45 protein-coding genes (1 of these 45 only partly in view) are annotated in these 57671 nt (G+C 54.6%); 28 read left to right on the forward strand and 17 right to left on the reverse strand.

Going from position 1 to position 57671, the window contains the following annotated elements; translation table 11 throughout:
* On the reverse strand, window positions 1-1059 hold the 5' portion of the coding sequence (locus AAH446_RS02335) for an AbrB family transcriptional regulator (protein ID WP_342905119.1). It extends 21 nt beyond the left edge of the window; only the first 1059 of its 1080 coding nucleotides appear in the window; it begins with the start codon at window positions 1057-1059; its stop codon lies beyond the left edge, outside the window.
* A gap of 633 nt (window positions 1060-1692) precedes the next feature.
* On the opposite strand from AAH446_RS02335, the gene AAH446_RS02340 reads away from it, so the two are divergent.
* Both AAH446_RS02340 and tus read left to right on the forward strand, forming a co-directional pair.
* Window positions 1693-2094, forward strand: coding sequence for an H-NS family histone-like protein (locus AAH446_RS02340; protein ID WP_342905120.1), 402 nt, complete (start codon window positions 1693-1695; stop codon window positions 2092-2094).
* Between the two features lie 150 nt (window positions 2095-2244).
* The gene (gene tus / locus AAH446_RS02345) at window positions 2245-3174 is read left to right on the forward strand and encodes a DNA replication terminus site-binding protein (protein WP_342905121.1); all 930 of its coding nucleotides are present in this window, start codon (window positions 2245-2247) and stop codon (window positions 3172-3174) included.
* A 66-nt stretch (window positions 3175-3240) separates the two neighbouring features.
* Here tus and fumC read toward each other — a convergent pair whose 3' ends face one another.
* The gene (gene fumC / locus AAH446_RS02350; RefSeq protein ID WP_342905122.1) at window positions 3241-4638 is read right to left on the reverse strand and encodes a class II fumarate hydratase; all 1398 of its coding nucleotides are present in this window, start codon (window positions 4636-4638) and stop codon (window positions 3241-3243) included.
* A 196-nt stretch (window positions 4639-4834) separates the two neighbouring features.
* On the opposite strand from fumC, the gene manA reads away from it, so the two are divergent.
* Together manA and AAH446_RS02360 are read left to right on the forward strand one after the other, a co-directional pair.
* On the forward strand, window positions 4835-6019 hold the full coding sequence (manA, locus tag AAH446_RS02355; RefSeq protein ID WP_342905123.1) for a mannose-6-phosphate isomerase: 1185 nt from the start codon (window positions 4835-4837) through the stop codon (window positions 6017-6019).
* A gap of 134 nt (window positions 6020-6153) precedes the next feature.
* A complete protein-coding gene (locus tag AAH446_RS02360; RefSeq protein ID WP_342905124.1) occupies window positions 6154-7650 on the forward strand; it encodes a YdgA family protein in 1497 nt (498 codons plus the stop codon).
* A 41-nt stretch (window positions 7651-7691) separates the two neighbouring features.
* On the opposite strand, the gene malI is transcribed toward AAH446_RS02360, so the two are convergent.
* Window positions 7692-8723 (reverse strand): Mal regulon transcriptional regulator MalI, encoded by a 1032-nt coding sequence (gene malI, locus AAH446_RS02365; RefSeq protein WP_342905125.1) that lies wholly within the window; start codon window positions 8721-8723, stop codon window positions 7692-7694.
* A gap of 194 nt (window positions 8724-8917) precedes the next feature.
* Here malI and malX point away from each other — a divergent pair, with 194 nt between their 5' ends.
* The 3 genes from malX (at window position 8918) to add (ending at window position 13957) form a co-directional block, all read left to right on the forward strand.
* Window positions 8918-10507: a maltose/glucose-specific PTS transporter subunit IIBC gene (gene malX, locus AAH446_RS02370; RefSeq protein ID WP_342905126.1), complete on the forward strand. Its 1590-nt coding sequence runs from the start codon at window positions 8918-8920 to the stop codon at window positions 10505-10507.
* 42 nt (window positions 10508-10549) lie between these two features.
* Window positions 10550-11758, forward strand: a complete 1209-nt coding sequence (locus tag AAH446_RS02375; RefSeq protein ID WP_342905127.1) for a MalY/PatB family protein — start codon at window positions 10550-10552, stop codon at window positions 11756-11758.
* A 1200-nt stretch (window positions 11759-12958) separates the two neighbouring features.
* Window positions 12959-13957 carry an adenosine deaminase gene (add, locus tag AAH446_RS02380; protein ID WP_342905128.1) on the forward strand — a complete coding sequence of 333 codons (999 nt, stop codon included), beginning with the start codon at window positions 12959-12961 and terminating at the stop codon, window positions 13955-13957.
* Between the two features lie 144 nt (window positions 13958-14101).
* On the opposite strand, the gene AAH446_RS02385 is transcribed toward add, so the two are convergent.
* The 5 genes from AAH446_RS02385 to AAH446_RS02405 form a co-directional block, all read right to left on the reverse strand.
* Entirely contained in the window at window positions 14102-15142 is a 1041-nt protein-coding gene (locus tag AAH446_RS02385; RefSeq protein ID WP_342905129.1) for an oxidoreductase, read from the reverse strand.
* A gap of 168 nt (window positions 15143-15310) precedes the next feature.
* Window positions 15311-16228: an arabinose operon transcriptional regulator AraC gene (gene araC / locus AAH446_RS02390; RefSeq protein ID WP_342905130.1), complete on the reverse strand. Its 918-nt coding sequence runs from the start codon at window positions 16226-16228 to the stop codon at window positions 15311-15313.
* Window positions 16229-16241: 13 nt separating this feature from the next.
* Entirely contained in the window at window positions 16242-17228 is a 987-nt protein-coding gene (gene araH / locus AAH446_RS02395; protein WP_463322761.1) for an L-arabinose ABC transporter permease AraH, read from the reverse strand.
* Window positions 17229-17245: 17 nt separating this feature from the next.
* Window positions 17246-18766, reverse strand: coding sequence for an L-arabinose ABC transporter ATP-binding protein AraG (gene araG / locus AAH446_RS02400; RefSeq protein WP_342905131.1), 1521 nt, complete (start codon window positions 18764-18766; stop codon window positions 17246-17248).
* A 75-nt stretch (window positions 18767-18841) separates the two neighbouring features.
* Window positions 18842-19825 (reverse strand): arabinose ABC transporter substrate-binding protein, encoded by a 984-nt coding sequence (locus AAH446_RS02405; protein ID WP_342905132.1) that lies wholly within the window; start codon window positions 19823-19825, stop codon window positions 18842-18844.
* 360 nt (window positions 19826-20185) lie between these two features.
* Here AAH446_RS02405 and AAH446_RS02410 point away from each other — a divergent pair, with 360 nt between their 5' ends.
* The 5 genes from AAH446_RS02410 to arcA all read left to right on the forward strand — a co-directional run bounded on the left by AAH446_RS02410 (window position 20186) and on the right by arcA (window position 27162).
* Window positions 20186-21868: a ribulokinase gene (locus AAH446_RS02410; RefSeq protein ID WP_342905133.1), complete on the forward strand. Its 1683-nt coding sequence runs from the start codon at window positions 20186-20188 to the stop codon at window positions 21866-21868.
* Window positions 21869-21878: 10 nt separating this feature from the next.
* Window positions 21879-23375: an L-arabinose isomerase gene (gene araA / locus AAH446_RS02415; RefSeq protein ID WP_342905134.1), complete on the forward strand. Its 1497-nt coding sequence runs from the start codon at window positions 21879-21881 to the stop codon at window positions 23373-23375.
* A gap of 331 nt (window positions 23376-23706) precedes the next feature.
* Entirely contained in the window at window positions 23707-23880 is a 174-nt protein-coding gene (locus AAH446_RS02420; RefSeq protein ID WP_342905135.1) for a hypothetical protein, read from the forward strand.
* 477 nt (window positions 23881-24357) lie between these two features.
* Window positions 24358-25872, forward strand: a complete 1515-nt coding sequence (locus tag AAH446_RS02425; RefSeq protein ID WP_342905136.1) for an amino acid permease — start codon at window positions 24358-24360, stop codon at window positions 25870-25872.
* A gap of 15 nt (window positions 25873-25887) precedes the next feature.
* Window positions 25888-27162 carry an arginine deiminase gene (arcA, locus tag AAH446_RS02430; RefSeq protein WP_342905137.1) on the forward strand — a complete coding sequence of 425 codons (1275 nt, stop codon included), beginning with the start codon at window positions 25888-25890 and terminating at the stop codon, window positions 27160-27162.
* 631 nt (window positions 27163-27793) lie between these two features.
* Here arcA and AAH446_RS02435 read toward each other — a convergent pair.
* A complete protein-coding gene (locus AAH446_RS02435; RefSeq protein WP_342905138.1) occupies window positions 27794-30481 on the reverse strand; it encodes a cation-transporting P-type ATPase in 2688 nt (895 codons plus the stop codon).
* 738 nt (window positions 30482-31219) lie between these two features.
* On the opposite strand from AAH446_RS02435, the gene AAH446_RS02440 reads away from it, so the two are divergent.
* The 4 genes from AAH446_RS02440 to AAH446_RS02455 all read left to right on the forward strand — a co-directional run bounded on the left by AAH446_RS02440 (window position 31220) and on the right by AAH446_RS02455 (window position 37696).
* A complete protein-coding gene (locus AAH446_RS02440) occupies window positions 31220-32305 on the forward strand; it encodes an efflux RND transporter periplasmic adaptor subunit (RefSeq protein WP_342905139.1) in 1086 nt (361 codons plus the stop codon).
* Window positions 32305-35367 carry an efflux RND transporter permease subunit gene (locus tag AAH446_RS02445; protein ID WP_342905140.1) on the forward strand — a complete coding sequence of 1021 codons (3063 nt, stop codon included), beginning with the start codon at window positions 32305-32307 and terminating at the stop codon, window positions 35365-35367. The genes AAH446_RS02440 and AAH446_RS02445 overlap by 1 nt, the downstream gene beginning before the upstream one ends.
* Window positions 35364-36329, forward strand: coding sequence for an acyltransferase (locus AAH446_RS02450; protein ID WP_342905141.1), 966 nt, complete (start codon window positions 35364-35366; stop codon window positions 36327-36329). The genes AAH446_RS02445 and AAH446_RS02450 overlap by 4 nt, the downstream gene beginning before the upstream one ends.
* Window positions 36330-36691: 362 nt before the next feature.
* A complete protein-coding gene (locus AAH446_RS02455) occupies window positions 36692-37696 on the forward strand; it encodes an AI-2E family transporter (protein WP_342905142.1) in 1005 nt (334 codons plus the stop codon).
* Between the two features lie 1573 nt (window positions 37697-39269).
* Here AAH446_RS02455 and yjfF read toward each other — a convergent pair.
* The 4 genes from yjfF to ytfQ are packed head-to-tail and all read right to left on the reverse strand — an operon-like array spanning window position 39270 to window position 43800.
* Complete coding sequence (gene yjfF / locus AAH446_RS02460) at window positions 39270-40253, reverse strand: galactofuranose ABC transporter, permease protein YjfF (RefSeq protein WP_342905143.1); 984 nt, start codon at window positions 40251-40253, stop codon at window positions 39270-39272.
* Window positions 40246-41265 carry a galactofuranose ABC transporter, ATP-binding protein YtfT gene (ytfT, locus tag AAH446_RS02465; RefSeq protein ID WP_342905144.1) on the reverse strand — a complete coding sequence of 340 codons (1020 nt, stop codon included), beginning with the start codon at window positions 41263-41265 and terminating at the stop codon, window positions 40246-40248. The genes yjfF and ytfT overlap by 8 nt, the downstream gene beginning before the upstream one ends.
* Window positions 41258-42784 (reverse strand): galactofuranose ABC transporter, ATP-binding protein YtfR, encoded by a 1527-nt coding sequence (gene ytfR, locus AAH446_RS02470; RefSeq protein WP_342905145.1) that lies wholly within the window; start codon window positions 42782-42784, stop codon window positions 41258-41260. Before ytfR ends, ytfT begins: the two co-directional genes overlap by 8 nt.
* A gap of 59 nt (window positions 42785-42843) precedes the next feature.
* A complete protein-coding gene (ytfQ, locus tag AAH446_RS02475) occupies window positions 42844-43800 on the reverse strand; it encodes a galactofuranose ABC transporter, galactofuranose-binding protein YtfQ (protein WP_342905146.1) in 957 nt (318 codons plus the stop codon).
* Between the two features lie 502 nt (window positions 43801-44302).
* Between ytfQ and ydgT the strand changes: the two genes are divergently transcribed.
* The 9 genes from ydgT (at window position 44303) to nth (ending at window position 52534) form a co-directional block, all read left to right on the forward strand.
* Window positions 44303-44518: a transcription modulator YdgT gene (ydgT, locus tag AAH446_RS02480; RefSeq protein ID WP_342905147.1), complete on the forward strand. Its 216-nt coding sequence runs from the start codon at window positions 44303-44305 to the stop codon at window positions 44516-44518.
* 105 nt (window positions 44519-44623) lie between these two features.
* The gene (locus AAH446_RS02485) at window positions 44624-45064 is read left to right on the forward strand and encodes a DUF2569 domain-containing protein (protein WP_342905148.1); all 441 of its coding nucleotides are present in this window, start codon (window positions 44624-44626) and stop codon (window positions 45062-45064) included.
* Between the two features lie 124 nt (window positions 45065-45188).
* Complete coding sequence (rsxA, locus tag AAH446_RS02490; protein ID WP_342905149.1) at window positions 45189-45770, forward strand: electron transport complex subunit RsxA; 582 nt, start codon at window positions 45189-45191, stop codon at window positions 45768-45770.
* Entirely contained in the window at window positions 45770-46345 is a 576-nt protein-coding gene (gene rsxB / locus AAH446_RS02495; RefSeq protein WP_342905150.1) for an electron transport complex subunit RsxB, read from the forward strand. The genes rsxA and rsxB overlap by 1 nt, the downstream gene beginning before the upstream one ends.
* Window positions 46338-49520, forward strand: coding sequence for an electron transport complex subunit RsxC (gene rsxC, locus AAH446_RS02500; RefSeq protein WP_342905151.1), 3183 nt, complete (start codon window positions 46338-46340; stop codon window positions 49518-49520). Before rsxB ends, rsxC begins: the two co-directional genes overlap by 8 nt.
* Complete coding sequence (rsxD, locus tag AAH446_RS02505) at window positions 49521-50582, forward strand: electron transport complex subunit RsxD (RefSeq protein ID WP_342905152.1); 1062 nt, start codon at window positions 49521-49523, stop codon at window positions 50580-50582.
* Window positions 50582-51211: an electron transport complex subunit RsxG gene (gene rsxG, locus AAH446_RS02510; protein WP_342905153.1), complete on the forward strand. Its 630-nt coding sequence runs from the start codon at window positions 50582-50584 to the stop codon at window positions 51209-51211. The genes rsxD and rsxG overlap by 1 nt, the downstream gene beginning before the upstream one ends.
* The gene (locus tag AAH446_RS02515) at window positions 51204-51905 is read left to right on the forward strand and encodes an electron transport complex subunit E (RefSeq protein WP_342905154.1); all 702 of its coding nucleotides are present in this window, start codon (window positions 51204-51206) and stop codon (window positions 51903-51905) included. Before rsxG ends, AAH446_RS02515 begins: the two co-directional genes overlap by 8 nt.
* Window positions 51902-52534 (forward strand): endonuclease III, encoded by a 633-nt coding sequence (gene nth / locus AAH446_RS02520; protein ID WP_342905155.1) that lies wholly within the window; start codon window positions 51902-51904, stop codon window positions 52532-52534. The genes AAH446_RS02515 and nth overlap by 4 nt, the downstream gene beginning before the upstream one ends.
* A gap of 135 nt (window positions 52535-52669) precedes the next feature.
* Here the strand turns inward: nth and AAH446_RS02525 are convergent, their stop codons facing one another.
* A complete protein-coding gene (locus AAH446_RS02525) occupies window positions 52670-53644 on the reverse strand; it encodes an alpha/beta hydrolase (RefSeq protein ID WP_463322777.1) in 975 nt (324 codons plus the stop codon).
* A gap of 168 nt (window positions 53645-53812) precedes the next feature.
* A complete protein-coding gene (locus tag AAH446_RS02530) occupies window positions 53813-54205 on the reverse strand; it encodes a helix-turn-helix domain-containing protein (RefSeq protein WP_342905156.1) in 393 nt (130 codons plus the stop codon).
* 434 nt (window positions 54206-54639) lie between these two features.
* Here AAH446_RS02530 and AAH446_RS02535 point away from each other — a divergent pair, with 434 nt between their 5' ends.
* The 3 genes from AAH446_RS02535 (at window position 54640) to AAH446_RS02545 (ending at window position 55321) form a co-directional block, all read left to right on the forward strand.
* Window positions 54640-54849 carry a DUF1471 domain-containing protein gene (locus tag AAH446_RS02535; protein ID WP_342905157.1) on the forward strand — a complete coding sequence of 70 codons (210 nt, stop codon included), beginning with the start codon at window positions 54640-54642 and terminating at the stop codon, window positions 54847-54849.
* A 76-nt stretch (window positions 54850-54925) separates the two neighbouring features.
* Window positions 54926-55135, forward strand: a complete 210-nt coding sequence (locus AAH446_RS02540) for a DUF1471 domain-containing protein (protein WP_342905158.1) — start codon at window positions 54926-54928, stop codon at window positions 55133-55135.
* Window positions 55136-55144: 9 nt separating this feature from the next.
* The gene (locus tag AAH446_RS02545) at window positions 55145-55321 is read left to right on the forward strand and encodes a hypothetical protein (RefSeq protein WP_342905159.1); all 177 of its coding nucleotides are present in this window, start codon (window positions 55145-55147) and stop codon (window positions 55319-55321) included.
* A 54-nt stretch (window positions 55322-55375) separates the two neighbouring features.
* Here AAH446_RS02545 and AAH446_RS02550 read toward each other — a convergent pair whose 3' ends face one another.
* Together AAH446_RS02550 and AAH446_RS02555 are read right to left on the reverse strand one after the other, a co-directional pair.
* Window positions 55376-56824 (reverse strand): amidase family protein, encoded by a 1449-nt coding sequence (locus AAH446_RS02550; protein WP_342905160.1) that lies wholly within the window; start codon window positions 56822-56824, stop codon window positions 55376-55378.
* Between the two features lie 66 nt (window positions 56825-56890).
* Window positions 56891-57292, reverse strand: a complete 402-nt coding sequence (locus AAH446_RS02555; protein ID WP_342905161.1) for a VOC family protein — start codon at window positions 57290-57292, stop codon at window positions 56891-56893.
* Window positions 57293-57671 lie beyond the last annotated feature (379 nt).

Below are 57671 nucleotides of genomic sequence, written 5' to 3' on the forward strand. Positions count from 1 at the left end.
CTGTTTTCGCCAGCGGTCTGACATCATTCTTGTCACCCAGCGCGCCAACGCCGGGCCCGTCAGAAGAACCAGGATAAATCGCCCTGTCTGCATCGCCATAACAAATGGCATATCCACATGGCTGGCAGCGGCAATAATCGCCACAGAGTCTGCTCCGCCCGGACTGGTAGCCAGATAAGCCGTCAGCGGATCGATACCCGCAAACCTCACCAGTAAATAAGCAAAAAAGCCACAGATAGCCACCAGCACTGCAATAGAAACCAGCAGACGGGGAAGTGTTTTTGCCGCATAAAGCAATATAGCGCGGTTAAAGCGAAGACCAATACTCCAGCCAATAAGCGCGTAAGCCGTCATCAGCAGCGCTGGTGGTAATTCAATGGTCAGAAGGCCCGTGTCCTGCGCGATTACCCCACCCGCCAGGGTGAGAAGTAAGGGACCGGCGGGGATACGCAGCACCAGGCTGAGCATAATGCCGCCGATGATAAGCGCCGACGTGCCGCCTAAGGAAGACCAGATAACGGGCGAGAAGATATCGAAGTTCGCGCTGGTGACAGTTCCGGTTGGCGGAGCCCATATCCGCGCCACCAGCGTGGCAATAATCGCCACCACCATCACCCGCATATATTGCATCAGGGCCACCAGACGACTGTCTGCCCCATAACTTTCTGACATCAGCGTCATCACTGTTGCCGCACCGGGGGACGCGCCCCAGATAGCCGTTGAGCCAGGTAATATTTGCCAGCGCGTCAGCAGGCACCCCAGCAGCGTGCTGGTTGCGATAACGGACAAAATGGTGAAGGCGAAAAGCGGCCAGCTTTTGCCTATCTCGGCAAAGATGGTTACCGGTATCGATCGGGCGATCATACAACCGACTACGCCCTGCGCGAGATAAAGCAGATAGCGATGAATAGTCACCGGCTTATCGCGAATGGCAAAAACGATCCCCGCAGCCATTGGACCCAGCAGCAGAGCGGCGGGCAAATGCAGGCTTTCCAGGCCTGCGACGGCCAGGCCAGAGAGAAGAATCATTCCGGTCCAGCGAACAACAATCGGGTTCATCCTGGCTCCTGCTTAGGTGTTGTTCTTCATTCTGGCACAAAATGGGCGCTCCCTGCCTGAAGATATTTTCGCGATGCGAAGCTGGCTGGTCGTTGCTATCTCACAGCAACGTGAGGTTTAAAGCATCAACAGTATGTTGTAACTAAGTAATATTTAGCTTTATTTACTTTTGGCCTGGGAGTTGCGCGCAATGCCGCAAGGAGGATTAACAGCCCCGGAGTGACCGTTGTTGTTAAAATATGTTGCCTTCCACACGGCTTATAAGCTCCAGCGCGGCCTTAACAAATTGGCTATAAAAGGATTCTGCCCAGCGCCAGGCTGTCGTATTCAGAAACAGGAGACATTCAGTTTTATTTATCTCTCCGTGCGGTTTTATGCAATTAACGGCGAATTATTCCGCGATCGTTAAGATGCCCCCAAAATTCCATCGCTTTTTTTTGTTAAGATTTGTCTCATTAACGTAAATATAATGTCCGTGCTGATAAGTGAGCAACTGCAAAAAACAGGTGAAAACGGAAAAAATAAGCGCGCATTTTTTAAATCAGGTGTTTTTTACTCTACAATTTCTCTGTACACTAGCCCCTGACACATACGCTGATTAAATTTAAACCACACAACGCTACGGATTCCTTTATGAGCGAAACGCTGAAAGTATTAAATAACATTCGAACCCTTCGTGCACAGGCTCGTGAAGTTTCATTATCTGAGCTTGAAGAGATGCTGGAAAAACTGGAAGCTGTCGTGAATGAACGCCGTGATGCGGAAGCGGCTATCGCTTCTGAAATCAAAGAAAAAGAAGAGAAGCTGGCAAAATATCGTCAGATGCTTCTTGATGACGGCATCGATTTAAGCGAACTGACTTCCGCAGAAAATAATACCGGAAAATCCCGCGCTAAACGTGCTCCGCGTCCTGCAAAATACCAGTACACCGATGAAAACGGTGAAACCAAATCCTGGACCGGTCAGGGCCGTACCCCGGCAGTGATCAAGCAGGCGCTGGATCAGGGTAAGAAGCTGGAAGATTTCCTGATTTAATCTTCTGCCACGCTGGCTTTATTCCGGCGTGGCATTCTTTCCCCGCCCTTTTACTTATTTTTTATTCCTCTCTGTTTTCATCCTGCCGTTACTGCACTGTTATTTGTATTCTGTTAACCTTAAAGAGTATGTTGTAACTAAGGGGCCACCATGAGCAAATATGACGCCGTTGACCATCTGCATCGCTGTGTCGCTTCCCTGCAGGAGGCGCTTTCTCTGCTGGCGGCAGAGCTGCCGCAACGTCGCCTGCTAGCGGCCAGGGTGTTTGAACTCCCGCCGGTATATAAAGGCCAGGAGCACGATCCGGTAACGGAAATTTCCGTTCAGCAACATCTGGCGAAGGCGGCATTAGATCGTAGCCTGCAGCATTACTGTCGTCTGTTTATGCAGGACCAGTCAGAAACGATCAGTACCAAGGCTGCCGTGAGACTGCCGGGCGTAATATGTCTGGAAGCGTCAGAGGAAGAGGCAGGCCGTATCCACCAGCTTGTCGACAATATAAATAACCTTAAGCGCCGCCTGGAGCAGATTGTTACCGTTGAATCAGGCGTAGCCAGTGAGGAAAGGTTTGAGTTTGTTCATACTCATCAGCGCGGATTAATTACGCTTAATGCTTACCGGACTATTACGCTGCTGGATTCCGCGGACTCGGTACGTTTCGGCTGGGCAAATAAACATATTATTCAGAACGTGAGCCGTGAGGCGATCCTGGAAAAGCTGAAAAAGAGCGTGGAGTCTGGCCGGGCGATGGCGCCCTGGAGCCGGGAGCAGTGGGCAGAAAAACTGTCAGAAGAAGCCGACGTTATTAATTCTCTCCCCGCCTCTGCAAAGCTGAAAATTAAACGTCCGGTTAAGGTACAACCTATCGCCCGCATCTGGAATAAAGAGAGCCAGAAACAGACCCAGCTGGCCTGCCCTTCTCCCCTGCTGGTGCTCTGTGCAAATTCGGCTGGCGTACCCAAGATCGGGGAATTACTCAATTATGATGCGAAGAAAGTTTCTCACCGCTTTAAGCCACAGGCGAATGTTCTTTATCCGGTTATCCCGAGGCTACATCTCTATAGCGACAGATTACATTAATTACCGGTAAAGCGTGCAGGCAAAAAAAAGAGCGGAACATGTTCCGCTCTTGGCCGGTGAGAAATATCAGGACTTCATGCTGCCAACCATATCTTCGGGCCGCACCCAGGCATCAAACTCTTCTTCGGTCAGATAACCCAGCTTCAGCGCCGATCCTTTCAGCGTCAGGCCTTCTTTATGCGCTTTTTTAGCAATTTCTGCCGCTTTATCGTAACCGATATGAGTATTCAGCGCGGTCACCAGCATCAGCGATTCATTCAGCAGCTGAGTGATACGATCGCGATTTGGTTCAATACCGGTCGCGCAGTGATGATTAAAACTGTCCATACCGTCGGCCAGCATACGGACCGATTGCAGGAAGTTATGAATAATCATTGGACGATACACATTCAGCTCAAAGTTACCGGAAGCGCCGCCCATGTTAACCGCCACATCGTTTCCCATCACCTGGCAACATAACATGGTCATGGCTTCGCACTGGGTCGGGTTCACCTTGCCGGGCATAATGGAGCTGCCCGGTTCGTTTTCCGGAATAGCAATTTCGCCAATGCCGCAGCGGGGACCGGAGGAGAGCCAGCGCACGTCGTTGGCGATTTTCATCAGCGAGGCGGCCAGCCCTTTAAGCGAGCCGTGAGCATGAACCAGCGCATCGCAGGTCGCCAGTGCTTCAAACTTGTTTGGCGAGGTCACAAAAGGTTGTCTGGTCAGGCGCGCCAGCTCTTCAGCCACGCGAACCGCATATTCCGGATGGGTATTCAGTCCGGTGCCGACCGCCGTACCGCCCAGCGCCAGCTCCGCCACGTGTGGCAGACTCTGCTCAATGTGCTTCAGGTTGTGCGCCAGCATCGCGACCCAGCCGGAAATCTCCTGACCAAGGGTTAACGGCGTGGCGTCCTGAAGGTGCGTACGGCCAATTTTAACGATATCTTTATAAGCTTCCGCTTTATCATTCAGCGTTTTTTGCAGGGTTTTCAACTGTGGGATCAGATGCTCCTGAACCGCCACCACTGCCGCGACGTGCATCGCCGTTGGGAAAACATCGTTAGAGCTCTGGCTTTTATTCACATCGTCGTTCGGATGCACAAGGCGCGACATGCCGCGCTCGCCGCCCAGAATTTCACTGGCGCGGTTGGCCAGCACTTCATTCATATTCATATTGGTCTGGGTACCGGAACCGGTCTGCCAGATTGCCAGCGGGAATTCGCTGCTGTGCTTGTCTGCCAGCACTTCGTCTGCCGCACTGACGATCGCTTCTGCGCGTTCGGCTGGCAGCAGGCCCAGATCGCTGTTGACCTTCGCGGCGGCACGTTTGGTCAGCGCCAGCGCGCGGACTAATTCGACGGGCATTTTTTCCGTGGAGATACGAAAGTGTTCCAGCGAGCGCTGCGTCTGCGCGCCCCAAAGTTTATCTGCCGGTACTTCGATGGGACCCATTGAGTCTTTTTCAATGCGGTTGGCGGACATGACTGTCTCCTTAAGCACAATAATATAGTGAGTAAACCCTTCATCGCCCGTCCGGGCGTTTAGCGCGGGCCGTAGTGTGACATACAATAATTTAACATTATGCGACCTGCTCGTCCTTATTACACGACGCATTGTCTTTTTGCCGCCGTTTTCTGCTTTAATACAGGCAGTAACCCCGAATTCACTGTGAGTAATCATGCATAAATTAATCAATTCGCTGCAAAATTACACATGGGGCAGCCGGACAGCCCTGACTGACCTCTACGGTATTGCCAATCCCCAGCGGCAGCCCCTTGCTGAACTGTGGATGGGCGCCCACCCTAAAAGCTCCTCTTCAATTGAGATCGACGGCACGAGCCGTTCGCTGCGCGACGTTATCGACGCTGATAAGGAGAAATGGCTGGGCAAAGCGGTTGCGGAACGCTTCGGCGAGCTGCCGTTCCTGTTTAAGGTACTCTGTGCGGATCAGCCGCTTTCCATCCAAGTACATCCCAGTAAATCCGCGGCTGAAGCTGGCTACGCGAGAGAAAATGCGCAGGGGATCCCGCTTTCAGCCCCTGAACGTAATTACAAAGATGCTAACCATAAACCCGAGCTGGTTTATGCTCTGACGACGTTTAAGGCGATTAATGGCTTTCGCGAGCTGCATGAGACCGTCTCATTGCTGCAGCCGGTAGCCGGCGCTCACCCGGCCATCGCCCACTTCCTTCAGTCTGCGGATATGGCGGGCTTAAAAACGCTCTTTACTGCACTGCTTTCCGCCGGGGGTGAGGAAAAATCGCTGGCGCTGGATGTCCTGAAAGCGACGCTGCACACGCAGCACGGCGAGCCCTGGGACACCGTTAAGCAGATTGCCGAATGCTATCCCGATGACTGCGGGCTTTTTTCACCTCTTCTTCTGAACGTGATTGAACTTCAGCCCGGCGAAGCGATGTTTCTCTACGCCGAAACGCCGCATGCTTACCTGAAAGGCGTGGCGCTGGAGGTGATGGCTAACTCTGACAACGTTCTGCGTGCCGGGCTGACGCCAAAACATATCGATATCCCTGAACTGATGGCTAACCTGAAATTTGAGGCGCGGCCCTTTGACAGCCTGTTAACGCAGCCGGTGCAGTCGGGCAATACGACCACCTTTCCTGTTCCGGTAGACGATTTTGCCTTTTCTCTCCATCACCTGAACGACGCCCCTTGCCGCCTCAGCCAGCAGGGCGCGGCGATTCTGTTTTGCGTTGAGGGTGACGCCTGCGTCACCTGTGGTAAAAACCAGCTGACGCTTAAGCCGGGCGACTCCTGTTTTGTGGCGGCAGATGATGGGCCGCTGAGCCTGAGCGGCAGCGGCAGCGTGGCCCGCGTTTACACCGATTTAACCGAATGCGGCTGACGTAAACAGCCACAATTGCTATGATTAATCAGATTTTTAAACAAAAACGCCTGACGGGCGTTTTTTATTCGCCGGGCATTTGCCAGCGGGATGGATTTGCCGGCACCAGTAATAAAAAAAGGACGACGTAGCAGATGAAAAAAACAAAGATAGCAGTCGGCGTGGTGATTGCCCTCGGCGTAATCTGGACCGGAGCCGCATGGTTTACCGGTAAACAGCTGGAACAAAACATGGACAAGCTGGTGCAGGATGCCAACGCCCGGATGAATGCGGTCTCTCCGGAAAGCCGCCTGAAGCTCGGCTGGCAGGACTTTCAGCGTGGCATTTTCAGCAGCACCACGCGTCTGGTCCTGCAGTCCAGCTCGCAGACCGAAGATAACGGCCTGCTGAAGCCGGGCCAGAGCATTATTTTCAGTGAAAAGATCGATCACGGTCCCTTCCCTTTAGCCCAGCTGAAAAAATTCAATCTGATCCCAAGCATGGCATCCGTGCACACGCAGCTGGAAAATACCGATGCGGTGAAAAAGCTGTTTGAGATGACCGAAGGCAAATCCATCATTCAGGCTGAAACCCGCGTAGGTTACAGCGGCGCGACGGCGTCTGACATTAATCTTCTTCCGCTGGATTACCAGAACGGTGAAACCGGCGAGCGCTTCGCCTCCAACGGCGGTACGTTTGCGGTCAGCGCTGATGCTAAGGGCGATAAGGTCGGGTTTAACGGCAACCTGGAAAGCGTGTTACTGACCACCAAAAACCAGCTGGATATGCCGGTACTGTTTACGTTTAACGGCCTGAAAATGGAGGCCAATACCCATCTGACCCCTGAGGGGATCCGCATTGGCGACCAGAGCATTAATCTGCAAAAACTCTCTGCCGCCGTTAACGGCCAGCAGGCCTTTACCGCCGAAGGCCTGAACGGTAAGTCCTCCTTTAATTCTGAAAACAGCCAGATTTCGGGCAATATCGACTACGCGCTGGATTCCTTAAAGGTTCAGAATCAGGCGTTTGGCGAGGGCAAACTGTCGGTTAAGCTCTCCCAGTTTGACGCTAACGCCATGAAAGCATTCTCGGAAAGCTATAACCGTCAGGTACAGGCGCTGATGAACGATCCGGCCGCCGTTGAAAACCCACTGATTTATCAGCAGCGCATAAGCCAGGCGCTGAGCGACAACCTGCCGCTGCTGCTGAAAGGCGATCCGGTCGTGAATATCGCGCCGCTGAGCTGGAAAAATGATAAAGGTGAGAGCAGCTTTAACCTCTCCGTTCATTTTAAAGATCCCGCCACGGGCAATACGCAGCCGCAAAACATGGGTCAGGCGGCGGATAACGTCCTGAAAACGCTGGATGCGAAACTGAACATTTCTATGGATATGGCGACGGAGCTGATGACCCACGTGGCCATGACCGAAGGCCACAAGAAGGAAGAAGCGGCCAGGCTTGCGGAGCAGCAGGTAAAAGGACTGGCGGCGATGGGCCAGATGTTTAAGCTGACGACGCAGCAGGATGACAACATTGTCACCAGCCTGCAGTACGCTACCGGTCAGGTCACCATGAACGGTGAGAAGATGCCGCTCGACAGCTTCCTGGCGCGTTATATGCTGGGTAGTACGCTGCCAGGGCTGCCACAGTAATCTCCTCGCTACAGGCAGGGCGCGATTATCGCGCCCTTTTTTTATGCCGAGCCGCGCACAATCAGCAGCGGCGGCAGAATAGTATTCTCCACCGGCCGCTCGCTGTCCGCTATCCGCTGCAACAGTTTCTGGGCCGCAAGCCGGCCAATCTCACGCGCAGAACTGCTGACAAAGGTCAGCGGGGGATCGGTCAGTTCCGCCTCCGGCACATCGCCAAATCCCACCAGCGCCATCTCCTGACCGTAATAGCTGTCCATCCCGCCTTTGCCAATGCTTCTGCCGGTACGCTGCAGGCCGAAATAACAGCCTAAAGCCACCGAGGCGTTATGGCAGAGTATCGCGGTAATGGTGGGATGCTGATGGATTAACGTTTCGGTCAGGCTGGCCACATCGCGCTGAGAACGGCCACTTTCGATAATCCACTCGCTGCGAAACGGCAGGCCATATTGCATCAGCGTGGCGCAATAGCCGCCAATCTGCTCTGCACGGGTCAGCGACGCGCCGGAGCCGCCGAGCCAGGCGATACAGTGGTGGCCGCGTTTAATCAGATACTCGGTCGCCATCTGGGCAGCGTGAAGATTATCAGGCCGGATCGTGTCCGTTCCTTCCAGGCTACTGGCGCGAGACGCGCAGACCAGCGCAATCCCCTGTTCACGGGCGCGGCCCACCAGGCGATCGGCTTTTTCCGCGCCGCCGCCCAATACGATGCCTTCGACGCCCTGCGCGGCCAGAGTATCAAAACAGCGGTCAATATTTTGCCCCTGCGCCCCGCTTTGGGTAAGCACCAATACTTTCCCCTGCTTCTCAAGACTTTCACTCAGGCCGGCGGTCATTTCAGCATAAAAAGGATGACAGATATCCCTGACGATCAGGCCAACCACGCCGCTCTCTCCCCCACGTAGCATGGAGGCTGAGCGGTTACGGACAAAACCCAGCGTCTCTATGGCCCGGTTCACCTTGTCCGCCGTCCCGGCTGAAATCCTGCCCTTGCCGGAAAGCACCAGCGACACCGTAGTGACCGATACGCCCGCCTCGCCGGCAACATCATGAATGGTGATTTTCTTCTGTGACATCGTTACCCAGTCGCTGCTAATTAAGAGCGTGCCTCGGGATGGGGCAGCCTGTAGCTAAAACGTTACACCTTTATTATGGGCTTTCAACGCGCTGACATCCACTAAGAGTGTGATCGATCGCGCATTCCGCTTTGATAAAACGTTTTATCATTTTTTACCTCAGCAGCGGCTGAGCGATAGCGTCAGGAGAATCTATGTCGTCAGGCAAACCAAAAATTACGCTCTGGGAATTTTTCCAGGGGCTCGGCAAGACCTTTATGCTGCCCGTTGCGCTGCTCTCTTTCTGCGGCATCATGCTGGGCATCGGCAGCTCGTTAAGCAGTCATGACGTGATTACCCTGCTGCCTTTTCTGGGAAATCCCGTGCTGCAACTGATCTTTACCTGGATGAGCAAAGTAGGCTCCTTCGCCTTCAGCTATCTGCCCGTAATGTTTGCTGTTGCCATTCCGCTGGGTATGGCGCGGGACAATAAAGGCGTGGCGGCTTTCTCAGGTTTTGTAGGCTACGCGGTGATGAATCTCGCAGTCAATTTCTGGCTTACCACGAAAGGCATTCTGCCCACCACCGATGCCGCCGTGCTGAAAGCGAACAATATTCAGAACGTTATCGGCATTCAGTCCGTGGATACCGGCATTCTGGGCGCGGTCATTGCCGGTATTATCGTCTTTTATCTGCATGAGCGCTTTCATACTATCCGGCTGCCAGATGCGCTGGCTTTTTTTGGCGGCACCCGCTTTGTCCCGATTATTACCACGCTGGTCATGGGCATCGTGGGCCTGGTTATTCCGCTCATCTGGCCTGCTTTTGCCGCCGCCATCACCGGTCTGGGCTGGGTAATCAACGGCGCCGGTGATTTTGGCCCGATGATTTTCGGTACAGGAGAACGTCTGCTGCTGCCCTTCGGGCTTCAGCATATTCTGGTGGCGATTATCCGTTTTACCGATGCGGGCGGCAGCCAGGAGGTTTGCGGCCATATGGTAAGCGGCGCGCTGACGATTTTCCAGGCGCAGCTTTCCTGCCCGACCTCCGGCGGTTTTAGTGAGAGCGCCACCCGCTTTCTGTCTCAGGGTAAAATGCCCGCCTTTCTTGGCGGCCTGCCGGGCGCCGCGCTGGCGATGTATCACTGCGCCCGCCCGGAGAACCGCCACAAGATAAAAGGTCTGCTGATTTCAGGCGTCGTGGCCTGCGTGGTGGGCGGCACCACCGAACCGATCGAGTTTCTCTTCCTGTTTGTGGCGCCGGTTCTTTATCTTATCCATGCGCTGTTAACCGGGCTCGGTTTTACCGTGATGGCCGTTCTTGGCGTAACTATCGGTAATACAGACGGCAACATCATCGATTTCGTGGTCTTCGGTATCCTTCACGGCCTGGCCACCAAGTGGTATATGGTGCCGGTTGTGGCGGCAATCTGGTTCATCGGTTATTACCTGATTTTCCGCTTCGCCATTACCCACTTTAATATTCGCACGCCGGGACGCGACGTGGAGACCAGCCAGGTTGAGAAAAATGTCTCCGCCGCCGTGGCGGGTAAGTCAGGGTACAACACGCCGGCTATCCTCGCTGCACTCGGCGGAATGGACAATATTACCTCGCTGGATAACTGCCTTACCCGCCTGCGTCTTTCGGTGAAGGATATGTCTCTGGTCGATGACGCGGCGCTGAAAGCAAACCGCGCTATCGGCGTGGTACATCTCAGTCCGCATAATTTGCAGGTTGTGATTGGGCCACAGGTTCAGTCGGTGAAAGATGAGATGACCAGCATGATGCAGCCCGCATCATCGTGACAGCGCGCGGGGGCTGAGGCTCCCGCCTTAACTGAGGTTGCTATGTTTGATTTCGATCGCGTGACTGACCGCCACGGCAGCTGGTGCACCCAGTGGGATTTTGTTGCCGATCGCTTCGGTCAGGACGATTTACTGCCTTTTACCATATCAGATATGGATTTCCCCACCGCGCCCTGCATTCTCGCCGCCCTGCAACAGCGCCTGACTCACGGCGTATTCGGCTACAGCCGCTGGCAGCATCAGGATTTTCTTTCGGCCATAGCGGAATGGTATCAACAGCGTTTTAGCCTCTGCGTTGATGAGAAGCAGATCGTTTACGGCCCCTCGGTGATTTATATGATATCCCGGCTGATTCAGCACTGGTCACAGCCCGGCGAAGGTGTTGCCGTGCATACGCCAGCCTATGATGCTTTTTATAAAACGATCGAAGGGAATCATCGCCGCTGTTTCCCGCTGCCGTTACGCAAACGGGGCGCAGAATGGTACTGCGATATGAGTGAACTTGAGGCGCTTCTGGCGAAGGGGGAATGCCGGATACTGCTGCTGTGCAGCCCCCATAACCCGACCGGGAAAGTCTGGCGGCGTGAGGAGCTGGAGCAGATGGCCGCGATCTGCCAGCGTTATGATGTACGTGTTATCAGTGATGAGATCCATATGGATATGGTTACCGGCGACAATGCGCATACGCCCTGGCTCGCAGTGGCGAATGACCGTTTCGCCCTGTTCACCTCTGCCTCAAAAAGTTTTAACGTGCCCGCCCTGACCGGCGCCTATGGTTTTATCAGCGATGAACAGGATCGGGCCGCCTGGTTTCAGGCGCTGAAGAGCGTTGACGGGCTGTCATCGCCGGCAGTGATGGCGATAGCCGCTCATATCGCCGCCTACCGCGAAGGCGGCGAATGGCTTGATGCCCTGCGTCGCTACCTCGCCGCTAATCTGGCTCATGTAGCTTCGCGGCTGAATAAGGCTTTTCCGGCTCTGAACTGGGTTCCGCCGCAGGCGACCTATCTGGCCTGGATCGATTTAAATCCGCTTGGACTTGATGATGACCTGCTCCAGAAAGCGCTGATCGGTCAGCAAAAAGTGGCGATCATGCCCGGCATGACTTATGGCCGTGAAGGCAAAGGATATCTGCGACTGAACGTCGGCTGTCCGCGAAGTAAACTGGATGAAGGCCTGACCCGGCTGATAAACGGTATTCACTACTGCCTGCTATTAAAGGCAGACAATGCCGCAGCCTGCGGGCGATAGGTCACGGAGCAGACTTTGCCTGCCGCTATAAGGTTAAGTTGCTTCAGGCTGGTGGAAAAGCTGGAGACGTTGCAGATTGCAGTAGCTTCAGGTTTAAAAGGTCGCTTCAGGCTGGTGGCAAAGCTGAAGGCGTTGCCCGTAACGCGGACACGCCGTAAATACGTCCATGTAAGCTTGGTTCGCGCGTCCCTGCGCTCAACAGTCCGCTTATTCGACCAACGCCTTCCGCATTCAGATCTCCGTGTCGCTGTTAAGTCTGCCGCAAATCCGCGTATTGTCTCCCGGCTTGTTTTACCTTCAGACAACTCAGCAGCCAGTGGGCGACGATAAGTGGACAGATAAGCCGGGTCTCTGCCGCAGGGAGGCGGCAGCGAAGCCTCCATGGACGGATTCACGGCGTCCCGGTGTTCTGCCACTTATCGGAGCCGATCCGCCGAGCTGCATTCGTCACAGATTGTTGTGGCTTTAGGTTTAAAAGGTCGCTTCAGGCTGGCGACAAAGCTGAAGGCATCAGCGTCGCTGTTTAAATCCTCTGTGAGTTCCCTGATTGCCTGCAAACCTGGCTTTATCTTCAGACAACACCGCAGCCAGTGGGCGATGATAAGTGGACAGATAAGCCAGGTCTCTACCGCAGGGAGGCGGCAGCGAAGCCTCCAGGGACGGATTTACGGCGTCCCGGTGTTCTGCCACTTATCTGAGCCGAGCCGCCGAACTGCATTCGTCACAGATTGTTGTGGCTTCAGGTTTAAAAGGTCGCTTCAGGCTGGCGACAAAGCTGAAGGCATCAGCGTCGCTGTTTAAATCCTCTGTGAGTTCCCTGATTGCCTGCAAACCTGGCTTTATCCGCAGACAACACCGCAGCCAGTGGGCGATGATAAGTGGACAGATAAGCCGGGTCTCTGCCGCAGGGACGCGGCAGCGAAGCCTCCATGGACGGATTTACGGCGTCCCGGTGTTCTGCCACTTATCTGAGCCGATCAGCCGATCTGCATTCGTCACAAATTGCTGTGGCTTCAGTGATGAGATGTCGCTGTCAGACCACGCAAAAGCTGATCCCAGCGGGCGACAACAACTGGAAAAACTAGCCAGACGCATAAATAAACCGCAGTTGAGACGCCGATTGCGCAATTCGCTGGCGGAGTTGCGCAAATTGTTTTTATACTGTTATGCACTTTACAATAAATAAATGAGTGCGCCGACATGATCGATTCCCAGCTTCCCCTCACCGATATTCATCGCCACCTTGATGGCAATATCCGTGCGCAAACCATCCTTGATTTAGGTCGTGAATTTAATCTGACGCTGCCCGCTACCACGCTGGACACGCTGCGCCCGCACGTCCAGGTCACCGAGACGCAGCCGGACCTGGTGAGCTTCCTGCAAAAGCTGGACTGGGGCGTGAAGGTGCTCGGCTCGCTCGACGCCTGCCGCCGCGTGGCCCAGGAGAATGTAGAGGATGCCGCTAAGGCGGGCATTCACTATACGGAGCTGCGCTTTTCACCGGGTTATATGGCGATGACGCATAACCTGCCTATCGCGGGCGTGGTGGAGGCGGTTATTGACGGCATTCGCGCCGGCTGCCAGCAGCATGATATCGAAGTTCGCCTGATCGGCATCATGAGCCGTACCTTCGGTGAAGAAGCCTGCCTCCAGGAACTGGACGGCCTGCTGGCGCACCGTGACCATATCACCGCGCTCGACCTGGCGGGCGATGAACTCGGCTTCCCGGGCAGCCAGTTCCTGAGCCACTTCACCCGCGCCCGCGACGCCGGACTGCGTATTACCGTTCATGCCGGCGAAGCGGCAGGCCCGGAAAGCATCTGGCAGGCTATTCGCGAGCTGGGCGCTGAACGTATTGGTCACGGCGTAAAAGCGGTGGAAGATCCGGCGCTGATGGAGTTCCTCGCCGCGCATCAGATTGGCGTTGAATCCTGCCTGACCTCCAATATCCAGACCAGTACCGTCTCTTCGCTGGCCCACCATCCGCTGGTCACCTTCCTCGACCACGGTATTCTGGCGACCATCAATACCGACGATCCGGCGGTTCAGGGTATTGAACTGGCGTATGAGTATGAACAGGCCGCGCCTCAGGCTGGCCTGAGCCCGGCGCAAATCCGTACTGCTCAGGAAAATGGCCTGAAAATCGCCTTTCTGAGCGAAGCGGAAAAAGCGGCCATTCGTGCGAAGGTTACCGCCTAATTACCATTCCGGCGCGTCCTTCTTATGACGCGACAGGCGCCTGCCGGACACTGTTTGCACTGCATAAAAAAGCCCGATCGATTTGACAGAGATCGATCGGGCCAGTTTCTTTTCTCAGGGCGATAACCTCGCCCTTTTTATCGGCTACTTCAGCGACAGCGTCTGGCGCTTCGCCGCTGATTGCAGGCCGAGTTCAATCAGCTCCATCACCTGAATAGCCTCTTCTGCCGATACCGGGTTCGCGCCGTCACCGCTGATTGCGTCACGGATAGCCGCGTAATAAGCAGGATAGTTGCCCGGAATCGTCAGCAGCGTCTCTTCCGCCATCATATCGCCATCAGCCAGCGTCAGCACGCCATCCCGCATATCATAACCCCAGTCTTCCTGCGGCGGTCTTGCTCCTGACTTCAGGTTATCTTCCTGAGGATCGAGGCCATATTTCACGTAGCTGCCGCGCGTACCATGTACCTGATAGCGGGCCGATTCCGCTGCAACCAGCATGCTGCCATGCAGAACGACTCTGCGCTGGGGATAGGTCAGCACCGCGTGGAAGTAATCCGTTGTCTGTGCGCCCGTACGCAGTTCGGCCAGATCGACATTAATGGCGACCGGGGAACCAAATAGCTGTAGCGCCTGATCCACAAGGTGTGGGCCGAGATCGTACCAGATCCCGCTGCCTGCGCCCTTCTGCTCACGCCAGCGATTACGGACTTCGGGGCGGAAGCGGTCAAAATGGGATTCAAAATAGCGAACCTCCCCCAGAGTCCCCTCTTTCAGCAGCGCCTTCAGGGTCAGGAAATCGCTGTCCCAGCGGCGGTTATGGAATACCGAAAGCAACAGTCCTTTCTGTTTTGCCAGCGCGTCCAGCTCATGAGCCTGAGAGAGCGTGACGGTAAAAGGTTTGTCGACCACCACGTGCTTGCCGGCGTTCAGCGCAGCCTTTGCCAGCGGGAAGTGAGTATCGTTGGGTGTGGGTATCACAATAAGCTGAATGGAGGGATCGTCAAGCAGCGCCTGAGGATCGGAAACCACCTGAAGCGAAGGCCAGTCAGCCTGTACTTTTGCCGCGTCGCTGCTGGAGACGGCCGCCAGTTCCAGTCCGGCGGTGCCCGCAATCAGCGGGGCATGGAAGGTCTTACTGGCGAAGCCGTAGCCGATCAGTCCCGTACGAATTTTGTCGCTCATCTCTCATCCTCCTGATTCATAACCTGCACATTTAAGACCATCAACAGGGTAAGAACAAGGGAGAATTAACTGAATTGTTACAAGGTGCGGTACGGCGGGAACGGATGTAAGTTGTTTGCCAGACCCCGGCGTCGGACTGCGGATGCCGCCGGGGTCTGGCGTAGTTTCTTACTCGTTGGCGCTTCTGGGTAAATCCCAGGTCTCCTGCGCCACCAGCGCGTCGTGTGCATCCAGAGAACGCCGGCGGAAATCGCTCGGACTGACGCCGACCCGTTTGCGGAACACCCGTGAAAAATAGAGCTGATCGTCGTAGCCAACAATGCGGCCTACGGTGGCGATCGGCTCCTGGGTGGTTTGCAGCAGCAGCTTCGCGCGGATCACGCGCTGATCTTCCCGCCAGCGCAGCAGGTTGACCCCCATCTGCTCCCGGAAAAGGTGCGCCAGCCGTGACGGTGAGAGACAGACATGGTTAGCGACTTCGTCGATCTTCACCTCTCCCGCCAGATTCTGGGTGACGTACTGGCAGGCCTCTATCACGCGCGGGTCGCGGATCTGCTGATGGCTACGCGGATCCTCTTCCACGGCGCGCAGCAGCAGTCGCTCCAGCAGGTTCATCGCCAGCTCTTCCGCAAAACGGCGCCCAGAGGTGTGCGTCTGTTCAATATTGGCAAACAGCCGGTCAAACTCCCCGCGCAGCCTTTCCGGCAACCTCAGGCGCCCGACGCCGCGCTTCTCATCCTGCCACATCAGCCAGTCGCTCCAGTAGGCGCGCGGACGGAAATAGATCCAGCGGTGATGCCAGCAGTCGCTTTCCGGCGAACGGCCATAATAGTGCGGCGTTTGCGGCTGAAACAGCAGCAGGTCGCCCGGTTCGCAGTCAAAAGCGTCCTGATCGCTGAATACCTGCCCACGCCCTTTGACGGTCAGGTTGATAATAAAGCCTTTCATCCCGGCGGGACGGTCGATAAAAAAATCGAGCGAGTCGCCGGCGTTAATTGGCGTCAGCCCGGCCACCAGCCAGGCGTTAAACGGATAGCCCGGTAGCAGCGGGTTGGACTGCGCGACCGGTGTTAAACGATGATACATACCGCCTCCCTTCTCAGGCCGTTCTGGCTTTCTGTTTGTAGCGATCGAAAATTACCGCCGCTAACAGTATCAGACCGCGCACAACATACTGTGAGAAAGGTGAAATATTCAGAAGATTCATCGCATTCTCAACCGTACCCAGGATCAATACGCCAGCCAGCACGTAGGAGATCTTGCCGATGCCGCCTTTCAGCGAGACGCCGCCCAGTACGCAGGCAGAGATAACAATCAGCTCATAGCCGAGCGAGGTCATCGGCTGGCCGCTGGTCATACGTGAAGCAAGGATAATGCCCGCCGCCGCCGACACCAGCCCGGAGAGCATAAAGATGATGATGCGCGTACGCACAACCGGCACCCCGGCCAGCCTTGCCGCTTCTTCGTTCCCGCCAATCGCCAGCGTATTACGGCCAAAGGTCGTTTTGTTCAGCAAAAAGGCGAAGATAACCATGGTGCCGATGGTCAGCCAGACCGGCGCAGGCACGCCCAGCCAGTTGGTATAGCCCAGGGCGAAGAAGCGCTCATCCTCGATCCCTACCGCTTTACCGTCGGAAAAGATGTAGGCCAGGCCGCGTACAATCTGCATCGTCGCCAGCGTGGTAATCAGGGCGTTGATCTTCAGTTTGGCGATAACGAAGCCGTTGACAAAACCACAGGCCATGCCGAGCAGCAGGCCTGCGCCGATACCGACCCACAGGCTTTCGGTCATATTGATCACCACTGCGGTGGTGACGCCTGCGCAGGCGATGACGGAGGCGACGGAGAGATCGAAGTCGCCGGAAGCCAGGCAGAACAGCATGCCGCAGGCGACCATGCCGGACATCGACATCGCCAGCCCCAGCCCTTTCATATTGATGAGTGAGCCGAAGTTAGGCACAAAAATGACACAGCCGATAAACAGCACGGCAAACACCACCAGCATACCGAAATTGTCCCAGACGCGGCTGAGATTGACGCGCTGTGACGATTTTGGCGGCGTGGCCGAAGAGGTTGTTGAAGACATCAGGTTGCTCCTTCAGATCAGGCCACGGCTGCGGCTTGTTGAGTTGTTTTTGGCATGGCAAGCCCCAGCGTCAGGGCCTCGGTGGCGTCGTCATGGCTGAATTCACCGGCAATCGCGCCTTCGCGCATCACCACGATCCTGTCCGCCAGGCCCATCACTTCAGGCAGGTCGCTGGAGGCAAAAAGGACCGCAATGCCCCGCTCGGCCAGCGCGTAAATCAGGCTGTAAATTTCATTTTTGGCTCCGACATCGATGCCCCTGGTCGGCTCATCGAGCAGGATTACTTTCATCTCTTCCGACAGCCAGCGTCCCAGAATCGCCTTCTGCTGATTACCTCCCGAGAGGTTCATAATGGGCTGGTCAGCGGAGGGCGTTTTGATATTCAGCGAGCGGATGTGGGAGGCCGCGTTTTTGCTTTCCCACTGATGGTCAATCAGGCAGCCTGCGGTGAGGTTATTACGCCTGGCGCTGATATTGATGTTATCGCGAACGGAGTGGACGGGAATGATGCCGTCGGCCTTACGATCTTCCGGGCAGAGCAGCAGTCCCGCACGGATAGCATGTGCAGGCTCTCGGATATCAAGCAGCTCACCGTCGATGCGCAGCTCACCGCCGGTAATCCGCGTCGCACCGAACAGCCCCTTCATCAGCTCGCTGCGCCCTGCACCGACCAGGCCAAATAAGCCGACGATTTCTCCGGCGCGCACGCTGAGCGAAACAGGCGTACGAACGCCTTTAGCCTTAATGTTGTCGAGCTGGAGACGAACCTCGCCGTGAGGACGCGGTGAGTAACCGAAAATATCCCCTATTTCACGCCCTACCATCGCTTCAACCAGCTGGTCATGACTGGTGCCCGGCACGTCGTTAAAGGTGCGGATAAAACGACCATCTTTAAACACGGTGATAGCGTCGCTGAGCGCAAAGATCTCCTCCATGCGGTGCGATACATAGAGCACCACGCGTCCCTGCTCGCGCAGTTTGCGGATCACGCGGAACAGATGTTCAATTTCACGGGCGGATAGCGAACTGGTCGGCTCGTCAAAGGCGATGATTTTGGCGTTACGCGCCAGCGCCTTGGCGATCTCCACCATCTGCCACTGTCCGAGCGACAGATCTTTTAAAGGGGTGTCCGGATCGATATCCATACCCAGATTCTGTAACTGCAGGCCTGCCTCATGCCGCAGTAGCGAGCGGTTCACGAAGCCCGCCCGGTGTGGAAGCTGACCCAGATAGATGTTCTCCGCGACCGACATTTCCGGTACCAGATGCAGCTCCTGATAGATGATTGCCACGCCGGCATCCAGCGCATCAGTCGTATGCGTAAAGCGAACCGGCTCTCCCTTCAGGCGGATTTCGCCGCTGGAAGGCTGGTAGCTGCCGCTGAGGATTTTCAGCAGCGTGGATTTGCCGGCGCCGTTTTCACCCATCAATGCGTGAATCTGGCCCGCCTCGCAGTCGAAGCTGATTTCATGCAGCGCGCGGACGCCGGGAAAAGTTTTACCAATGCCATGAAAACTGAGATACGGGGATTGAGACATGAATAACTCCTGCAAACATTGCCGTACAGACTTGCAGGGCCGTTTAATACAGCCCTGCACCCGGTTTACCCGCTGTTACTTCAGGCCTTTTTTCGCCAGCTCCTCTTTGAAGTTGTCACGGGTTATCAGCACCACGTCCGTCACTTCAGTAAATTTCGGCGGTTCAACATCGCTAGTGACCCAGTCATGCAGCATCTTGATGCTCTTGTAGCCATGCACATCCGGGCTTGGCAGCAGCGAACCGTAGAAACCGGTCGCCTGATTTTTGGAGAGTTCGCTGACCGCATCCACACCGTTGATGCCAATGCCGATAACGTCGGCACCCTTGAAGCCCTGTCCTTCCGTCGCACGTACGCCGCCCAGCACGGTATTGTCATTCATACCGATAATCAGCCAGTGCTTCACTTCAGGATGCTGCACCAGCAGCGAGTTGCCTGCATCGAAAGCGCCAGGAATATCGTTTGATTTGGTCGGGACCTTATAGATCTGCGCTTCCGGGAACCCTGCCGCCTTCAGCGCGTCCATTGAACCGGTGGTGCGACGGCGTGCGGTATCAAGTTCATCGGCAGTAATCGCCATGACGCCGGTCTCTTTCGCATCCCAGCCGCGTTTCTGCATCTCTTTATAAAGTTCTTCCCCCTGACGTTCGCCAATTTTCGTGGCGGCCATCATCACCAGCGGTACGGTGTCCATCGGCTTGCCTTTCGCCGTCACGAACTGATCGTCCACCGCAATCACTTTCAGATCGTAGCTGCGGGCTTTCGCCATAATGGCGGAGCCCAGCTTGGGATCCGGAGTACAAATCACAAAACCCTTGGCGCCGTTTGCCGCCAGACTGTCGATCGCGTTCAGGGTTTTTTCACCGTCGGGAACGGCGATTTTGATCACTTCAAATCCCATTTCCTTTCCGGCTTTATCGGCAAACTTCCATTCGGTCTGGAACCAGGGTTCCTCTGGCTGCTTAACGAGAAAACCCAACTTCATCGTGTCGGCGATAGCCGAATGTGACATAAGAGCGGCGAGGCCAACGGCGGCCAGCGCGTGGGTAAATTTGTGCATGAGGCTCTCCGGCTCAGTACCCGCTTTTCGCGGTGTGGTGTAAACGGTAACAATCGGAATATTACCCGTACAGGGGCTAAAAACGGCTGGCGTTTGCGCTCAGATGCGATTAACGCCGCCGACAGAGGCTAGTTTTAACGGTAAGCTTCATCAGAAAGGGAGAGCGCTATCACACGCTGCAATTACAGCAGGTTATTACATATATTTAGCTAATTTAACCGGAAGCTAACATTTGAAGCCCATCACAAAAGCGATTGTGATGACAGAAAAGTGCATATCTACAGCGTCCTTAGCCTAACGCCGCGCGCCACAACTTCTTAGGGTATTCAGACCGAAACAGAAACCGTCTGGAGAGAGAAAATGCAGTTGGGTGCCATCACAATTGGACTGGATTTTGGCAGCGACTCGGTGCGCGCCCTGGCAGTAGACTGCGCCAGCGGCGAAGAGTTACATACGCATGTCGTGAACTATTCCCGCTGGCAGGAAGGGAAGTATTGCCAGAGCCGTATTAACCAGTTCCGCCATCATCCCCAGGATTATATTGACGCGTTCGAAGCGGCTATTCGTGACGTTGTCAGCAAACTCACCCCGGAACAGCGGCAGAACGTCGCGGGGATTGGCGTTGATTCGACCGGTTCGACGCCCGCGCCAATTGACCGTGAAGGCCGTGTGCTGGCGCTGCGCCCGGAGTTTGCTGAAAATCCCAACGCGATGTTTGTGTTGTGGAAGGATCATACTTCTATTAAAGAAGCGGAAGAGATTAATACCCTCTGTCACAGCGGCCGCTTTGAAGATTACTCACGCTATATTGGCGGCATTTACTCCTCCGAGTGGTTCTGGGCCAAAATCCTTCACGTCAGCCGCGAAGATGCCGCAGTGCGCGAGGCTGCCGTTTCATGGATTGAGCTGTGCGACTGGGTTCCGGCGCTGCTCAGCGGCACGACCCGCCCTGAAGCTATCCGCCGTGGACGCTGCGCCGCGGGCCATAAATCGCTGTGGCATCCAGACTGGAAGGGATTACCTGACAACGATTTCCTTAATGCGCTGGATCCCCTGCTGACAACCCAGCTCGACTGCCCGCTTTTTGAAGATACCTGGACCGCCGATCTGCCGGTCGGCACGCTTACAGCCGAATGGGCAGAGCGGCTCGGTCTGCATACCGGCGTGGCCATTTCCGGCGGCGCCTTCGACTGCCATATGGGCGCGGTGGGCGCTGGCGCTGGTCCATACACCCTGGTCAAAGTTATTGGCACATCTACCTGCGATATCCTGATCGCGGATGCGGAACGCGTTGGCAGCCGTGCCATTAAAGGCATTTGCGGCCAGGTTGATGGCAGCGTCGTCCCCAATGTTATCGGGCTTGAGGCAGGCCAGTCGGCGTTCGGCGATATGTACGCCTGGTTCAGCCGCCTGCTGAGCTGGCCGCTGGTGCAGGCCGCAGAGCAGCACCCTCACCTGCGCAGCGAGCTGACCGCCATTCAGAAGAATTTGCTGAACGATCTGACTCAGGCCTGGGCCGCCGATCCACAGCTGGATCATCTGCCTGTCGTGCTCGACTGGTTTAACGGACGCCGCACGCCTTTTGCCAATCAGCGCCTGAAAGGCGTCATCAGCGATCTCAATCTCGGTACCGATGCCCCCACGCTGTTTGGCGGGTTTATCGCCGCAACCGCTTTTGGCGCGCGCGCCATTATGGAGTGCTTCGAGCAGCAGGACATTCCAGTGGAAAGCATTCTGACGCTGGGCGGCATCGCGCGTAAATCTCCGGCAATCATGCAGGTGTGCTGTGACGTAATGAACCGCCCGCTGGATATCGTCGCCTCAGATGAGTGTTGTGCGCTGGGCGCGGCTATCTTCGCCGCCGTGGCGGCAGGCGTTTATCCCGATGTTCCCTCTGCGCAGAAGCAGATGGCCAGCCCAATCGAGACCACCCTTCAGCCCGATGCTGAGCGCGTTGCACGCTATCAGCAACTTTATCAACGTTACCTTCAGTGGTGTGAGGTGGCTGAACCGCAGTTCGCCGCGCACCCTTCAAATGTTTAAGGAGAAATAGATGGCTCAGCTTAATGTCTGGTTTGTGATTGGTACTCAGCACCTTTATGGCGCGGAGACCTTACGTCAGGTTGAACAAAATGCTCAGCAGGTCATGGATGGGCTCAACCGTGAGGGCAATCTGCCGTTTCAGCTGACGCTGAAGCCGCTGGTCAAAAGCCCTGATGAAGCGCTCGCCCTCTGCCGTCAGGCAAACCATGATGAGTCCTGTCTGGGGGTGATGACCTGGCTGCACACCTTTTCTCCGGCCAAAATGTGGATTGGCGGCCTCTCCATTCTGAACAAACCGCTGTTGCAGTTTCATACCCAGTTCAATGCGGAGATCCCGTGGGACAGCATGGATATGGACTTTATGAACCTGAACCAGACCGCGCACGGCGGCCGCGAGTTCGGTTTTATCGGCGCAAGAATGCGTCTGCCGCACAGCGTGATCACCGGTCACTGGCAGGATAAAACGGCGCAGACCCGTATCGGTAAGTGGATGCGGGCGGCGGCGGCGAAGCAGGCCAGCCAGACGCTGAAAGTAGCGCGTTTTGGCGACAACATGCGTGAAGTGGCGGTCACCGAAGGAGATAAAGTCGCGGCGCAGATCCAGTTTGGCTATGCGGTCAACGGCTGGGGCGTGGGCGATCTCGTTGAGGTGATCAACGGCGTCAGCGAAGGCGATATCAACGCGCTGATTGACGAATATGAGAGCCTTTATGATTTCACCGCCGCCGCTGCGGCTAACGGCGAGAAGCGTCAGAACGTGCTGGATGCTGCGCGCATTGAGCTGGGCATTAAGCGCTTTTTACAGGACGAAGGCTGCATGGCCTTCACCACCAACTTCCAGACGCTGCATGGCATGACGCAGCTACCGGGCCTGGCGGTTCAGCGCCTGATGCAGCAGGGATACGGTTTTGCGGGTGAAGGTGACTGGAAAACGGCAGCTCTGCTGCACATCTTCAAAGTGATGGCGACCGGCCTGCCGGGCGGCACCTCATTTATGGAAGATTACACTTACCATTTCTCGCCAGGCAACGAACTGGTGCTGGGCTCCCATATGCTGGAAGTCTGCCCATCGATTGCTAAGGAGACGCGTCCGCTGATTGACGTGCAGTATCTGGGCATTGGTGGCAAAGCCGATCCGGCCAGGATGATTTTCTCCACGCCAGCCGGACGTGCAGTGAACGCCAGCGTGATTGATATGGGCGACCGTTTCCGCTTACTGGTTAACGTGGTGGATGCTATTGAACAGCCGAAACCGCTGCCGAAGCTGCCGGTGGCCCGTGCGCTGTGGCGTGCCCAGCCATCACTGGCTACCGCCTCCGAGACCTGGATTCTGGGCGGTGGCGCGCACCATACGGTGTTCAGCCAGGCGTTAACGGTTGATGATATGCGTCAGTATGGCGAAATGCATGGTATTGAAGTTGTGGTCATCGATGAAGAAACAACGCTGCACGGCTTCAAAGACGCGCTGCGCTGGAACGAGGCGTATTACCGCTTAAATCAGCGCTAACGTTCAGAGCGCTGAAGCGAAAAAACAGCCTGCGGAATTATTTCCGCAGGTTTTTTTTGCTTTGCATTTTACGGTTGCTGTCGGGGAGTGTCCCTGAGGTTCCGCTAGTACAGGGTGATTTTATCTGATTTTCGCGACACGGCATCCAGGCGGGGATCGCCCTGGCAAGCCAGATTACCCGAAAAGCAGGTTTCACACGCCATGCGCAGCTCTACGCAACCGGCTATATATGCTTGTCCCGACACTGGGCGCAGTATGTGAAGGAAATAAGGCGCTTACTCCGGGCATGGTTGTGTCAGTTGTGACTCAGAAAGCGGGCAGGATGAATGGGATGGGCGACAAACAAACCTACGCTAACGCTACAGGCAATTTTACGTTCATGACCGCTGCCGATGTTAATGTTCAAAGGGCGGGTAATGCCAGTATGGAGGCCGCAGGTACGTTAACGCTTAAAGCCTTTACAGTGAAATTTGTTGCCCGTGCCATCAAAATGACCAAAGTCTAAAAACTCTTTATTACTGAATTATTGATTCGCCTAAACCCTCCCGGAGTAACATGCTCAAAAAACACAGGAATCATCATGTCAGAAAATTTAAGCGATACAATTAAGGACGCAGCAGAAAAAGCTAAATAGACAGCATTAATCCATTTTAGTGAGTCGTTTACCGCGTATGTAGTAACCTCTGCGTCATATTATTATTAATATAATTAGGACCAAATATAGTTGTTAAATCTCCAGCATAGAGAAGCGGCGCGTCAAACTCCTTATCGGCTTGTTATTTAATGAAAAAAAACATAATCACTTTTGTTTTTGCAATAATTAGCATAAACGCTAATACTCATTTGTGGCCTGCTGTTGCGACAAGATATTTTTCATGTGTGAAATTACGGAAAGGGGGTGTGGACTCTGTAGTCATTCTTTGGCCAATGCCAACCTTTTATCATATATAACTTTATTGACATGATCTCAATAAGGAAAACTATGACGAACTCACCAACAAATAAGCTATCTCTGGGATCGCTAACCGCTTTAGTTGTAGGGTCAATGATTGGCGCCGGAATATTCTCTTTGCCGGCTACTTTTGGACGAGCGACAGGTGGCTTCGGGGCTATCATCGCCTGGTGTATTGCTGGCGGTGGGATGTTAATGCTGGCATTTGTTTTTCAGACACTTGCGCAAAGAAAACCGGACCTGGACTCTGGGGTGTTTATTTATGCTAAAGCCGGGTTCGGTGATTATCTGGGGTTCGCTTCGGCCCTGGGGTTCTGGGCCGGGACCTGTATTGGTAACGTCTCTTATTTCGTGTTAATAAAATCTACTCTGGGCGCCTTTTTTCCTGTTTTTGGTGATGGAAATACCCTTCCCGCCGTCCTCTTCGCATCAGTTCTTTTGTGGGGCTTTCATACTCTTGTGTTACGCGGAGTGAAAAGTGCCGCTGCGATTAATTCAATCGCAACGGTCGCAAAAATTTTACCCATTTTGATTTTTGTTATCGTGCTGATATTTGCCTTCAAAAGCGATGTCTTCATGCTCAATTTCTGGGGAAGCCCTGAGACGGCCACTCAAACTTCCCCCAGCGATTTAGCACATTTAGACGAATATGGCTATGTGGGTCATGCAGCAACGGCTTTATCCGCCACCGAACCTGAATCTCTTTTCAGTCAGGTGCGCAGCACTATGCTGGTGACGGTATTCGTTTTCCTCGGAATCGAAGGTGCCAGCGTTTATTCACGTTATGCTAAAGAAAGACGGCATGTTGGTATTGCGACGGTACTTGGCTTCATTGGCGTTCTCTGCCTGCTGGTGCTAATCACCATGCTCTCTTATGGCGTCATGTTACGCCCGGATCTGGCAGCGTTGAGACAACCTTCAATGGCTGGCGTGCTGGAAGCCATCGTTGGACGGTGGGGGGCGATTTTCATCAGCATTGGGCTTATTGTCTCAGTATTAGGCGCTTATCTTTCCTGGTCGCTGCTGGCAGCGGAAGTCCTGTTTTCCGCGGCCCAAAGCAAAAGCATGCCCAGAGTCTTCGCAACCGAAAATAAAAATGCAGTGCCTTCTGCAGCAGTCTGGCTGACTAACGCCACCATCCAGGTATTTCTGATCCTCACACTGTTTAGTGAATATGCTTTCCAGCTTGCGCTGGAATTGACCAGTTCTCTGACACTCATTCCCTATCTGCTGGTGGGTGCATATGCATTAAAGCTGGCAGTGACCGGAGAAACCTACGACACCAATAAGCGGGGGCATTCTAAAGATTTGGTGTTTGCGATTATCGCCACGCTCTATGCCGTACTCATGCTTTATGCCGGTGGTATCAAATATCTGCTGCTTTCCGCGATCATCTACTGTCCGGGTTCGTTGCTCTACATTATGGCCAAACGTGAACAACACGAAAAACTCTTTACAGCCGCCGAATGGGTGCTTTTTATCATCGTTATAGTCGCCGCCATCGTAGCGCTCTACAGCATTGCGACAGGTGCTATCAAAATCTGAACGAGGTAAGCCATTATGTCTACTGACCTGAATACTCATACTAAGTTTGGTGTGCACTCCGAAGTTGGGAAGCTCCATAAAGTCATGGTTTGTGCGCCAGGCAAGGCGCACAACCGGCTGACGCCAAGCAATTGCGACGAATTATTGTTTGATGACGTACTTTGGGTAGAGCGTGCCAAACGTGACCATTTTGACTTTATGACCAAAATGCGAGAACACGGGGTTAACGTGGTGGAAATGCATAATCTGCTGGCGGAGGTTTTAACGCAGCCCGAGGCCAGAAAATGGATTTTAGATCAGCAGATCGTACCGAACGAAGTGTCGCTGGGGATCCTGACTGAAACCCGACATTTTTTAGATGGACTCGCGCCGCGTGCACTGGCTGAAGTTTTAATTGGTGGTCTCTCAACCACTGAGCTGGCAAACGAGGGGTATGCAGACCATGAAGAACTTAAACTCATTCGCGAAGCCGTAGATATTACGGAATATCTCCTGCCCCCATTACCTAACACGTTATATACCCGAGATACCACCTGCTGGATTTACGGTGGGGTGACGTTGAATCCGCTATATTGGCCCGCCCGGCATGAAGAAACTCTCCTGACAACGGCAATTTATAAATTCCATCCAGATTTCGGTGATGCCAATGTCAAGGTATGGTGGGGCGACCCTACTGTACACCATGGCACCGCAACGCTGGAAGGTGGGGATGTTATGCCCATAGGCAATAAAACAGTGCTGATAGGTATGAGTGAGCGCACATCACATCAGGCTATCACGCAGCTGGCGTCCGTGCTTTTCGCCGATAAGCATTCCGGTGTTGAGCGAGTCATGATAGCTGCGATGCCAAAATTACGTTCTGCCATGCATCTGGATACGGTCTTTACCTTTTGCGATCGCGATGTTGTCACCCTTTATCCCGCGATTGTCGACCAGATAAAGACGTTCTCGTTGCGTCCGGATGACGGTCCGACAGGTATGAAACTCAGCCGTGACAAAGGCACCTTTACAGAGGCCATTGCTGGAGCATTAAATCTTAAGAAACTTCGGGTCGTTGAAACAGAGGGTAATGATTACGACACTGAACGCCAGCAGTGGGATAGCGGTAATAATATGGTCGCATTGTCTCCTGGCGTGGTTATGGCTTACGATCGAAATACTAAAACGAATACGCAATTACGTAAGGAAGGTATTGAGGTAATTGAAATAGTGGGTAGCGAATTGGGCCGTGGGCGCGGAGGCGGTCACTGTATGACCTGCCCGATTATTCGTGATGCAGTAGACTATTAACATCCTCAAATTTTGATGATTTTTAATCCCGGAGGCAAAGCTTCTCCGGGATTAAATTGTAGATGTCTGGAAATGATAGACCGGCTGAAGATATGGCCTGAATAGGTTTTATAACACTTTACAGTCGTTTAACTGAACGCAGTGTACTTATCTGTCCAGAACCTAAAAGCCTTCAGATGCAATGAACTGGTAAAAGTAACGACATTGTCTGAGAATTAACCTCCACTCACTCAATTCATCCCCCTACCCGTAGTCTGATAGCGTATTCAATTATGGGGTATTGCCTTCGCCAGAATGGCCCTCGCCGGCAACCGTTATCCAGTGGTTAACGATTAACGGCCGCAAACAGACGGGAAAAAAACGCCAGAGGGAGCTTTTCATAATGAAGGCCACAGACGAAGTGACCGCAGAAATTGTTTTCAGGACGACAGCCTGGCGGATAGCGATTTTCAGTCAGACGCTGACTCTGAGGAAGATTTAAATGATAATGCTGCCAACTTGAGACCGTTAAAAACGGCGCAAAGAGAGTAATAAAAAGAATTTTTAAAGCGGAAGTGATAACGCGACAGGCTTATTACTTCGCACATTCAGGCTGTGATAAATTCAGTCTGAATGTGTTTTGTTCTGGTAATCAGGCCATTCTGAACTTGCGGGTTAAAGGTTTCTCGATTTCCACTATTAAAAACATCGCGAAGCCGATGATAAACGTGATAACCCAGTAACGGAAAGGCAGCGCTTCCGTGCCAAAAAGTAGCTGCATAAAGGGCGCGTAGATGATCAGAAGCTGTAGCCCAAGCAGAACGGCGCTCACGATCCAGATACCTCTGTTCAGAAGCAGGCCTTTGCTCAAAGAAAAACCGTCAGAGACGCGGCAATTAAGCATATAGAACCATTGTGCCGTCACCAGCATCTGTAATAGCACCGTACGAATAAACTCAGCCGAGTAGCCGCGCGGTTGTAACCAGGCTTCCAGCACAAAGGCGCTGATGGCGATCATGGAGCCGACAAAAATGACTCGCCAGATGGCGAAACCATCCATCACATGCAGCCCGGGATCGCGTGGCGGTCGTTTCATAATATTTTTCTCGCCGCCTTCGAAGGCGAGTCCAAAGGAGAGCGTGGCGGAAGTAGCCATATTCATCCAGAGAATCAACACGGGGGTGAGCGGAATTAAATTACCCGCCAGTAACGCAATTATGATGAGTAACCCCTGTGCAAGGTTAGTGGGCATGATAAACAGAATGGTTTTCTTAAGATTATCGTAAACCCTGCGCCCTTCCCTGACCGCACCGGCAATGGTCGCAAAGTTATCATCGGTCAGGATCATATCCGCCGCTTCTTTAGTGACTTCAGTTCCTTTGATGCCCATCGCAATGCCGACATCAGCTCGCTTCAGTGCAGGCGCATCGTTCACGCCATCTCCGGTCATGCCTACCACCTCTTTATTACGCTGTAACGCCTGCACAAGACGAAATTTATCTTCGGGGCTGGTACGGGCGAATATATCGTAAGATTGTGCTGCCTCACTCAACTGCTGCTCATCCATAAGCTCCAGTTCGCGGCCAGTGATGGCGGTGCTGGCATTATTGATACCCAGCATCTGACCAATACTCATCGCGGTTTGCGGATGGTCGCCAGTGATCATTTTGACGCGAATCCCCGCCTGCAAACAGTCGCGAATGGCGGAGATAGCTTCGGGTCGCGGCGGATCCATCATGCCGGCAATGCCTGACAGGATCACACCCTGCTGCAGATCCTGATGCGATAATTCAGTCTGTCCCGGCTGTGCCGGTTTCCATGCGGCAGCGACCATACGCAGTCCCTCCCGCGCATACTCTTCAATCCTGGCTTCCCACCAGGCAAGATCGAGTGGCTGCAATCCGTTCTCCGTTTGCTGCAGCTGACAAAGTCTGAACAGCACATCGGGGGCGCCAGTGATGAGAATGCGTTCTTCGTCACCGATGCGGTAGAGCGTGGACATATATTTGTACTGAGAGTCAAAAGGAATTTTACTGCGCAGTTCCGTTGCCACTGGCGGTAATTTTCCTTTGGCAGCGAGCACCTTAAGCGCCCCTTCTGTAGGCCCGCCGGTGATTTTCCAGAGACCGCTCTCATCTTTGACAAGCTGGCTGTCATTACACAAATCGATGGTGCGTAAATAGCCCTCAAGCAATGAGCCGGCGGTTATCGTCACTGGCGAAGGATCGTCAATTTTATGCATAGCGCCAACCGGCTCATAGCTGTCGCCATCAACCCGATAGAGATGGTCGGCAGTAATAACCACTTTGACCGTCATTTCATTCATCGTCAGGGTGCCCGTTTTATCCGAGCAGATCACGGTCATCGCGCCCAGCGTTTCGACCGTCGGCAGTTTACGGATTATCGCCTGCTGCCTGGCCATGGTTTGCACACCCAGCGAAAGAATGATGGAAATAATAGCCGGCAGCCCTTCGGGCACTGAAGCAACGGCCAGGCTGATGAGTGACAGCATCAGTTCAGAGACAGGCATATCGCGGAACAATAAACTAAAGACAAACAATGCAGCCATCATTGCCAGGATAATCAGAAAAATGGCTTTACCCAGCTTGTCCATTTGCACCAGCAGCGGCGTGCGGTGCTTTTCAATATCAGACATCATCTGATTAATATGGCCGAGCTCCGTTTCACCCCCTGTTGCCACGACGACTCCCTTGCCGCCGCCTGAGCTGACGGTAGTGCCGGAAAAGAGCATATTCGTACGATCGCCCAGCGCCAACTCGCCGGTCAGCGCTGCCGTGATTTTTTCGACTACCGTTGATTCTCCGGTCAGGATTGCCTCTTCGACCCGAAGATTATGGGCTTCAATGACGCGCAGGTCCGCGGGAATGCGATCTCCGGCGCGGATGACCACCACGTCGCCCGGCACCAGCGCCGTGGTGGGGAGTGTTTCATGCGTGCCCGAGCGAATGACAACCGTTTCACTGGAGAGCATATTACGAATACTTTGCAGGGATTTTTCCGCATTGCTCTCCTGAATGTGGCCAATTAGCGCGTTAACCACTGCCACGCCCAGGATCACAAGCGTATCGACCCAATGCCCCATGACTGCCGTGAGCAGTGCCGCTGCGAGCAGTACGTAAATTAAAACATCGTTAAAATGAGCCAGAAAACGCAGCCAGCCAGGCTTTCCGGGTTTTTGCGGCAGCGCATTTTCCCCGAATTGTTGTAATCGCGCTGCTGCCTCTGAACTGTTTATACCTTCGGGCGTGCTTGTTGTACTCGCAAGTGTTTCATCAACAGAAAGGTGATAGTAGGCACTTTCCGGCTTAACAGTATTCATCGTTTTCTCCTAAAATCCTGCAACGGAAATCAATACGGTAATATTCTGTTATTAACAAATTCACTTCAAATGCAAAGACTAATGCCGACACCTTAGTAAAAGTAAGGACCACTGATAACTGGAAAAATAATTTATGGTCGCTCAACATAATTGAATGCTGAGATAATATTTATGACACAAAAATGACCCTGAAAAAATGATGTTATAAACGTAGCACAGGGTGATTCAACATATTCACCTGCCGATGAAAAAATATCAAACAGGCCTCAGAACAGGTCGTTTAACGGAAAAATGACTAAAATGTTAAAGAAAGGAATCAAAAATAACTTGTTATCCCCTAAGAGTTTTTTGATCGGCACGGTGGCTTTTACCGGTTACACTGGTGATTAATGCTGTTATTTAACTAATGCCTGGCGATAAAAACTTTTGGCTTTATTTAAGATATTACTTTTAGCAAACTTTACAATTTTTGATTTCTAAGTCTATGCTCATACGTGACAACTTTTCCATGAGCTGTTTAGTGCATAAAACAGTGATGCATTTTTCTCGTTTCAATGATCAATGGGGACAACGATGCCGGATTATAGCCTGCTCCGTCTGAGCCTTTACGTTGTGCTGGTGATTTTCACATGTTCTGCTGTTGGACTATTCACTTACGCCGTTGTTTCTATGCTGGGCGAATAAATCAGCCACATATAATAACGACAGTAATGACATGGCTTTGCTGAGGGAAAAACAGTGACTCGTTATTATTCTCTGTTTGCCATTGTTATATTTATAGCAACGGGTTGCGATGAAAAAAAAGCAGAAATCTCTCCTTCCCCACGGATGGTTAAAGTCGTGGACGTCGTGGCTTCAGGTGAATTTCAGCAACGCATTTTTCCCGCGAGAATTGAGTCGGGTGACGCTACTGAACTCTCATTTAAACGTGGTGGCCAGCTTGATTCACTGGAAATTCGGCAGGGGACACGTATTGCGCAGGGTCAGGTGATAGCCAGACTGATTGCCCGTGAAGCCCAGCAGCGCGTCAACGAGCGACAAACTGCTGCTACCCTTGCACAGCGGCAATTTGAACGCTTCCAGACCTTGTCGGGCCGTCAGGCCATCTCCCGTGCTGAGATGGACGTCCAGCGTGCAAATCGGGATGCGACCAATGCCTCGCTACAAATTGCCCGCGAAGAATTGAGTCAGATGACATTGACGGCACCTTTCAGCGGCACTGCGGCGGCGATCAATGTCCGTAACCATCAGGTTGTCTCCGCTGGACAACCCATCGCAATGTTGACCCGTACCGATCTGCTTGATGTGGTGTTTAGCGTGCCCGAAAATCTTTTCACCGCACTGGATATGCGCAACATGACCTACCGTCCGGTGGTGCGCATCAACGCCCTGCCCGGCCGACAATTCCGCGCCGACTATAAAGAGCACACCGGCAGCAGCGACAGCCAAACCTTAACCTGGCAGATCATTCTCACGATGGCGCGCCCCGCCGATTTTCCTGCGGTTGGCGGCGTAAGTGGAACAGTAACGATTGATATGTCTAACCTGCCCGCCAGCCTGAGTCGTCATTCACTGTTAGTGCCAACCGAAGCTGTTTTTAACCCTGATAGCAGCCAGCGTAACGATCCTCATGTCTGGGTGGTAAAGGGCAGTGGCGATCGGTTGCAACTTGAAGATCGTCAGGTCACTGTGGGTGACGTCACCGATAAGGGCGTAGTGATTACCAGCGGGCTGCAGGCGGGCGAACGGGTGGTTGCCGCAGGGGTAAATGAACTGCATGCCCAGCAGCCGGTTCGCATCTGGACACGCGAGCGGGGAATGTAATGGATATCTCACGCCAGTTTATCAACAATCCCATTCGTGTCTGGCTGGCCATTCTTTTACTGGGCATCGGCGGCATCTTTGCTCTGCTCAATATTGGCCGGCTGGAAGATCCTGCTTTTACCATCAAAACTGCCGTTATCATCACACACTATCCCGGCGCCTCAGCCCAGCAGGTTGAAGAAGAAGTCACGCTGCCGCTGGAGAATGCGCTTCAGCAATTACCCTATCTGGATAATGTCAGTTCGATCTCTTCCAACGGCCTGTCGCAAATCACCGTGAATATAGAGTCGCGCTACCACTCCAGCCAGTTGCCGCAAATCTGGGATGAACTCCGGCGCAGAGTAGATGACGCCACCCGCTTCTTTCCGCCTGGCGTTACCGTCCCGTTCGTAAACGATGATTTTGGCGATGTTTTTGGGTTCTTCTTCACCATTTCCGGGAATAGTTTCAGTAATCAGGAGCTGGCCCAGTACGCAGAACAGCTGCGCCGTGAACTGGTACTCGTGCCTGGCGTAGGGAAAGTGGCGATTGGCGGCACGATCCCCCCTCAAATTAACGTGGATGTTTCAACGACAGAGATGAGCGCGCGCGGCATTACCCTGAATCAACTTTCCAGCGTATTAAACCGTCTTAATGTGGTTTCTAACGCTGGTGAAATCAAATCTGGTACGGAATCGATCCGCCTGCATCCAACCGGTGAGTTTGAAAGCCTTGAGGAATTAGGCGATCTGCTGGTCAGCCCAACCGGCGGTGCTGGTACCACAAGATTAAGCGATATCGCCACCCTTTCGCGTGGGTTCAGTGAATCCCCCTCAAATATCTATCATGCTAACGGACGCCCGGCGCTGAGTATGGGCGTTTCGTTCATTGCGGGCGTAAACGTCATGAAGGCAGGGCAGGCGCTGGAAGCCAGGCTCCAGCAGATGTCTGTGGAAAAACCGGCCGGCATTGAGATTAACATGTTTTACGATCAGGCAGCGGAGGTGGCCCACTCCGTAAATGGCTTTATCACCAACTTCCTGATAGCCCTGGCGATTGTCGTGGGCGTGCTGCTGATATTTATGGGCATCCGCAGTGGCATTATCATCGCTGTATCACTGGCGCTTAATGTGCTGGGCACGCTGTTGATTATGTACCTCTGGGGAATTGAGCTACAGCGTATTTCGTTGGGAGCGCTGATTATTGCGCTCAGTATGCTGGTGGATAACGCGATTGTGGTTGTTGAAGGGGTGCTGATTGCACGTCAGCAAGGTTCGCCCATGGCAACAGCGCTGAATCTTGTCATTCGTCGTTCGGCGTTTCCGCTTCTGGGCGCCACAGTTATTGCTATTCTCGCTTTTGCGCCTATCGGTTTATCGCAGGACGCCACGGGCGAGTATTGTAAGTCGCTGTTTCAGGTTCTGCTCATCTCGCTGATGTTAAGCTGGTTTTCTGCCCTGACCATCACGCCGGTGTTGATCAAATGGGGCCTGTTCAGGCGAGAAGATTCTGCTGAGGCGGCGGTGAAACCCTCACCCTATGAGGGCGGTTTTTACCGACTCTACCAGCGTACGCTGAACGCTTTATTAGCGCAGAAAACCTTAACACTCTCGATGATGGCGATCCTGCTGGCGCTGGCGATCTGGGGGTTCGGTGCAGTACGACAAAACTTCTTCCCTTCAGCCAATACTCCTATCTTTTTTGTCGATCTCTGGTTGCCTTATGGGACTGACATTCACTCAACCGAGAAAATAGCCGGTGATATTGAGAAAACGATTACCGGCCAGCGGGGCGTTGTCGCTACGGTGACGACCATCGGTCAGGGCAGCATGCGATTTATCCTGACCTATAATGGACAGCGTCAGTACAGCAACTACGCACAAATCATGGTACGCATGGACGATCAGCGCAATATTGCCGCGCTCGCCCGCCAGCTTGATCTTTCGATAGCACGCCACTTCCCGCAGGTGAACGCCAGCACCAAACGCGTTATGTTCGGCCCTTCAGGCGGCAGCGCGATTGAAGTCCGCATTCAAGGCCCCGATCCCGATCGGATGCGCCTGATTGCCAGCAAGGTGGAGCGCATCCTGGCCAGCGACCCCGATACCGATAGCGTGCGTCAGGACTGGCAAAACCGCAGTAAAGTCATCCGCCCGCAATATAATCCCGCTCTCGGACGTGAGCTGGGCGTGGATAAACAGGAAATTGATAACGCGCTCGCAATGAATTTTACCGGCAGCCGTGTGGGACTCTATCGTGAAGGGGCAGATCTGCTGCCTGTCATCGTACGCCCACCAGACAGCGAACGTAAGGATGCCAACCATTTGCAAAATATCCTGGTCTGGAGCCAGAATCTGCAACAGTATATTCCGCTCAGTAACGTCGTCGGCGGATTTAACCTGGAGTGGGAAGATCCGCTGATCCTGCGACGCGATCGAATTCGGATGCTTACCGTCCAGACCGATCCCAATCCGCTCAGTAACGCGACTTCCGGCGATATCCTGGAGCGCGTCAGACCTCAAATTGAGAAGATCCCGCTGCCCCATGGTTACAGTATTGAATGGGGCGGCGATGCCGAAAATTCCAGTGAAGCGCAGCAAGGCTTATTTACTACCTTGCCGCTGGGTTATCTGGTCATGTTCGTCATCACCGTGCTGATGTTCAGCTCGCTGAAAAATGCCATTGCCATCTGGTTGACCGTTCCTCTTGCGTTAATTGGCGTGACGCCGGGATTTTTACTCACCGGCATTTCATTTGGCTTTATGGCACTGATTGGGTTGCTGAGCCTGAGCGGGATGTTGATCCGCAACGGCATTGTTCTGGTGGAAGAGATTGAACTACAGAAACAGTCCAGGCCGCAGCATGAGGCCATTCTATACGCCGCTACCTCACGCTTACGTCCTATTCTGCTGACGGCCTTTACCACCGTATTGGGCCTGGCGCCGCTGCTGCGCGATGTGTTTTTCCAGAGTATGGCCGTGGTGATTATGTTTGGTCTGGGCTTTGCGACGATACTTACGCTGTTGGTGCTTCCGGTATTTTATGCCTGTTTTCATCGCACGCCGGGAACGCCCTCGCCATGAATCTTACCGGACTCAACCTGATTAAAACGCTGGGTTGTATGTCAGCGGTAACTTTTTTCACTTTGTATAACACCTGGGACCGCTACGATTACGACTACCACTGGATCCTGCCGTTTCTTACCTTTATTTCTACCATCGCCACCCCCCTGTTTTTTGTTGTGGCCGGCATAACGGATTCCCGTGCCAATAGGGAGGTGGGCTGGACACTGACTAAAATAAAAAATCTGGCGATCGTTTTTCTCTTCTGGATGACGGTCTATTATGTGTGGGAGCCCTACCAGCGCGGCTATATGATCCAGCCGTGGTTTGTCTTCGCCTTTATATTGATTTACAGCTTTAACCCTTTGTTTGTCCTGCTGAGCCAGCGCCTGCTGATTTTCTGCGGTCTGGTATTTATCCTGCTGCTCGCTTCCTATGGTTATGAACTGCTTTCGGTGCTCTATCCACAGAGATATCTCTTCAGTCTGGAGCCGGAATATCGCATCTGGACCTGGCTATTGTTTTATCTGACCGGCCAGCTATTAGCTAATCCACTCATTGCTGACTGGTTCTGGCGCAAAAAAGTGGCACGCGCTGCGGCCATCGCCCTTCCCTTTATCTATCTGTTTACCTGGTTTTATGAGCAACACTTTTTCTTCGCCGTCTTTAAAGCCGATCGTAATGCTTTTAATCTTACCGGCTCACAAATCTACATACTGGTTGTAGCCCTGGTAGTGGCAGCCAGCTGCGTGCGCTTTCGCCGCAATGCGGCAGTAAAAGAGGCGCTGTTAGCGGCCATCAGTAAAACTATGACGGGGGTGTATATCCTCCATTACTCCGTTTTCCACCTGCTGACCTTAGTTATCCCGGTTACTTCACTCGGCACCAAACTGATGCTGATTGTCATTACCTTTGCCCTATCGGTCCTCATTTCCCGGCTGATGCTTCTGAACGGCCTGCTTAAAACAGTTATAACGCTTTGAGGAGTGACTGGAGATGCGTCTGACTGCTAATGGCAACGCAGAGGCCAATGCTTTCTTGAAATAATCAGATAAAGAGCGTGCTGCCGTCGCAGCAGGGTCTGTAACCTGGCCCCTCTGAGCCATTCCAGGCGGGCGGGTAAGAAAATTACTGGCAGGATTATATTCACAGCCACAGGGGAACTTCGCATGGTTTATCTTTAGTAAACCAACAGGTGTCAAAGGAACAGGCGCGGCAGGTTGCATGATATGGAAGCCTGCCAGCATCATAATGCAATCAGTAATATGGTTGTTTAACAGGGGTTATGCTGGGGTTGATATTTTTGTCATCAGATAACCCTCTGATTACCTGAGGAAATACGCCCATGAACCAAGGTTGGTTAAAACCTTTCGCTCCCTTCGTTCAGGGGCTTTTTATGCTGGCATGTCTGACGGTGGTGCTCATCGGCCTCTATCTCGCCGCCCCACTGGTCAACCAGGTGCTGCTGGCGCTGTTTCTTGCCGTTATGCTCGATCCCCTGATTAGCCGTCTGGCGCAGCGTGGCGTTCCACGCATTCTCTCTTCGCTGCTGGTGATCGCCCTTCTGCTGCTGTTGATCGTCATTATCATTCTCTCACTCAGCGCCTCAGCACCTGATTTGATCCAGCTCAGCCGCCAGGCGCCGGGCCTTGTGGTTGCCAGGCTGCAAACGCTGACGCAGTCGCTTGACCAGATGGGCATGGTATTCACTAGCGATGAGCTGATGAACTTTGTAGATACCGGCGCCGTGGTGCGCATGGTGACGACTCAACTCTCGCTGATCCCTGGCATGCTGTCGTGGTGGGTGATGGTTTTCCTGATGCAACTTTTTATGCTGTATGAGCTGCCCATGTTTAAGACCGCCCTCTACGCTAGTGAACGCCATCCACGCCTGCTCAGCGCGCTGGAAGAAGGCGTTCAGAGCGTCGCTATCTATGTTCGGGTGAAAACCCTGGCTGGCCTGCTCGGGGGCATTATTGTATGGGCTGCCGCCAGTTTGCTGGGACTGAAGTTTGCCTTTCTGTGGGGTGTGCTGATGTTTATTTTAAATTACGTGCCGGTACTGGGTTCTTTTCTGGCCGCGATCCCGATGGTGATACAAACTTTTATCCTGTTCGATGCGAAAATCAGCCTGTTGGTAGCCGGTTTTTTTGTTGTGCTGAACCTGAGCCTGAGTAATGTGTTTGAACCACTTATGCTTGGAAAGCGTCTGAATATGTCAATTACCGCTCAACTGCTGGCATTTTTATTCTGGCAGGCGCTGCTTGGGATAACCGGAGCAATTCTGGCTATTCCTCTTACTTTTTTATTGAAAAAAGTCTGGCTGGCGCTTCGTCAACCAGCCAGTTAGCGCTGAGTTAAGGTATACCAATGACGTCTGTCCACTTATCCACGCCAGCCAGTTGCGGTGTTGACTGCGGATAAAGTCAGTTTTGCAGGCAATCAGTGAACTCACAGAGGATATAGCCAGCGACGCTGGTGCCTGCCAGCGGAAGACGTTGACCGGATAAGCGGACTGTTGAACGCAGGGACACGCGAACCAAGCCTGGATGGATGTATTTACGGCGTGTCCGCGTTACGGGCAACGCCTTCAGCTTTGCCACAGTCTGACAGCGACATTTCTAACCCGGGACCACAGCAGCCTGCGACTCATTCAGCTCCGTAACCTGGCTCAGATAAGTGGCAGAACACCGGGACGCCGTAAATCCGTCCATGGAGGCTTCGCTGCCGCATCCCTGCGGCAGAGACCCGGCTTATCTGCCCACTTATCATCGCCCGCTGACTGCTGAGTTGTCTGCCAGCAAAACCCGTTTTGTAGGTAATCAGTGAAGCCACCAAAAATCCAAACAGCAACTCTGCTGCCCACCTGCGGAAGGCGTTGCCCGGATAAGTGGACTGTTGAGCGCAGGGACGCGCGAACCAAGCCTGGAGGGACGTATTTACGGCGTGTCCGCGTTACGGGCAACGCCTTCAGCTTTGCCACAGTCTGACAGCGACATTTCTAACCCGGGACCACAGCAGCCTGCGACTCATTCAGCTCCGTAACCTGGCTCAGATAAGTGGCAGAACACCGGGACGCCGTGAATCCATCCGTGGAGGCTTCGCTGCCGCCTCCCTGCGGCAGAGACCCGGCTTATCTGTCCACTTATCATCGCCCGCTGACTGCTGAGTTGTCAGGCAGTAAAATCAAAACGGCAGACAATACGTGGATTCCCAGCCAACTTTTACAGCAACTCTGCTGCCCACCTGCGGAAGGCGTTGCCCGGATAAGTGGACTGTTGAGCGCAGGGACGCGCGAACCAAGCCTACACGGATGTATTTACGGCGTGTCCGCGTTACGGGCAACGTCTTAAGCTTTTACGCAAGCCTGAAGCGACAGTTCAAATCTGAAGCCACGTCAACCATTGGCGAATGGTGCTCCTGAGACCGGCTCAGATAAGTGGCAGAACACCGGGACGCCGTGAATCCATCCGTGGAGGCTTCGCTGCCGCATCCCTGCGGCAGAGACCCGGCTTATCTGTCCACTTATCATCGCCCACTGGCGGCGGTGTTGTCTGTCAGCAAAAACCGTTTTGTAGGTAATCAGTGAAGCCACCAAAAATCCAAACAGCGACGCTGATGCCACCTGCGGAAGGCGTTGCCCGGATAAGTGGACTGTTGAGCGCAGGGACGCGAGAATAAAGCCTGGAGGGATGTATGCACGGCATGTCCGCGTTACGGGCAACGCCTTCAGTTTTGCCCCGAGTTGACAGCGACAAGAAGATCTGGCGAACCAAACCTGGACGGATGTATTTACGGCATCTCCATGTTACAGGCATCGCCTTCAGCTTTTAAGCAAGCCTGACAGCGACCAGAAAATCTGGCGAAATGTCTGGCGCGGTGCGCGGAGGAATATAAAGGACGCGCACCGCATTATGACCTGCTTATGCCAGTCGCTTCACCGGCGCACTTTGCTGCCTGTCCCACATCACCGTCAGCAGACGCTGAAGAGCGATAAAGGCAAACAGCAGAACGCCGATGGCTATTTTGGTCCACCACGAACTGAGCGTGCCATCAAAGATAATCCAGGTCTGGATCAGACCCTGAATCAGTACCCCAAACAGCGTACCCAGCACGGTGCCGACCCCACCGGAAAGCAATGTGCCGCCGATCACCACTGAAGCAATAGCGTCAAGCTCCACGCCCATTCCCGCCAGCGCATAGCCCGCCGAGGTATAAATAGAGAAAACTATTCCGGCAAGCGTAGCGAGCGCAGATGAAAGCATATAGACACGGACAGTGGTGCTGCGGGTAGAAATGCCCATAAGCTGCGCTGAAGTGGCGTTGCCCCCGATGGCGTAAACCTGATTACCGAACCGGCTCCTGTGCGCCAGCACGATGCCGAACACCACCACCACCAGCATAATCACCGCCAGCAGGCTGAGCCGCCCACCGCCAGGCAGCTTCCAGGCCATTGAGGAGAGCGTGCTGTAAAGCGGATGATCGATTGGAATCGAACTCTCCGCCACCAGATAACTGCTGCCGCGCAGGAAAAACATCCCTGCCAGCGTAATAATAAAAGCCGGGATTTTCAGGGCGTCAATCAGCCAGCCCATAAAAGCGCCAAAGGCTGACCCCATAACCATCACCAGCGCGAACGCCAGCCAGGGATCGAGATGCAGATCGCCAATCACCCGCGCCAGAAAAACGCCGGTGAAAGCGATCACTGCGCCAACCGACAGGTCAATACCGCCAGAGAGGATCACGAAGGTCATCCCTACGGCGATGATGCCCAGGAAAGCGTTATCGGTGAGGATATTAGCGATAACGCGGGTGGAAGCGAAGCCGGGGAACTGCGACAGGCAGAACAGATAGCCCGCCACAAACACCAGCAGCGTAATCATTAACGGCAGATGACGTTTAACCACCTTTGCGCCCTCTCTTAAAGAGTTGAATAAAGCGTGGGGACTGAATTAACAGTACCGCCATCACCACCACTGCCTTGACCACCTGGTTCAGCTCGGGCCGGAAACCCGACAGCAGAATGCCGGTATTCATGGACTGAATAATCAGCGCGCCGATCAGCGACAGCAGTAAATTAAAGCGCCCTCCCATCAGCGACGCACCGCCAATCACCACCGCCAGGATCGCGTCAAGCTCAAGCCACAGCCCGGCATTGTTGGCGTCAGCGCCACGGATGTCTGCCGCCACAATCAATCCCGCCACGGCGGCGCAGAGTCCGCTAATCACATAGGTTGTCATCACAATCAGCCAGCCGTTTACGCCAGCGTTGCGGGCGGCCCGCAGGTTGATGCCCACCGCCTCGATAAACATCCCCAGCGCCGTTTTGCGGGTCAGAAGCCACACAAACAGCGCCACGACCAGCGTTATCCAGACCGGCACGGGAAACAGCAGAAAGGTTCCGCTACCGAACCAGGCGAGCGCTCCGTTGTTGAAGGTGACGATTTGGCCCTGCGTAATCAGCTGAGCAATACCGCGCCCCGCCACCATCAGAATCAGCGTGGCGACGAACGGCTGTATCTTTAACAACGACACCAGTACGCCGTTCCAGAGCCCGCATAAAATCCCCGTTCCCAGCGTCGCCAGTACCACATATGTCAGGCTGTGGCCGGAGACGGTCAGCGTCGCCGCTGTGGCACCGGCAATAGCCATTACCGCGCCTACCGAAAGATCGATCCCGCCGGTCGCGATCACCAGCGTCATCCCAATGGCCAGAAGTGCCACGGGGGCGGCCCGGTTAAGAATATCGATCGGGCTGCCGAACAGCCGTCCATCCTGTACGTTGATGGAAAAAAAACTGTTCGCCACCAGGCTGTCAATCAGCAGCACCAGTAACAGTGCGGCAATTTGCGGCATGCCAGGCGGCAGCTTGCGTTTAATCATGGGCGTTTTCCCCGACACCAGATGTGATTCAAGCATGTTGCTCCCCTCCCGCTGCAATAGCGTTGACGATGGCGGAGACGGAGAGCTTCTCAAGCGGGATTTCAGCAACCTGCTGACGATCTCTCAGGATCACAACGCGATCCGCATAGCCCACCAGCTCCTCAAGTTCAGAGGAGATCACCAGCAGCGCCAGTCCATCCGCGCAGAGCGTCTCGATCAAACGGATGATTTCAGCATGCGCGCCAACATCAATGCCGCGGGTCGGCTCGTCCAGAATCAGAAACTGCGGGCGCGTCACCAGCCAGCGCGACAGCAGCACCTTCTGCTGATTGCCTCCTGAAAGCAGCTCGACCGGCTGCTCGGCGTGCGGTGTGCGAATCCCCAGGCTTTTGATAAAGCGTTCGGCAATCTGCTGCTGCTCCCGCCGCTTAATCGGTCTGAGCCAGCCCCGCTGCGCCTGAAGCGCCAGAATAATATTTTCCCTCACCGAAGCGGCTCCCACGATGCCGTCAGTTTTACGATCCTCGGGACAGAAGCCCATCCCCAGCCGGGAGGCCTGTGCGGGTGTCCGGATCGACTGTTTCTTACCTTTTATCCAGGCGCTGCCGCTGTCAGCCCGGCGGATGCCAAACAGCAGCTCGGCGGTTTCGGTACGCCCTGACCCCAGCAGGCCTGCCAGACCCACCGCTTCGCCGGGACGAATGCTCAGGCTGAAGGGGGCAATGGTGCCTTTCCTGCCGTAATCTTTGAACTCCACCACCGGCTGATTGCTTTTTAAGGTACTACCCGCTCTCTGTAGGGCGGTTTCCAGCAGCTCGCGTCCCAGCATTAGCTTGATCAGCTCTATCTGCGGCAGCTCGCTCGTTTCCCGCGTCGCCACGAACTGGCCATTACGCAGAACGGTGATTCTGTCGCTGACCTTGTAAACCTGATCGAGAAAATGGGTAACGAAGATCAGCCCCATACCGCGCGCTTTCAGCTGATTCATCAGCGTGAACAGCATTTCCACTTCGCTGGCGTCAAGGCTGGCGGTGGGTTCATCCAGGATCAGCACTTTGGCGGAAAGATCCACCGCGCGGCAGATGGCGATAATCTGCTGCATCGCCACGGAGTACTGCCCCAGCGGCCGGGTGACATCCAGTTCAAAACCGTAGCTGTTCATCAGTTCGCGGGATTTACGGACCAGCGTGCCCCGGTCAACAAACCCGAACCGCCGCGGCTCACGGCCAATAAACAGGTTATCTGCCACGGACATATTGGGCAGCAGATTGACTTCCTGGTAAACGGTGCCGATGCCGAATGCCTGCGCCTCGGCGGTGTTGCGGGGCGTGACAGGCTTGCCATCAAGCACAACGGTCCCCGCGTCACGCTGGTATACGCCGGTCAGCACTTTAATCAGCGTCGATTTTCCGGCACCGTTCTCCCCCAGCAGCGCCATAATTTCGCCCGGGCGGATATCAAAGGAGACGTTATCCAGCGCCTTGACGCCGGGAAAGGCTTTGCTGACGCCGCTGATGCTGAGTAGCGGCGCCGGAAAAGAAGATTGGGTGGTCATAGCGCGTCGCCTCACCGTGAAAAAAACCGCCCTGGAGTGGGCGGTGCGGTAGTGTTAACTCAGTATCCCATGCCGCCTTTCTTATCCAGCTCACTCTGCGCATCAGCAGGCAGGAAGAGCTTCGATTCGGTTTTGATAACTTTTGGCGGCTGGGTGCCGTCTTTTTTATATTTTTCCAGCGCGTCAAAGGCAGGGCCGGCCATGTTTGGCGTCAGCTCGACATTGACGTTGGCTTCGCCCGCGAGCATCGCTTTATAGATATCCGGCACGCCATCAATGGAGCCAATCAGGATATCTTTGCCCGGTTTCAGTCCGGCTTCTTTGATCGCCTGGATAGCACCGATAGCCATGTCGTCGTTATGGGCGTAAACCATGCAGATATTTTTGCCGTTGTTCTCGGCCTTGATGAAGCTTTCCATCACCTCTTTGCCCTTACTGCGGGTAAAGTCGCCAGACTGGGAGCGGATAATTTTGATATCTGGCGTTCCGGCAATGGCTTCAGCAAATCCTTTTTTACGGTCGATGGCGACGCTGGCGCCCACGGTGCCCTGTAGCTCCACCACATTACAAGCCTTGCCACCCTGCTCTTTCACCAGCCACTCGCCGATGAGTTTGCCTTCATAGACGTTGTCTGCGGTGACCACCGCCATATAGAGTGATTTGTCTTTTACTGAGATAGCGCGGTCGAGAAGGAAAACCGGGATTTCCGCATCCTTCGCTTCTTCAAGGACCGGTTCCCAGCCGGTCTGCACTACCGGGGCGATGAATATGGCATCCACGCCCTGGGCGATAAAGGAGCGTACGGCTTTGATTTGATTCTCCTGTTTTTGCTGACCGTCAGCAATTTTCAGGGTAATGCCGCGTTTTTCAGCTTCGCTTTTCGCCACGCTGGTTTCCGCCGCCCGCCAGCCGGATTCGGAACCGACCTGCGAAAAGCCTACCGTCATGGATTCAGCCAGCGCGGTGCCGGAAAGGCTGGCGCTGATAAGGGTGGTTAAAAGTAAACGCTTCCACATGGTCAGTTTTCCTCTGGTGGGATTTAATAATGTAGGATCAACAGCTCCACAAGCCTGGACTAAAGCCGCACAAACATTTTCGACAATGCTCACAAAACACAATAATTAAAAGAGCTTACGTGCGGCGAAGCCACTGAAGACGGCGCGTGAAATATGGACAAATTGCCTGTTCAGGCCCAGAAGGAGGTGTAAATAAATGTAATAAACATAAGCGTTTAACGCCGCGGCCAATGGAAGCGATTACAGCACCGGGTTAGCTTCTGTCATTTCAGTCAGGGGGAAAGCAGGATTTGGCAATATTCAGAAGTGTGATTTATGCCACACACTCTTAGTGCCATTAAAATTGCCAAAAAGAGAAATAACCATGCATTATAAAAGGTTATTTGCGGCATTTGCCTTGCTCTCTAGTCTGAATTTGCCCTTTTCACCCTGCTCTTTTGTGGACAGAAGGCAGGCCCTCCCTATACTTGGAGCCTCACAATTCTGACCTGCAACGGCCATCATGACGGTTCAAGACTATCTGCTTAAGTTTCGCAAAGTAAGTTCGCTGGAAAGCCTCGAAAAGCTCTACGATCATCTGAATTATTCCCTGACTGATAATCTCGAACTGGTGAATATGTATCGCGCTGCCGATCATCGCCGCGCCGAACTGGCTTCGGGAGGCCGCCTGTTTGATCTCGGCCGCGTGCCAAAATCCGTCTGGCGCTACGTTGTCTGACCCTCAGCTTATTAATGACCTGCCCTGTTTTTTCCGTATAATTGCTTTTACATTACGCGGCCAGGCTTTTATGCCCGGCCCGCTCATTACTTTCAAGGATTTAACGTGGCTTCAGATTCAAAAACGCGCATTGCCGGGCTGCTGCTTGTACCGCTCGCCTGGCTGATTATGACGATGCTGACCAGCGCTCTGGTGGTCGCCATGTATCTGAGTGCGCTGCTGAACCCGGAACTGCGGAGTGCCCTGTTTAACAATACTCACGCCTTTACGTTTCAGTGGAGCGTGTCGCTTATTACCTCGCTGCTGGTCTGGTGTTACAGCATCTGGGTGACATGGATCTTCTGCAAACGTTCCCGCAAACTGCCGCGCCACTATATTATCTGGCTGCTGATAACGGTGCTGCTGGCGATCAAAACCTTTGCGTTCTCGCCGGTGAGTGATGCCGCCGCCATCCGCACGCTGCTGATTGCCTTACTGGCCGCCGCCGTGCTGGTGCCCTACTTCAAGCGCTCACAGCGCGTCAAAAACACCTTTACTGAATCCTGATGCGGAAAAAAAGCGCCAGAATTTAATCCTCAGTGCGGTATTCCGTTATCCTTAGCGTTGACGTGTTGTCGTGGCGTTGCCAATGTCCGATAATAGGCGGCTTTTCAATTTCTCAGGCGAACTAATGACCGACTACCTGCTTCTTTTTATTGGCACAGTGCTGGTGAATAACTTCGTTCTGGTGAAGTTTCTCGGCCTCTGTCCCTTTATGGGCGTTTCCAAAAAACTGGAAACGGCGATTGGCATGGGACTCGCCACCACATTTGTTATCACCCTGGCCTCGATCTGTTCATGGCTGGTGAACCACCTTATTCTGCTGCCGCTGGATCTCGTTTATCTGCGCACCATGTCTTATATCCTGGTGATCGCGGTGGTTGTGCAGTTCACTGAAATGGTGGTACGTAAAACCAGCCCTGAGCTTTATCGCCTGCTCGGGATTTTCCTGCCGCTGATCACCACTAACTGCGCCGTACTGGGCGTTCCGCTGCTGAGCGTGAACCTGAATCACAGTTTCCTGCAAGCCGCGCTGTATGGGTTCAGCGCCTCTGTCGGCTTCTCACTGGTGATGGTGCTGTTTGCCGGTATTCGCGAACGTCTGGTGCTGGCCGATGTGCCTGCCCCTTTTAAAGGCTCATCCATTGCGTTAATCACCGCAGGGCTGATGGCGCTGGCGTTTATGGGCTTCTCCGGATTGGTAAAATTTTAATGAGCGCTGTATGGATTGCCGTTGCCGTATTAAGCGCGCTGGGCCTGTTTTTTGGTTGCCTGCTGGGCTACGCCTCGCGCCGCTTTAAGGTTGAAGAAGATCCCATTGTTGAACAGATTGATGCCATCCTGCCGCAAAGCCAGTGTGGCCAGTGCGGCTACCCCGGCTGCCGGCCCTATGCGGATGCCGTCGGAAATAATGGCGAGATGATCAACAAATGCGCGCCTGGCGGCGAGCAGACTATGCTGAAGCTCGCCGCGCTGCTTAACGTTGACCCGCAGCCGCTGGGCGATGAAGAGGCGCGGGAGCCGGAGCGGAAGGTTGCCTGGATCGACGAAGAAAACTGCATTGGCTGTACCAAATGTATCCAGGCCTGCCCGGTCGATGCCATCGTGGGCGCAACGCGCGCCATGCACACCGTGCTCAGCGACGTCTGTACCGGCTGTGACCTCTGCGTCGCGCCCTGTCCTACCGACTGTATCGAGATGCGGCCGGTCGCCCCGACCCCGGCGAGCTGGAAGTGGGACCTGCAAACGATCCCGGTTAAAGTGATCCCCGTGGAACATCATGCGTAATCTGTTCAATTTCTTTAAAAAAGAGCCGCTTTGGGATTTTCAGGGCGGCATCCACCCGCCTGAGATGAAAACCCTCTCCAACGGTACGCCGCTGCGCCACCTGCCGCTTGCGTCGCAGTTTATCGTGCCGATCAAGCAGCATATTGGTCACGAGGGCGAACTGATGGTGAGTCCCGGCGACAAAGTGCTGCGCGGCCAGCCGCTGACCTTTGGCCGCGGCAGAATGCTACCGGTTCATGCTCCAACCTCCGGCACCGTTGAGGCCATCGCCCCGCATACCACCGCCCATCCTTCCGCGCTGACGGAGATGTGCGTTTTCATTTCGCCAGACGGCGAAGATCGCTGGTGCGAGCGTCAGAGGCTGGACGACTACCGCAGCGTCGACCGTAGCGAGCTGGTTAACCGCATCCATCAGGCTGGCGTTGCCGGGCTGGGCGGCGCGGGTTTCCCGACCGCGACCAAACTTAAGGGCGGGCTGAGCGGCGTTAAGACGCTGATCGTCAACGCCGCCGAGTGTGAGCCTTATATCACCGCAGACGATCGCCTGATGCAGGATTGCGCTGAAGAAGTGCTGGAAGGCTGCCGGATCCTCGCCTGGGTGCTGAACGCCGACCAGGTGCTTATCGGCATTGAGGATAATAAACCGGAGGCGATTGCCGCGCTTAAAAAGGCGCTGGGCGGCGCACAGGATCTTAAGATCCGCGTTATCCCCACCAAATATCCCTCCGGCGGCGCAAAGCAGCTGACCAAAATTTTGACCGGACTTGAAGTGCCGCACGGCGGACGCTCTACCGATATCGGCGTGCTGATGCAGAACGTCGGCACCGCCTGGGCGGTCAAACGCGCCATTATTGACGGCGAGCCGCTGACCGAACGCGTGGTGACGCTGACCGGCGGCTCTGTCAGAGAGCCGGGCAACGTCTGGGGACGCCTTGGCACCCCCGTCAGCCATCTGCTGCACAATGCGGACTTTGCGCCCGGCCCGCGTCAGATGGTGGTGATGGGCGGCCCGCTGATGGGCTTTACCCTGCCGACGCTGGACGTGCCGGTGGTCAAGATCACCAACTGCATTCTGGCCCCGTCCGCCAGTGAGATGGGCGAGCCTGAGGAGGAGAAATCCTGCATCCGGTGCAGCGCCTGTGCTGACGTTTGCCCGGCGGCCCTGCTGCCGCAGCAGCTCTACTGGTACAGCCGGGGCGGCGATCACGACAAAGCCCGCAGCCATAATATTGCCGACTGCATTGAGTGCGGCGCCTGCGCCTGGGTCTGCCCGAGCAACATTCCGCTGGTACAGTATTACCGTCAGGAAAAGGCGGAAATCCGCGCTATCGATCTTGAGGCGGAGCGTACCGCCCAGGCGAAAGCCCGTTTTGAAGCCCGACTGGCGCGTCTGGAGCGGGAAAAACAGGCGCGTGAAGCACGCCATCAGCAGGCGAAACGCACCACCGGCAGCAGCGATAACGGAGAAGTTGCCGCCGCGCTGGAGAGAGTGAAGGCGAAGAAACAGGCTGCTGAAGCACCGGCAGAGACGCCACGCGAAGACGAGACGATCGCAGCCCAGCGTGAAGCCCGTAAAGCGATGGCGCGGGCGCACCAGGCGGAAACACAGTCGGAGACGGAACCGGCCACCCGTCAGGCAGAGGACCCGCGCAAGGCTGCGGTTGAAGCCGCTATCGCCCGGGCTAAAGCGAAAAAGGCTCCCCGGCCAGAAACGGCGGACGCTGAAGGAGCGGCACCTGTCGATCCGCGCAAGGCTGCCGTTGAAGCCGCCGTTGCCCGCGCCAAAGCGAAGAAGGCGGCAAAAGCCGCTGAAAACGGTGAGACGGCAGCCGCCGGAACGGAGCGTGCTGAAGCAGCGCCTGCAACGGAAAGCGCCGCGCCGGACGCGCCTGTCGATCCGCGCAAGGCCGCCGTGGAAGCCGCCATTGCCCGTGCCAAAGCGAAAAAGGCGGCAAAAGCCGCTGAGAACGGTGAGACGGCAGTAGCCGGAACGGAGCGTGCTGAAGCAGCGCCTGTAACGGATAACGCCACGCCGGAGGCCCCGGTCGATCCGCGCAAGGCCGCCGTGGAAGCCGCCATTGCCCGCGCCAAAGCGAAGAAGGCGGCAAAAGCCGCTGAGAATGGTGAGACGGCAGCCGCCGGAACGGACAGTGCTGAAGCAGCGCCTGCAACAGAAAGCCCCGCGCCGGACGCGCCTGTCGATCCGCGCAAGGCCGCCATTGAAGCCGCCATTGCCCGCGCCAAAGCGAAGAAGGCGGCAAAAGCCGCTGAAAACGGTGAGACGGCAGTAGCCGGAACGGAGCATGCTGAAGCAGCGCCTGCAACAGAAAGCCCCGCGCCGGACACGCCGGTCGATCCGCGTAAGGCCGCCGTGGAAGCCGCCATTGCCCGCGCCAAAGCGAAGAAGGCGGCAAAAGCCGCTGAAAACGGTGAGACGGCAGCAGCCGGAACGGACAGTGCTGAAGCAGCGCCAGCAACGGATAACGCCACGCCGGACGCGCCTGTCGATCCGCGCAAGGCCGCCGTGGAAGCCGCCATCGCCCGTGCCAAAGCGAAGAAGGCGGCAAAAGCCGCTGAAAACGGTGAGACGGCATCCGCCGGAACGGACAGTGCTGAAGCAGCGCCTGCAACGGAAAGCGCCACGCCGGACGCGCCTGTCGATCCGCGTAAGGCCGCCGTTGAAGCCGCCGTCGCCCGCGCCAAAGCGAAGAAGGCGGCAAAAGCCGCTGAAAACGGTGAGACGGCAGCCGCCGGAACGGACAGTACTGAAGCAGCGCCAGCAACGGAAAGCGCCGCGCCGGACGCGCCTGTCGATCCGCGTAAGGCCGCCGTTGAAGCCGCCGTTGCCCGCGCCAAAGCGAAGAAGGCGGCAAAAGCCGCTGAGAGCGCTGATGCAGCAGCCGGAACGGACAGTGCTGAAGCAGCGCCTGCAACAGAAAGCGCCATGCCGGAGGCCCCGGTCGATCCGCGCAAGGCCGCCATTGAAGCCGCCGTTGCCCGCGCCAAAGCGAAGAAGGCGGCAAAAGCCGCTGAAAGCGCTGACGCACTATCGGCGCAGGAAAATACTATTCAGGATACGACGGACATCTCCGACGATCCCCGTAAAGCTGCCGTGGCAGCCGCCATCGCCCGCGTAAAAGCGCGCAAGGCGCAGCACTCCACGCAAGAGGATTAAATGGCTTTTCGCATCGCTAGTTCGCCCTATACGCACAACCGCCGCAGCACCAGCACTATCATGCTGCTGGTGCTGCTCGCGGCGCTGCCCGGCCTCGCCGCCCAGTGTTATTTTTTTGGCCCGGGTAACCTTATCCAGGTCGCGATCGCCGCCGCTGCCGCACTCACCGCCGAGGCTGCCGTTCTCAGACTGCGCAAGCTGCCGCTGGGCAAAACGCTTGGCGATAACTCTGCCCTGCTCACCGCCCTGCTGCTGGGTATCAGCATCCCGCCGCTCGCCCCGTGGTGGGTCATCGTCACCGGCACGGTGTTTGCCATTGTTATCTCCAAACAGCTTTACGGCGGTCTGGGACAAAACCCGTTCAATCCGGCGATGGTCGGCTATGTGGTGCTGCTGATCTCCTTTCCGGTACAGATGACCAGCTGGCTCCCGCCCGATGCCCTTCAGGCGGTCACGCCGGGGCTGATGGATACGTTGAGTATGATTTTCCACGGCTATACCCTTGACGGTCATACGATGCAGCAGCTACAGCTCAGCGTTGATGGCATCAGTCAGGCGACGCCGCTCGACACCTTTAAAACCGGCCTGCGCGCCGGACACAGCCCGGAGCAGCTGCTGTCACAGCCAATCTACGGCGGCGTAATTGCCGGGCTGGGCTGGCAGTGGGTCAACGTGGGTTATCTGGCAGGCGGTCTGTTTTTACTCTGGAGCGGCAATATTCGCTGGCATATTCCGGCCAGCTTTCTGCTTTCGCTAGGGCTGTTTTCCACCCTTGGCTGGCTCTGGTCCCCGGATAGTCAGGTATCTCCGCTGATCCATCTCTTTTCGGGCGCGACGATGCTGGGCGCATTTTTTATTGCGACCGATCCGGTTACCGCCTCAACGACCAATAAAGGCCGGCTGATATATGGCGTGCTGATTGGCCTGCTGGTCTGGCTAATCCGGCGGTTTGGCGGCTACCCGGACGGGGTGGCTTTTGCGGTGCTGCTGGCGAACATTGCCGTGCCGCTGATTGACTACTACACGCAGCCGCGCGTGTACGGTCACAGGAAGGAACCCTAATGATTGATGCCATTCGTAAAAACGGCGTGACCCTGGCAATTTTTGCCGCCGTGACCACTGGCCTGACGGCGGTGATCAATACGGTGACGAAACCCACCATTGAACATCAGACGGCCTTGCAGCAAAAAATTCTGTTGGATCAGGTCGTTCCGCCAGAATTATATAATAACGATATGCAGCACGAATGTTACGTTGTCACGGATTTAGCCCTCGGGGGCGGCCCTCATGCGCTTTATGTCGCGCGAAAAGATGCGCGTCCCGTCGCGGTGGCGGTTGAGGCTACCGCCCCGGACGGCTATTCTGGTGCCATCCATATGCTTGTGGGCGCCGACTTCAGCGGTACGGTGTTGGGCGTCCGGGTGGTTGAGCATCATGAAACGCCGGGCCTGGGCGATAAAATCGATCTGCGCATCTCTGACTGGATAACCCACTTTAGCGGTAAACACCTTAACGGCCGGGACGATCCCCGCTTTGCCGTGAAGAAAGATGGCGGTGAGATCGATCAGTTTACCGGAGCGACGATCACTCCCCGCGCCGTGGTAAATGCCACTAAACGTGCCACGCTCTATAGTGAAACATTGCCGGGGCAGCTTGCCTCGTTGCCAACCTGCGGAGATCCCCATGAGTGAAGCGAAAACCCTGCTCGTCGGCGGGCTGTGGAAAAATAACTCGGCGCTGGTCCAGCTGCTGGGGCTCTGTCCGCTTCTGGCGGTCACCTCTACCGTGACCAACGCGTTAGGTCTTGGCCTGGCGACCACGCTGGTGCTGGTTTTTACCAACTCGGCGGTTTCAGCGTCACGCCGCTGGGTGCCGTCCGAAATCCGTATCCCTATCTATGTCATGATCATCGCCGCCGTAGTGAGCTGCGTGCAGATGTTGATTAACGCCTATGCCTACGGGCTTTATCAGTCGTTAGGCATTTTCATACCGCTGATCGTGACCAACTGTATCGTGGTCGGCCGCGCCGAGGCCGTCGCCTCCAAAAGCAGCGTACCGCTTTCGGCTCTTGACGGTCTGGCTATCGGGACGGGCGCCACCAGCGTGATGGTTGTACTGGGGGCGATGCGGGAAATTATCGGTAACGGCACCCTGTTCGACGGCGCTGACCGGCTGCTCGGCCCCTGGGCGAAATCGCTGCGTATTGAGGTGGTGCATTTCGACTCCCCTATGCTGCTGGCCATGCTGCCGCCGGGTGCGTTTATCGGCCTGGGTATGTTACTGGCGGCGAAATATGTGATCGATCAGAAGATGTCAGCCCGTGCGGCGCTGGCCGCAAGTAAAGCACAGGAAAATCTGACTGAAGGAAAAGCGAGCGCGCTGTGAACAAGGAAAAAAGAGAGCTTATTTTAACCCGGCTGCGGGATAACGATCCGCATCCGACTACCGAGCTGGTTTACACCTCCCCTTTTGAGCTGCTGATTTCAGTACTGCTCTCCGCCCAGGCGACCGACGTCAGCGTCAATAAAGCCACGGCGAAGCTCTACCCCGTCGCCAATACGCCGGCGGCGATGCTGGAACTGGGCGTGGAGGGCGTTAAGGAGTACATCAAGACGATTGGTCTGTTCAACAGCAAAGCGGAAAACGTGATTAAGACCTGCCGCATCCTGCTGGAAAAGCATCAGGGCGAGGTGCCGGAGAACCGTGAAGCGCTGGAAGCGTTACCCGGCGTGGGCCGAAAGACCGCCAACGTGGTGCTGAATACCGCCTTCGGCTGGCCCACCATCGCCGTGGATACCCATATTTTCCGCGTCTGTAACCGTACCGGTTTTGCGCCCGGTAAGAACGTTGAGCAGGTTGAAGAGAAGCTGCTGAAAGTGGTGCCAAAAGCGTTCAAGGTGGACTGCCATCACTGGTTTATTCTGCATGGCCGCTACACCTGCGTGGCGCGAAAACCCCGCTGCGGTGCCTGCCTGATTGAAGATTTATGCGAGTACCGGGATAAGGTGGAATAGCGGAAACGCGGCTGCTTAAGTTCTTAAGCGCCGTAGTTTTCAGTAAACGTTCAGTCTTTAACCTCACGAATCCCACTATCAGTACCCATCACCTGTAAGATGTTTATATGCCAGCCCTGAGGCTGGCAAACGTATTTACTTCAGATGTGAGCGCAGTTCTGCGGAAGCCTGCTCAAGCGCAGTGCGGACCGTAGGTTCCTGACTCAGGGCATTAAGCAAACCATAATCGTGGATCATGCCGTTATAGCGCGTCACCGTCACAGGCACGCCAGCGGCATCAAGCTTGCGGCCAAAGGCTTCGCCTTCATCACGCAGAACATCCAGCTCGGCGGTCTGGATTAGCGTCGGTGCTAATCCTTTCAGCTGCGCCGGAGTGGCACGCAGCGGGGAGGCCAGAATGTTATTGCGGTCTTGTTCTGAGGAAGTATAGCTATCCCAGAACCATTTCATCATGTTGCGGGTCAGGAAGTGGCCTTCCGCAAACTGATGATAGGACGTATCGTCAAAACGGGCATCGGTCACCGGCCACAGCATAACATTGTAGCGGATAGCAGGCGTATGATAACGCTCCGCCTGTAGCGCCACCGCCGCCACCATATTGCCGCCTACGCTATTCCCCGCCAGCGCAAGACGTGTACCGTCGACGCCAATCTCCGCACCGTGTTCAGCGACCCATTTGGTCGCCTCATAGGCCTGAGTAATGGCCACCGGATAATGCGCTTCCGGTGACGGCGTGTAGTTAACAAATACCGCAGCGGCACCGGACTCATTTACCAGATCGCGCACCAGGCGCTCATGCGTCTGGAAATCGCCCAGCACCCAGCCGCCGCCGTGGAAAAACATAAATACAGGCAGCGTTGCCGTGGCGTTTTCTGGTTTCACAATCGTCAGCGTCAGGGGTTTGCCCAGTGCGGTAATAACTTTTTCAGAAACCTGCGCCGGAGGAAGCTCAACGCCCTTCTGTGCGCCAATAAGAACGTCGCGGGCAGCCTCGGGTGAGAGCTGCTCAATCGGCTTACCGCCGCCGCTGTTCAGCGCGCTCAGAAAGCTTGCCACGCCCGCCGTCGGCGCGGGGGTGTTCTCAACCGTTGCAGCAAATGCGTGAGTCATCTGGGTAGCCAGCAGCAGCGCCCCTATTTTCATTTTTAATTTCATCATTATTCCCTGTTATCAGTGGCAGTAAGTGTTGCGTTATATGCGGTCAGAAAGCTTCAGCTGGCAGATAAATCCGCTCCCCTGTAGCTAAAAAAACTCTTTCTATCGTCATTGCGTGAACATTTATGCCGCGTTAAACATTCGCTGGTGCTCATAGTTACTCTTGAAAACCTTGCTCATAAGCGTGCAGAAATCTTCTTCGCGGTTTATATATTTTTTCCTGAACCTGGCGGGTGGCGCATTAAGATATTTACGGAATGTTCTTGAAAAGGTTTGCTGACTGGTAAATCCGTTATCTACGGCAATCTGAATAATTCCTTTTTTTGTATAGATAACCGAAATAGCCGCCCTGATCACTCTTCTGACACGAATATACTCACCCAGACTGTAACCCGTATGCTCCCTGAAGATGCGCTGAAAATGCCAGTGTCCATAGCCGCTTCTCTGCGTGACGTTACGCACGCGAATATTTTCATCGTAGAGGTGATCCTCAATCCACGGAATAATATCATTCACTACGGAATACATTATCTTATTACGGTTAGCGTCCGTGATTTGCGACTCATTAAATTCGGCATTTACAGAGTTCATAACCTTCCAGCCTGATATCAGTGCGTATCAAAAAGCAACGAAGCGCGTGAAACCATCGCGACGGAGTCTTATAACAAGTGAGAGGTGATTATCAGATGCGGGGCAGGAAAAAGAAACTTATACAAACGGATAAGTATACAGATGGATAGGTATACGATCGGATAATTGATTTTTGATGTGGCCGGTATTATACGCCTGACGTCATTTCTTCCCCATCCGGGAAGCCTGACCCACTCATTCAAATTTTCTGATTTGCTTCGGCAAAATTGACCTATTTTGATTATCCCGGTTCAGCATTACTATGCATTCCATCGGGGCACGGCGCCCCATAAAAACCTGATACCCCTGAGGAAATGACCATGAAATCGATCAAAAAAATCGCAGCAGTTACCGTTCTTTCTCTGATTTCATTTACCAGCTTTGCCCAGAGCATTACCGCCACGGCCACTACGCTTGAGGGTGCGGAAGCTAAAGTCGCCGCGCTGGCTGCTCAGTCAGGAAGTTCCTACACCATTACCGGCGCCCGCGTTGATAACCGCGCTTACGTTGCTGCCAGACTGGTTAAATGATAGGCCAGCGCTGACCTCCGCTTCAGGTTCTGTTGATTGCCCCTGAAGCATTACTGAATCTGAATAAGGCATAGCCATGAAATCCTTCATCTTTGTTGTCGCAGCTGCAACGCTTTTACCGATCTCTTCTGTCAGCTTCGCGCACAGTTTCACCGCAATAACGTCAACGCTGGATAGCGCCGCAACCAACGCGACTACGGTAGTACTGGCATCAGAGGCTTCAGACAAAGCCACCGATGTGCGCATGATCAATCGCGCTTATCTTCCAGCAGCGCTTACCCGGTAAGGACCTATTATGTTGACACGCACTATTTCACCGCTCATGAAAGCGGTAGCGGCTACGGGCCTGGCGCTGGTTCATTGCAGAAGCGTTACGCTGGAGGGCGTGAAAGCGATTATCGTCCTGACTGCTCTGGCATTGTTTATGGTCACCCTGTCGGGAAAAGCGCTGGACAGAAAAAGCCGGAGATAAGGCCGCATCAACAGCGGCGCTTACGTGACATTCGTTCTGCCTGAAAGAGCAGTCCTACAGGATATCGTCAAATGTAGGCTGAAGCCGTTTTCCAATAACACCTTCAATTGCACCCGCTATCTGTAGCACGGCATTATCGTGCCCCGGTGCCGAGAAAAGCGTTATCCCAAAGGGTAAACCTTCTGCGTCCTGGCCAGCAGGGAGAGCCACCACTGGCGCGCCCGCTTTGCCAGTACATTTGGCCGCTGCTGACATAGGCGCAAGCAGGACATCCGCTCTGCCAGCCTTCATCGCAGCCAGAATACCGGCATTAAGGCTCAGCGCAATATCACGCTGGCGGTCTTCAACATACTGCTGCGAACGGACGTCCGGTGAGGCGTTAGCGGCCTCAAGCAGAGACTGCCCGTAAGGAATAGCGTCAGGATGGGCGTTATTCCAGCTGATAATATCCGCCATTGAACGCATGCCGCAGGGGTGAAGCGTCGTCAGTAAGCTGTTAAGGCTTGCTTTGAACTCGGTACGAAAAACGCAGGATCGCACTGCATTGAGCTGTTCCGCAGCCGGCAGATCGCAGGGATCGACAATGATGGCGCCCGCCTGCGTCAGTGATGCCAGAGCACGCTCAAAAACTTCTTTCCGGCCTTCGGTAAGCACGCTATCGGCGATAAAGCGACGCGGCACGCCTATGCGTACTCCCTGCAGCGACGCCCCCCTGCTGGCTGCGCTTTCGAAATCAGCAAGCGTCGCCGTATCTTTCATATCGGCACCGGCGATTGCCCCGAAGACAAGTGCAGCATCGTCTACCGTGCGGGTGAGCGGTCCCGGCGAGTCCTGACTTGGGACCAGAGGAATCAAACCGTGCCGGCTCACGCGTCCCACTGTCGGCTTGAAGCCAACAACAGAACTATGGACAGCCGGCGCCTGTAGCGAGTTTTGCGTTTCAGAGCCGATGGCGAAAGCACAGAACCCCGCCGCCACGGCCGCCGCAGATCCCACGCTCGACCCCTGCCCGCGACCATATTGCAGGCCCAGCGGGTTACGGACGACGCCACCCGTGCCGCTAAACTCAGAAGGCATGGTTTCTGCCACAAAATCCGCGAACTCCGTGAGGTTGGTTTTGCCCAGCAGCACGGCACCAGCGTCGCGCAAGCGTCCGACCAGAGTGGCCTCATAGGGCGGTATGAATTCTGCCAGCGCCCGGCATCCGGCAGAGGCGAAGCTGCCATCAGCGGTAAAAACGTTATCTTTGACCAGATAGGGCACGCCATGCAGTGGCCCTCTTGACTCTCCGGCAGCAAGTGCGGCATCTGCGCGGCTGGCTTCCTCAAGGGCAAGGGGTGAAATGCTGCGGACGCAGTTGACGCCATTAGCCCCGTTATTTAGCGCTTCTATCCGGTTCAGATACCATTGAGTAGCCTCAACGGAGGTGATTTTACCGGCCGCAATGGCCTCGCCAATTTCCCGTGCCGGGCAGTTGCTAAGAAGAGATGCGATATCTGTCATTCGATTGGTTCCGAAAATGAAGCGATCTGGCCGCTGACGATGTGCCGACAGGCGGTTAACGCTTTGTTAGCGCATCGCTTCCGCGCGCATAATGATCTGCCTGGCCTGGCTATATTCATAGGAAGTCACTTCAATTTTATTGCCACTCAGATCGTTAAAATATACCGACATAGAGACTTCATGATCGCAGACGGTGAAGGGTATTTGCCGATTGGTCAGAAGTGGCAAGAGGTTATCAAACGCGGCTGCACCAACGTTAAAGGCTATCGTAGGGCCAGGAGCCTGACCGTTGCGGCGAAACAGGGAAAGTGACGCATCGTTGTTTTTGATCACCAGCGGTCCTCCATGTTCAAACCAGAAGTACAGCGAGTTTTCGCGGGAAAATCCCAGGATTTCCCTGTACCACTCTTCAGCCAGTGCTACATCATCAACGTAGATATGTACATGATCTATTCTGGATATCTTCACGCTTATCTCCCTCAGACTTTTATGAAAAAACGCTTACGCAGTGAGTCCTGTATTTGATGCGATTTTTATGGCTCTCCTTATTTAACATATGAATTAAATAGCATTTACCATATTGAGTGGTTTGTATTCATAAAGAAGGGATGTCCCAGCAGGATACAGAACTCATTAATTATATTTATCCAGCAGGACTTGATGTATGAAGGTGGAAACTAATGTCGGGCCGGGGATCGGCTCCGATAAGTGGCAGAACACCGGGACGCCGTGAATCCGTCCATGGAGGCTTCGCTGCCGCATCCCTGCGGCAGAGACCCGTCTTATCTGTCCACTTATCATCGCCCGCTGGCTGCGGTGTTGTCTGCGGGTAGAACCAGGTTTGCAG

It is taken from the genome of Erwinia psychrophila, assembly GCF_039023475.1.
GTDB lineage: Bacteria > Pseudomonadota > Gammaproteobacteria > Enterobacterales > Enterobacteriaceae > Erwinia.

Coding starts and splice junctions, on each gene's coding strand:
- AAH446_RS02340 (WP_342905120.1), top strand. CDS start 1,693: ATGAGCGAAACGCTGAAAGTATTAAATAACATTCGAACCCTTCGTGCA.
- tus (WP_342905121.1), top strand. CDS start 2,245: ATGAGCAAATATGACGCCGTTGACCATCTGCATCGCTGTGTCGCTTCC.
- fumC (WP_342905122.1), bottom strand. CDS start 4,638: ATGTCCGCCAACCGCATTGAAAAAGACTCAATGGGTCCCATCGAAGTA.
- manA (WP_342905123.1), top strand. CDS start 4,835: ATGCATAAATTAATCAATTCGCTGCAAAATTACACATGGGGCAGCCGG.
- AAH446_RS02360 (WP_342905124.1), top strand. CDS start 6,154: ATGAAAAAAACAAAGATAGCAGTCGGCGTGGTGATTGCCCTCGGCGTA.
- malI (WP_342905125.1), bottom strand. CDS start 8,723: ATGTCACAGAAGAAAATCACCATTCATGATGTTGCCGGCGAGGCGGGC.
- malX (WP_342905126.1), top strand. CDS start 8,918: ATGTCGTCAGGCAAACCAAAAATTACGCTCTGGGAATTTTTCCAGGGG.
- AAH446_RS02375 (WP_342905127.1), top strand. CDS start 10,550: ATGTTTGATTTCGATCGCGTGACTGACCGCCACGGCAGCTGGTGCACC.
- add (WP_342905128.1), top strand. CDS start 12,959: ATGATCGATTCCCAGCTTCCCCTCACCGATATTCATCGCCACCTTGAT.
- AAH446_RS02385 (WP_342905129.1), bottom strand. CDS start 15,142: ATGAGCGACAAAATTCGTACGGGACTGATCGGCTACGGCTTCGCCAGT.
- araC (WP_342905130.1), bottom strand. CDS start 16,228: ATGTATCATCGTTTAACACCGGTCGCGCAGTCCAACCCGCTGCTACCG.
- araH (WP_463322761.1), bottom strand. CDS start 17,228: ATGTCTTCAACAACCTCTTCGGCCACGCCGCCAAAATCGTCACAGCGC.
- araG (WP_342905131.1), bottom strand. CDS start 18,766: ATGTCTCAATCCCCGTATCTCAGTTTTCATGGCATTGGTAAAACTTTT.
- AAH446_RS02405 (WP_342905132.1), bottom strand. CDS start 19,825: ATGCACAAATTTACCCACGCGCTGGCCGCCGTTGGCCTCGCCGCTCTT.
- AAH446_RS02410 (WP_342905133.1), top strand. CDS start 20,186: ATGCAGTTGGGTGCCATCACAATTGGACTGGATTTTGGCAGCGACTCG.
- araA (WP_342905134.1), top strand. CDS start 21,879: ATGGCTCAGCTTAATGTCTGGTTTGTGATTGGTACTCAGCACCTTTAT.
- AAH446_RS02420 (WP_342905135.1), top strand. CDS start 23,707: ATGGGCGACAAACAAACCTACGCTAACGCTACAGGCAATTTTACGTTC.
- AAH446_RS02425 (WP_342905136.1), top strand. CDS start 24,358: ATGACGAACTCACCAACAAATAAGCTATCTCTGGGATCGCTAACCGCT.
- arcA (WP_342905137.1), top strand. CDS start 25,888: ATGTCTACTGACCTGAATACTCATACTAAGTTTGGTGTGCACTCCGAA.
- AAH446_RS02435 (WP_342905138.1), bottom strand. CDS start 30,481: ATGAATACTGTTAAGCCGGAAAGTGCCTACTATCACCTTTCTGTTGAT.
- AAH446_RS02445 (WP_342905140.1), top strand. CDS start 32,305: ATGGATATCTCACGCCAGTTTATCAACAATCCCATTCGTGTCTGGCTG.
- AAH446_RS02450 (WP_342905141.1), top strand. CDS start 35,364: ATGAATCTTACCGGACTCAACCTGATTAAAACGCTGGGTTGTATGTCA.
- AAH446_RS02455 (WP_342905142.1), top strand. CDS start 36,692: ATGAACCAAGGTTGGTTAAAACCTTTCGCTCCCTTCGTTCAGGGGCTT.
- ytfT (WP_342905144.1), bottom strand. CDS start 41,265: ATGCTTGAATCACATCTGGTGTCGGGGAAAACGCCCATGATTAAACGC.
- ytfR (WP_342905145.1), bottom strand. CDS start 42,784: ATGACCACCCAATCTTCTTTTCCGGCGCCGCTACTCAGCATCAGCGGC.
- ytfQ (WP_342905146.1), bottom strand. CDS start 43,800: ATGTGGAAGCGTTTACTTTTAACCACCCTTATCAGCGCCAGCCTTTCC.
- ydgT (WP_342905147.1), top strand. CDS start 44,303: ATGACGGTTCAAGACTATCTGCTTAAGTTTCGCAAAGTAAGTTCGCTG.
- rsxA (WP_342905149.1), top strand. CDS start 45,189: ATGACCGACTACCTGCTTCTTTTTATTGGCACAGTGCTGGTGAATAAC.
- rsxB (WP_342905150.1), top strand. CDS start 45,770: ATGAGCGCTGTATGGATTGCCGTTGCCGTATTAAGCGCGCTGGGCCTG.
- rsxC (WP_342905151.1), top strand. CDS start 46,338: ATGCGTAATCTGTTCAATTTCTTTAAAAAAGAGCCGCTTTGGGATTTT.
- rsxD (WP_342905152.1), top strand. CDS start 49,521: ATGGCTTTTCGCATCGCTAGTTCGCCCTATACGCACAACCGCCGCAGC.
- rsxG (WP_342905153.1), top strand. CDS start 50,582: ATGATTGATGCCATTCGTAAAAACGGCGTGACCCTGGCAATTTTTGCC.
- AAH446_RS02515 (WP_342905154.1), top strand. CDS start 51,204: ATGAGTGAAGCGAAAACCCTGCTCGTCGGCGGGCTGTGGAAAAATAAC.
- AAH446_RS02525 (WP_463322777.1), bottom strand. CDS start 53,644: ATGACTCACGCATTTGCTGCAACGGTTGAGAACACCCCCGCGCCGACG.
- AAH446_RS02535 (WP_342905157.1), top strand. CDS start 54,640: ATGAAATCGATCAAAAAAATCGCAGCAGTTACCGTTCTTTCTCTGATT.
- AAH446_RS02540 (WP_342905158.1), top strand. CDS start 54,926: ATGAAATCCTTCATCTTTGTTGTCGCAGCTGCAACGCTTTTACCGATC.
- AAH446_RS02545 (WP_342905159.1), top strand. CDS start 55,145: ATGTTGACACGCACTATTTCACCGCTCATGAAAGCGGTAGCGGCTACG.
- AAH446_RS02550 (WP_342905160.1), bottom strand. CDS start 56,824: ATGACAGATATCGCATCTCTTCTTAGCAACTGCCCGGCACGGGAAATT.